The organism is Collinsella sp. MSK.8.10, assembly GCF_019041915.1.
Classification (GTDB): domain Bacteria; phylum Actinomycetota; class Coriobacteriia; order Coriobacteriales; family Coriobacteriaceae; genus Collinsella.
In genome coordinates this window covers 1-57671 of record NZ_JAHPYF010000007.1, presented here as the reverse complement: position 1 = coordinate 57671, position 57671 = coordinate 1, and the positions used below count along the sequence as shown (strand labels likewise).

At 59.8% G+C, this 57671-nt stretch carries 49 protein-coding genes, 7 tRNA genes, 1 pseudogene and 1 riboswitch (1 of these 58 running past the window's edge); of the genes and pseudogenes, 9 read left to right on the top strand and 48 right to left on the bottom strand.

Going from position 1 to position 57671, the window contains the following annotated elements; genetic code table 11:
• The 4 genes from KTF55_RS08165 to KTF55_RS08150 form a co-directional block, all read left to right on the top strand.
• Positions 1-287 carry the end of a BMP family ABC transporter substrate-binding protein gene (locus KTF55_RS08165; RefSeq protein WP_217108290.1) on the top strand. The gene continues 1630 nt to the left of window position 1, outside the view, so the window shows 287 of its 1917 coding nt (coding positions 1631-1917); its start codon lies beyond the left edge, outside the window; the stop codon is at positions 285-287.
• The gene (locus tag KTF55_RS08160) at positions 284-994 is read left to right on the top strand and encodes a metallophosphoesterase (RefSeq protein ID WP_217108289.1); all 711 of its coding nucleotides are present in this window, start codon (positions 284-286) and stop codon (positions 992-994) included. The genes KTF55_RS08165 and KTF55_RS08160 overlap by 4 nt, the downstream gene beginning before the upstream one ends.
• A gap of 232 nt (positions 995-1226) precedes the next feature.
• Positions 1227-1787, top strand: coding sequence for an RNA polymerase sigma factor (locus KTF55_RS08155; RefSeq protein WP_117583099.1), 561 nt, complete (start codon positions 1227-1229; stop codon positions 1785-1787).
• A complete protein-coding gene (locus KTF55_RS08150) occupies positions 1768-2898 on the top strand; it encodes a DUF4179 domain-containing protein (RefSeq protein WP_217108288.1) in 1131 nt (376 codons plus the stop codon). The genes KTF55_RS08155 and KTF55_RS08150 overlap by 20 nt, the downstream gene beginning before the upstream one ends.
• Positions 2899-3249: 351 nt before the next feature.
• Here KTF55_RS08150 and KTF55_RS08145 read toward each other — a convergent pair whose 3' ends face one another.
• The 13 genes and pseudogenes from KTF55_RS08145 to KTF55_RS08085 form a co-directional block, all read right to left on the bottom strand.
• On the bottom strand, positions 3250-3915 hold the full coding sequence (locus KTF55_RS08145) for an isocitrate/isopropylmalate family dehydrogenase (RefSeq protein WP_226790685.1): 666 nt from the start codon (positions 3913-3915) through the stop codon (positions 3250-3252).
• A pseudogene (locus KTF55_RS08140) lies at positions 3824-4390 on the bottom strand (hypothetical protein). The gene KTF55_RS08145 and the pseudogene KTF55_RS08140 overlap by 92 nt, the downstream one beginning before the upstream one ends.
• A gap of 465 nt (positions 4391-4855) precedes the next feature.
• Positions 4856-5563 (bottom strand): 50S ribosomal protein L1, encoded by a 708-nt coding sequence (rplA, locus tag KTF55_RS08135; RefSeq protein ID WP_089572518.1) that lies wholly within the window; start codon positions 5561-5563, stop codon positions 4856-4858.
• Positions 5564-5680: 117 nt separating this feature from the next.
• Entirely contained in the window at positions 5681-6109 is a 429-nt protein-coding gene (gene rplK / locus KTF55_RS08130; RefSeq protein ID WP_022093893.1) for a 50S ribosomal protein L11, read from the bottom strand.
• 120 nt (positions 6110-6229) lie between these two features.
• Positions 6230-6766 (bottom strand): transcription termination/antitermination protein NusG, encoded by a 537-nt coding sequence (gene nusG / locus KTF55_RS08125; protein WP_006234984.1) that lies wholly within the window; start codon positions 6764-6766, stop codon positions 6230-6232.
• Positions 6767-6769: 3 nt separating this feature from the next.
• A complete protein-coding gene (gene secE, locus KTF55_RS08120) occupies positions 6770-7108 on the bottom strand; it encodes a preprotein translocase subunit SecE (protein ID WP_117583102.1) in 339 nt (112 codons plus the stop codon).
• 76 nt (positions 7109-7184) lie between these two features.
• Positions 7185-7260 (bottom strand) — tRNA-Trp (locus tag KTF55_RS08115).
• A gap of 13 nt (positions 7261-7273) precedes the next feature.
• Positions 7274-7423 (bottom strand): 50S ribosomal protein L33, encoded by a 150-nt coding sequence (gene rpmG, locus KTF55_RS08110; RefSeq protein ID WP_022093895.1) that lies wholly within the window; start codon positions 7421-7423, stop codon positions 7274-7276.
• Positions 7424-7714: 291 nt separating this feature from the next.
• A complete protein-coding gene (gene tuf, locus KTF55_RS08105) occupies positions 7715-8905 on the bottom strand; it encodes an elongation factor Tu (RefSeq protein WP_035137538.1) in 1191 nt (396 codons plus the stop codon).
• A gap of 96 nt (positions 8906-9001) precedes the next feature.
• A tRNA-Met gene (locus KTF55_RS08100) sits at positions 9002-9078 on the bottom strand.
• A 3-nt stretch (positions 9079-9081) separates the two neighbouring features.
• Positions 9082-9157 (bottom strand) — tRNA-Thr (locus tag KTF55_RS08095).
• Positions 9158-9167: 10 nt separating this feature from the next.
• A tRNA-Tyr gene (locus tag KTF55_RS08090) sits at positions 9168-9249 on the bottom strand.
• Positions 9250-9652: 403 nt separating this feature from the next.
• Positions 9653-10486: a MurR/RpiR family transcriptional regulator gene (locus KTF55_RS08085; RefSeq protein ID WP_217108287.1), complete on the bottom strand. Its 834-nt coding sequence runs from the start codon at positions 10484-10486 to the stop codon at positions 9653-9655.
• A 151-nt stretch (positions 10487-10637) separates the two neighbouring features.
• Between KTF55_RS08085 and KTF55_RS08080 the strand changes: the two genes are divergently transcribed.
• Positions 10638-12056 carry a glycoside hydrolase family 1 protein gene (locus KTF55_RS08080; protein WP_117765108.1) on the top strand — a complete coding sequence of 473 codons (1419 nt, stop codon included), beginning with the start codon at positions 10638-10640 and terminating at the stop codon, positions 12054-12056.
• Between the two features lie 9 nt (positions 12057-12065).
• Entirely contained in the window at positions 12066-13466 is a 1401-nt protein-coding gene (locus tag KTF55_RS08075) for a PTS transporter subunit EIIC (RefSeq protein ID WP_217108286.1), read from the top strand.
• 532 nt (positions 13467-13998) lie between these two features.
• Here KTF55_RS08075 and KTF55_RS08070 read toward each other — a convergent pair.
• Positions 13999-14073 (bottom strand) — tRNA-Thr (locus KTF55_RS08070).
• Positions 14074-14234: 161 nt separating this feature from the next.
• Here KTF55_RS08070 and KTF55_RS08065 point away from each other — a divergent pair.
• Entirely contained in the window at positions 14235-15575 is a 1341-nt protein-coding gene (locus KTF55_RS08065) for a DNA-binding protein (RefSeq protein ID WP_217108285.1), read from the top strand.
• Positions 15576-15602: 27 nt separating this feature from the next.
• On the opposite strand, the gene KTF55_RS08060 is transcribed toward KTF55_RS08065, so the two are convergent.
• The 6 genes from KTF55_RS08060 to disA all read right to left on the bottom strand — a co-directional run bounded on the left by KTF55_RS08060 (position 15603) and on the right by disA (position 21088).
• Positions 15603-16280: an NYN domain-containing protein gene (locus tag KTF55_RS08060; RefSeq protein WP_055285223.1), complete on the bottom strand. Its 678-nt coding sequence runs from the start codon at positions 16278-16280 to the stop codon at positions 15603-15605.
• 3 nt (positions 16281-16283) lie between these two features.
• Complete coding sequence (gene rlmB, locus KTF55_RS08055) at positions 16284-17198, bottom strand: 23S rRNA (guanosine(2251)-2'-O)-methyltransferase RlmB (protein ID WP_217108284.1); 915 nt, start codon at positions 17196-17198, stop codon at positions 16284-16286.
• A gap of 167 nt (positions 17199-17365) precedes the next feature.
• Positions 17366-18832, bottom strand: a complete 1467-nt coding sequence (gene cysS / locus KTF55_RS08050; protein WP_217108283.1) for a cysteine--tRNA ligase — start codon at positions 18830-18832, stop codon at positions 17366-17368.
• Positions 18833-18835: 3 nt separating this feature from the next.
• Entirely contained in the window at positions 18836-19330 is a 495-nt protein-coding gene (gene ispF / locus KTF55_RS08045) for a 2-C-methyl-D-erythritol 2,4-cyclodiphosphate synthase (RefSeq protein ID WP_217108282.1), read from the bottom strand.
• Entirely contained in the window at positions 19320-20048 is a 729-nt protein-coding gene (gene ispD, locus KTF55_RS08040; RefSeq protein ID WP_035137545.1) for a 2-C-methyl-D-erythritol 4-phosphate cytidylyltransferase, read from the bottom strand. Before ispD ends, ispF begins: the two co-directional genes overlap by 11 nt.
• Positions 20048-21088 (bottom strand): DNA integrity scanning diadenylate cyclase DisA, encoded by a 1041-nt coding sequence (disA, locus tag KTF55_RS08035; RefSeq protein WP_369796797.1) that lies wholly within the window; start codon positions 21086-21088, stop codon positions 20048-20050. The genes ispD and disA overlap by 1 nt, the downstream gene beginning before the upstream one ends.
• A gap of 373 nt (positions 21089-21461) precedes the next feature.
• Between disA and KTF55_RS08030 the strand changes: the two genes are divergently transcribed.
• Positions 21462-22040 (top strand): manganese efflux pump MntP family protein, encoded by a 579-nt coding sequence (locus KTF55_RS08030; protein ID WP_117745788.1) that lies wholly within the window; start codon positions 21462-21464, stop codon positions 22038-22040.
• Between the two features lie 80 nt (positions 22041-22120).
• Here the strand turns inward: KTF55_RS08030 and KTF55_RS08025 are convergent, their stop codons facing one another.
• From KTF55_RS08025 to asnB, 19 genes are all read right to left on the bottom strand, one after another.
• Complete coding sequence (locus KTF55_RS08025) at positions 22121-23578, bottom strand: aminoacyl-histidine dipeptidase (protein WP_117848036.1); 1458 nt, start codon at positions 23576-23578, stop codon at positions 22121-22123.
• A 214-nt stretch (positions 23579-23792) separates the two neighbouring features.
• Positions 23793-26435 (bottom strand): ATP-dependent Clp protease ATP-binding subunit, encoded by a 2643-nt coding sequence (locus KTF55_RS08020; RefSeq protein ID WP_117848034.1) that lies wholly within the window; start codon positions 26433-26435, stop codon positions 23793-23795.
• 197 nt (positions 26436-26632) lie between these two features.
• Positions 26633-27322 carry a TetR/AcrR family transcriptional regulator gene (locus KTF55_RS08015; protein ID WP_117848032.1) on the bottom strand — a complete coding sequence of 230 codons (690 nt, stop codon included), beginning with the start codon at positions 27320-27322 and terminating at the stop codon, positions 26633-26635.
• The gene (locus KTF55_RS08010; RefSeq protein ID WP_217108281.1) at positions 27306-31745 is read right to left on the bottom strand and encodes an acyl-CoA dehydratase activase; all 4440 of its coding nucleotides are present in this window, start codon (positions 31743-31745) and stop codon (positions 27306-27308) included. The genes KTF55_RS08015 and KTF55_RS08010 overlap by 17 nt, the downstream gene beginning before the upstream one ends.
• Before the next feature lie 281 nt (positions 31746-32026).
• On the bottom strand, positions 32027-32575 hold the full coding sequence (locus tag KTF55_RS08005; RefSeq protein WP_217108280.1) for a DUF2798 domain-containing protein: 549 nt from the start codon (positions 32573-32575) through the stop codon (positions 32027-32029).
• A gap of 311 nt (positions 32576-32886) precedes the next feature.
• Entirely contained in the window at positions 32887-34455 is a 1569-nt protein-coding gene (locus KTF55_RS08000; RefSeq protein ID WP_226790682.1) for a threonine/serine exporter ThrE family protein, read from the bottom strand.
• A 410-nt stretch (positions 34456-34865) separates the two neighbouring features.
• Positions 34866-36830, bottom strand: coding sequence for a lysine--tRNA ligase (lysS, locus tag KTF55_RS07995; RefSeq protein WP_217108278.1), 1965 nt, complete (start codon positions 36828-36830; stop codon positions 34866-34868).
• Between the two features lie 78 nt (positions 36831-36908).
• Positions 36909-37379: a transcription elongation factor GreA gene (greA, locus tag KTF55_RS07990; protein WP_117655963.1), complete on the bottom strand. Its 471-nt coding sequence runs from the start codon at positions 37377-37379 to the stop codon at positions 36909-36911.
• A gap of 106 nt (positions 37380-37485) precedes the next feature.
• A complete protein-coding gene (gene tatA / locus KTF55_RS07985; RefSeq protein ID WP_152073393.1) occupies positions 37486-37761 on the bottom strand; it encodes a twin-arginine translocase TatA/TatE family subunit in 276 nt (91 codons plus the stop codon).
• Between the two features lie 112 nt (positions 37762-37873).
• Positions 37874-37950 (bottom strand) — tRNA-Pro (locus KTF55_RS07980).
• Between the two features lie 49 nt (positions 37951-37999).
• A complete protein-coding gene (ispE, locus tag KTF55_RS07975) occupies positions 38000-38896 on the bottom strand; it encodes a 4-(cytidine 5'-diphospho)-2-C-methyl-D-erythritol kinase (RefSeq protein ID WP_226790680.1) in 897 nt (298 codons plus the stop codon).
• Between the two features lie 2 nt (positions 38897-38898).
• Entirely contained in the window at positions 38899-39195 is a 297-nt protein-coding gene (locus KTF55_RS07970) for a Veg family protein (protein WP_217108277.1), read from the bottom strand.
• 183 nt (positions 39196-39378) lie between these two features.
• The gene (dtd, locus tag KTF55_RS07965; protein WP_055286755.1) at positions 39379-39825 is read right to left on the bottom strand and encodes a D-aminoacyl-tRNA deacylase; all 447 of its coding nucleotides are present in this window, start codon (positions 39823-39825) and stop codon (positions 39379-39381) included.
• 3 nt (positions 39826-39828) lie between these two features.
• A complete protein-coding gene (rdgB, locus tag KTF55_RS07960; RefSeq protein WP_022094898.1) occupies positions 39829-40470 on the bottom strand; it encodes an RdgB/HAM1 family non-canonical purine NTP pyrophosphatase in 642 nt (213 codons plus the stop codon).
• A 140-nt stretch (positions 40471-40610) separates the two neighbouring features.
• Positions 40611-41336 carry a ribonuclease PH gene (gene rph / locus KTF55_RS07955; protein WP_195232425.1) on the bottom strand — a complete coding sequence of 242 codons (726 nt, stop codon included), beginning with the start codon at positions 41334-41336 and terminating at the stop codon, positions 40611-40613.
• Between the two features lie 54 nt (positions 41337-41390).
• The gene (murI, locus tag KTF55_RS07950; protein ID WP_217108276.1) at positions 41391-42275 is read right to left on the bottom strand and encodes a glutamate racemase; all 885 of its coding nucleotides are present in this window, start codon (positions 42273-42275) and stop codon (positions 41391-41393) included.
• A 51-nt stretch (positions 42276-42326) separates the two neighbouring features.
• Positions 42327-43238 carry an HAD family hydrolase gene (locus tag KTF55_RS07945; protein ID WP_055309432.1) on the bottom strand — a complete coding sequence of 304 codons (912 nt, stop codon included), beginning with the start codon at positions 43236-43238 and terminating at the stop codon, positions 42327-42329.
• A gap of 97 nt (positions 43239-43335) precedes the next feature.
• Positions 43336-44907 carry a Mur ligase family protein gene (locus KTF55_RS07940; RefSeq protein WP_217108275.1) on the bottom strand — a complete coding sequence of 524 codons (1572 nt, stop codon included), beginning with the start codon at positions 44905-44907 and terminating at the stop codon, positions 43336-43338.
• 111 nt (positions 44908-45018) lie between these two features.
• Positions 45019-46899 (bottom strand): asparagine synthase (glutamine-hydrolyzing), encoded by a 1881-nt coding sequence (asnB, locus tag KTF55_RS07935; RefSeq protein WP_161115110.1) that lies wholly within the window; start codon positions 46897-46899, stop codon positions 45019-45021.
• A gap of 187 nt (positions 46900-47086) precedes the next feature.
• Between asnB and KTF55_RS07930 the strand changes: the two genes are divergently transcribed.
• Positions 47087-47162: transfer RNA gene (locus KTF55_RS07930), tRNA-Val, on the top strand.
• A gap of 610 nt (positions 47163-47772) precedes the next feature.
• Here KTF55_RS07930 and KTF55_RS07925 read toward each other — a convergent pair.
• The 9 genes from KTF55_RS07925 to KTF55_RS07885 form a co-directional block, all read right to left on the bottom strand.
• Positions 47773-49056 (bottom strand): aspartate aminotransferase family protein, encoded by a 1284-nt coding sequence (locus KTF55_RS07925; protein WP_217108274.1) that lies wholly within the window; start codon positions 49054-49056, stop codon positions 47773-47775.
• A gap of 69 nt (positions 49057-49125) precedes the next feature.
• The gene (gene argB / locus KTF55_RS07920) at positions 49126-50106 is read right to left on the bottom strand and encodes an acetylglutamate kinase (RefSeq protein WP_117583122.1); all 981 of its coding nucleotides are present in this window, start codon (positions 50104-50106) and stop codon (positions 49126-49128) included.
• Positions 50107-50187: 81 nt separating this feature from the next.
• Positions 50188-51456, bottom strand: coding sequence for a bifunctional glutamate N-acetyltransferase/amino-acid acetyltransferase ArgJ (gene argJ, locus KTF55_RS07915; protein ID WP_217108273.1), 1269 nt, complete (start codon positions 51454-51456; stop codon positions 50188-50190).
• Positions 51457-51590: 134 nt separating this feature from the next.
• Positions 51591-52661 (bottom strand): N-acetyl-gamma-glutamyl-phosphate reductase, encoded by a 1071-nt coding sequence (gene argC, locus KTF55_RS07910; protein WP_217108272.1) that lies wholly within the window; start codon positions 52659-52661, stop codon positions 51591-51593.
• A 257-nt stretch (positions 52662-52918) separates the two neighbouring features.
• Positions 52919-53329, bottom strand: coding sequence for a pyridoxamine 5'-phosphate oxidase family protein (locus tag KTF55_RS07905; protein ID WP_117745769.1), 411 nt, complete (start codon positions 53327-53329; stop codon positions 52919-52921).
• A gap of 44 nt (positions 53330-53373) precedes the next feature.
• Complete coding sequence (locus KTF55_RS07900; protein ID WP_117648255.1) at positions 53374-53820, bottom strand: pyridoxamine 5'-phosphate oxidase family protein; 447 nt, start codon at positions 53818-53820, stop codon at positions 53374-53376.
• Between the two features lie 30 nt (positions 53821-53850).
• Positions 53851-54651, bottom strand: coding sequence for an energy-coupling factor transporter transmembrane protein EcfT (locus KTF55_RS07895; RefSeq protein ID WP_148331918.1), 801 nt, complete (start codon positions 54649-54651; stop codon positions 53851-53853).
• On the bottom strand, positions 54651-56555 hold the full coding sequence (locus KTF55_RS07890) for an energy-coupling factor transporter ATPase (RefSeq protein WP_148331919.1): 1905 nt from the start codon (positions 56553-56555) through the stop codon (positions 54651-54653). The genes KTF55_RS07895 and KTF55_RS07890 overlap by 1 nt, the downstream gene beginning before the upstream one ends.
• Positions 56552-57142, bottom strand: coding sequence for an ECF transporter S component (locus tag KTF55_RS07885; protein WP_055252299.1), 591 nt, complete (start codon positions 57140-57142; stop codon positions 56552-56554). The genes KTF55_RS07890 and KTF55_RS07885 overlap by 4 nt, the downstream gene beginning before the upstream one ends.
• 5 nt (positions 57143-57147) lie before the next feature.
• A riboswitch (FMN riboswitch) is annotated at positions 57148-57340 on the bottom strand.
• Positions 57341-57671 lie beyond the last annotated feature (331 nt).

The following is a 57671-nucleotide window of genomic DNA, read 5'->3' as shown; positions in this document are numbered from 1 at the left end:
GCGCCGTCAACTACTGGTATGGTATGAGCTCGGGCGTCATCGACATTCGCTACGCTCCGGGCCTGCCCTATCAGACGCGCAAGCTTGTTCAGCTGCTCCGCAATGGCATCGTCGAGGGCTCCATCAATCCATTTGGCGGCGAGCTCCATAGCCAAGACGGCGTGGTGCAGATCGAGGGCTTTCCCCCACTGCCGAGCACGCAAATCGTCGAGATGGACTGGCTGGCCGACAACGTGGTGGGCGCCATTCCGCAACTCGATGATGAGCCGAAGGTCCGCGCCCTATGAAAATCCTTGCCATAGCCGATACCGAAGAACGATGCCTATGGGAGTGCTTTCGCAAGGAACGCTTTGAGGGTGTCGACCTGATTTTGTCCGCTGGCGACCTGGACCCGGACTATCTTGAGTTTTTGGTTACGGTCATCAACAAGCCGCTCATCTACGTGCGCGGCAACCACGATGACCGCTACGCACGTCATGCACCGGGCGGCTGTATCTGTGTCGAAGACACCGTGTACGTGTATCGCGGCGTCCGCATTGCGGGGCTTGGCGGCTCCATGCGCTATCGAGACGGTGCCAACATGTACACCGAGCGCGAGATGACCAAGCGTATGCGCAAGCTGTCCCGCAAAGTGAGGATGGTCGGCGGCTGCGACATTCTGCTTACCCACGCGCCCGCCGCCGGCGTGGGCGATCTGGATGATCTGCCACATCGAGGATTCGAATGCTTCAACACAGCGCTCGAATCCTGGAACCCCGACTACATGGTGCACGGGCATGTGCACCAATGCTATGGTCGCGACTTTCAGCGCGAGCGTCGGCATGCATGCGGGACAACGATCATCAACGCCTGCGGCTATATGCAGTTTGAGCTAGATGAAGCGCGCTACCCCATCCGTGGCTGGCAGGCAGCCTGGCTCAATTCGCAAACCATGCGCCGCGAGCTCAAGCGCCACGAGGCAATCGAGTCCTCTACCGCCAGAACCCCCTGGTAACTGCCAACAACCACCACGAAGGGGATAGGCACCTTTATGGTGGTTTTGCTGACTCGTCCGACCTGTCCATCACGGTGCTTGTGTAATTAACGAGAACACTCATTGTTTTGTAAGGACGGCGCTCACGTGCCGTCTTTTTTTGTCAGCTTATGCAGTCTCGACCGTGTTGTATGTAGAGGGACCTCGCGAGACGCCTTCCCTATATCCACCACGACCAATTGGAGGTGACACTATGCCTGCACGCCGTAACCGCAATAGCACGCTCCGATGCGATGCCGATCAGATCGAGCGGGAAGCAAAGCGCTTGGTCGACACGTATTCCGACCTCATCCTTCGATTGTGCTATTCGGCCCTTGGATCCGCTGACGACGCTCAAGACATCTGCCAGGACACGCTGATCAAGATTCTCCAACGCACTCAACCGTTCGACTCGCTCGAACACGAACGTGCTTGGGTGATCCGAGTCGCACTGAACGCATGTCGCGATATCGGCCGTACGCACGCGAATCACCCGGTTGTCGACCTCGATTCGCTCCCCGATTTCTGCGCACCCGTAACACATACCGAGCAAGAATTCGCGCAACGCGACTGCGCCATTCTTTCCGCTGTCACGGCCCTGCCTCAAGCACAGCGCATCGCCATCTTTTTGCACTACTACGCAGGCATGAGCATCAGGGAAATCGCAGACGCCGTTCACGCGACGCCAGCTGCAACCGCCCAGCACCTTAGCCGCGGACGTGCGTCACTTCGGCTTTCCTTGAAAGGAGACCACAATGACTACGAATTCGAATGACTATCGCCACGCCCTGGAGCACATTTCGTTTACCGATAATGCGAAGCAGCACATGGCAAACTCGATTGCTCAGTCCGTCGCCTCAAGCGATGCGGCGACCGCTCAAAGCAACTTTAATGGCACGCGACGCAAGCCGCGCATCGCCCGCCATCCCGTAAGAACAGTCGCTCGCATTGCCGCTGTAACGGCAGTCCTCGCTATCGTCATTGGAGGCGCTGGCACGGCTATGGCAACAGGCGTCCTGCCGCTTCCTTCTGACATGCTTTCCGACATCTTTGACGGACCTGCTTCTCAAACCGAGATCATCGACCGTATTGGCCGGCCCGTCGGTGCTAGCTGCTCCAACAACGGAGTCACCGTGACCGCCGACGCCATCATGGGCGACAAGGATATGGTTACCATCGCCTATACGCTTACGTTCGACGATCCCGCTGCCCTGAAAAAGCTTTCCGAGCCGGGCGAGAACGGAACTATCGCCGGAAGTGTCGATGGAAACGTATACGTTGATGGCGAGCATGGCGGCCAAGGCCAATCATGGCTCATTGACAAGAACCCCAATGACTCCAGCATTCAATACTTTGCACAGTTCAGCGTTGAATCATCCGGCCTTATGGGCAGGACCGTCCGCACGCATATCAACTCTCTCGTTGTGCCACGTGCTGGCAAAGAGCTTCCCGAGTATAAGAAAATACTTACGGGCCCATGGGATCTTAAGTTCCAGCTGAATTACGAAGATACATCCGTTACGATTCCCGCGCCCAAATCGGTCAACTTTAACGGCACCAAGGCGACGATTCAAGAGGCCACCGTATCCTGCGTTGGCGTTTCAGTCCGCTACAACATAGATCGTTCCATCGAACACGACAACAACAGCGGCAAGATGTCTCAAAACATGGAGGAGTCTATGGATGCCGTTGGCAACATACCCCTCATCGTGACGTTCAAAGACGGTCATGTTGAGGACGCAACCAGCCACAGCGGCTATTTCGCAAATAAACTGGATAACGGCACCACTGATGTCCACAAGACCTGGCCGTTCTCGCAAGTTTGTGACACAGACAAGATTGCAAGCGTACAAATTGGCGATACGGTCATTCCCATGAATTCGTAACGCTACGCGGCTCGTATATGCACCCGGTTCCGCACTTCGCGTCTAAAGATGCGCTGTCATCGAGCAGCGTGAGCGCAAGGCCGCCCGTATGGTCGGCTGGGAACACCTCGTTGCGCTAAAAACCACCACGAAGGGGACCGGCACCTTTGTGGTGGTTTTGCTGACTCGTCCGACCTGTCCCAACGGTTTGTCTCAATCTGTAACAGGTAGGGCCCAAATAATCGGTTAGCTGTTACAGATCGAGACAGACCACGGATGCTCAGCCGAAAATCTCAATCTGTAACAGGTAGGAACGATTTTGCCCCTTAGATGTTACAGATTGAGATATTTGACAGCTTGAATCGGCATCGCCTACAGCGCGGCGACGACCTTGTCGCCCATCGTCGTGGTGCCGAGGATCTTATCTGCCGGGGTGTTGACATCGGCGATGTCACGGGTGCGCCAGCCCTCGTCGAGCACGCGCGCCACGGCGCTCTCGATCCACGCGGCTTGCTCGCCCATGTCGAGCGCGTAGGTCAGCAGCATCGCCACCGACAAGATTTGAGCCAGCGGATTGGCCACGCCGAGCCCCGCGATGTCAGGAGCGCTGCCAGCGCTCGGCCCAAACAGCGATACGCCATCATCCAGCGAGGCAGAGGCAAGCATACCGAGCGATCCGGTAATCTGAGCCGCCTCATCGGACAGGATGTCGCCGAACATGTTCTCCGTCACCACGACGTCAAAGTCTGCCGGTCGACTGATGAGCTGCATGGCGGCGTTGTCGACGAGCAGGTCCTCAAGCTCCACGTCGGAGTACTCCTCGTCTTGCACGCGATGCACGATCTCGCGCCACATGCGGCTCGTCTCCAGCACGTTGCGCTTATCAACGCTCGTCACCTTGCCGCGACGTTTGCGCGCCGCCTCAAATGCCTGGCGCGCAATGCGCTCAATCTCGTACTCGCGATACTCCATCACGTCGACCGCACGCTGACCGGCCGCACCCGCAGCGCCCGCGCAGGTCACGGATGCGGGCGCCAAAGTCCCACGGCATGTTGTAGCCCATCGTATCGGGGATGTTCACGACCGTGGCACCGGCCTTTACGGCCGCCTCGATAATGCGCACCAGAAACTCCTGATCGGAGCGGCCGGCATCCTCGGCATAAAACTCAACATCGTCAACGAACTTGCGAGCATGTTTGACGGCATGGATCGCTCACTCAATTGCCCTTTCCTCAGTCATATGGAGCTTGTCGCGCAGGTAACTGGTGCTCACACCCAGCCCTGTATGGATACGGGGCCTCTGGGCCGTTTTGAGCGCCTCTGCAGCCACTTCGATATCCCTGTCGACAGCGCGCGTCAGGCCGCATACCGTGCATCGGTCGCCCGCAATCTTGCCAATCTCCTGTACGGAGCGAAAGTCACCAGGACTCGAGATGGGAAAGCCCGCCTCGATAACGTCCACGTTCATGCGCACCAGCTGGCGGGCGATGAAGAGCTTTTCCTCGGTATTCATGCTGGCGCCCGGCGACTGCTCACCGTCGCACAGGGTGGCGTCAAAGATTGTGATTTTGCGGCTTATATGTTCCTCCTGATTGACCGTTTTATGACAGATGGCTTTCAGGAGAGAGAGAAGGCCTAGAGATAGAAAAATACCCGTGTCGCTCATCACGCCTGAAAGCGGCAGACGATAGCGCACCCGGGTACAACAAATCGTTATAGCGAGATTACAACCCTAGCGCGCTATCCAATCTAGTAGCGCTAGGCCTAGGAGCTGTTGCGTGTTCTTAAACATGTTGGGCTCCCTTCGGCCTCGGGTAGTACTACATCGCGCTAAAGTACAACACAAGTAAAACCACCACAAGGGTGCCTGTCCCCTTCGTGGTGGTTTCGTTGACTCAAAAGCAAAAGACCCGGTCCTGCACGAGGCAGAACCGGGTCTCTTTAGCAATGCTTGCTTTGCTCAGGCAGTAACTGTTAGTTACTCAGCCAGGAAGTCGCGCTGGATAGCGGGATCGACCTTGACGCCAGGGCCCATGGTAGAAGACACGGAGATGGACTTGACGTACTTGCCCTTAGCAGAAGAGGGCTTGACGCGCAGGATCTCGGTGTACAGGGCAGCGTAGTTCTCGACGAGCTGCTGCTCAGAGAAGGACTTCTTGCCCAGGGGCACGTGGCAGATGCCGTAGCGGTCGGCGCGGTACTCAACGCGGCCAGCCTTGAGCTCGGAGACCATCTTGGCGACGTCCATGGTCACGGTGCCGAGCTTGGGGTTCGGCATGAGGCCACGGGGACCAAGGATCTTACCGATGCGGCCAACCTTGGCCATCATGTTCGGCGTAGCGATAGCGGCGTCGAAGTTGATCTCGCCCTTCTGAATCTGGGCGACAAGCTCGTCGGAACCGATGATGTCGGCGCCGGCAGCCTCAGCCTCGCGGGCCTTCTCGCCCTCGGCGAAGACGGCAACACGAACGGTCTTGCCGGTGCCGTGGGGCAGGGAGATGGAACCACGGATGTTCTGGTCAGCCTTACGAGTATCGATGCCCAGACGGAAGTGGGCCTCGACGGTCTCGTCGAACTTGGCGGTGTCGAGCTCCTTGATGAGCTTGGCAGCCTGAAGGGGGGTGTAGAGCGTGGCGCGGTCGATCTTCTCGGCAGCGGCGTTATAGCTCTTACCATGCTTAGCCATGTGCATTACCTCCTGTGGTTAAACGGGCGTGAGCCCTCCCACATCGTATCGTGTGCCCTATTGCACACATATAACGGGCACCCCGGTCGGAGCACCCGTCATTACCTAAAGAAATCGCTACTCAGCGATGGTGACGCCCATGGAGCGGGCGGTACCGGCGATGATCTTCTTGGCGGCGTCAATGTCGTTGGCATTGAGGTCCGGCATCTTGATCTCGGCGATCTTGGTGAGCTGCTCCTGGGAGAGCTGACCGACCTTGTCGGCCTGAGGCTTAGCGGAACCAGACTTGAGGTTCAGCTCCTTCTTGATGAGGTGAGCCGCCGGCGGGGTCTTGGTGATGAAGGAGAAGGACTTGTCCTCGTAGACAGAGATCTCAACGGGGATGATGTCGCCCTTCTTGTCCTGCGTCTCGGCGTTAAAGGCCTGGCAGAACTGCATGATGTTCACGCCAGCAGCGCCCAGGGCGGGGCCGACGGGAGGAGCGGGGTTAGCTGCACCAGCAGGAATCTGGAGCTTAATGACGTTGGCAACCTTCTTCTCAGCCATGGTCATTCCTTTCGAATCACGAGTGTGAAGTACTTGCTATATCGTAAGCACGCACGTGTTAGAAGCACTCCTGAGATGAGCAGTCACAGAAGAAGCACGCTCGCGCGAACGGACGAAAACTTAAGCGATGACAGCGACCTGGTTAAAGTCGAGCTCGACCGGCGTCTCGCGGCCAAAGATCATCAGCGTGACCTTGAGCTTGCCAGCCTCGGTGTTAACCTCGGAGACCTTGCCATCAAAGTCGGTAAGCGGGCCATCGGTGACGCGGACGGACGTGCCGACCTGAATATCGACCGAGGTGCGCTTGGGCGAATCGCCCTTACCGGGACGACGAGTCATCTTGTTGTACTCGTCGCGGGAAAGCGGAGCGGGCTTACCGTTGCCGCCCAGGAAACCGGTGACGCCAGGCGTGTTACGAACGCACGTCCAAGCATCGTCATCCATCTCCATGCGGACCAGGACATAACCCGGGAAGATCTTGGAATCCTTAGTCTCGCGCTTGCCACCCTCTTTAATCTCGGTGACGCGCTCCATAGGAATCTCGATATCAAAGATACGGTCCTGCATGCCCATGGTCTCGATGCGATGCTCGAGATCGGACTTAACGCGGTTCTCGTATCCAGAGTAAGTGTGAACGACGTACCAACGCTTAGACATGGTTTAGCCCCTCAATCCAGAGAACAGAGCAAGAGCCTCGCCAAAGCCAGCATCGAGCAGAGCGATGACGACGCCGACGACGATCAGAGAAGCGCAAACGACGACCGAGTAGTTCACGAGCTCCTTCTTATCAGGCCACGTGACACGCTTCATCTCGGACTTGACCGAAGCGAAATACTTCTTGGTGCGGGCGAAGAAACCAGGCTTCTCGTTCTTCTTGGACTTCGCAGCCTTCTCGTTCTTCTTGGCAACGGCCTTCTTGGCCTCAACCTTGGAGTTGGCAGCAGCGTTGTTGGCAGGTGCCGGCTGCTGAGCCTTCTTCTTGTTCTTCTTGTTGGCCATTTGGGTTACCTCCGCGCAATGCGCTTATACATGAGTAAACCGTAAGCCCCCAAGTGGGAGCTTACGGAATAATGACTGGCACGCCAGGAAGGACTCGAACCCTCAACACTCGGTTTTGGAGACCGATGCTCTACCAATTGAACTACTGGCGTATGTGACTAGAGACTAGCGAGTCTCTTTGTGCAGCGTGTGGTGACGGCACCAGGGGCAATACTTCTTGATCTCCATACGATCAGGCATGGTCGACTTGTTCTTGGTGGTCGTATAGTTGCGGCGCTTGCACTCAGTGCACGCAAGAGTAACTAGAGTACGCATGTATCCTGAACCTTTCATTTCCGCCCCGTACGGGCACGAGTTGATACTTTATCAGCTCTACGTAAGTGCTGTCAACGAAAACCTCGAGTCAATTGGTTCTCGGTGGATCCATTCATATTTGAAACACATCAATGAAGCCAACGAGAGCTAATCGATCCCTCACGCTCGGCTTAAGGGCGAGCAAAGGGGCGAGCAAAGCGCAATCGGCAGGGAACAAGCCCCCGCGTAGAAAAGAACCCGGCACCCATATAAGTGCCGGGTTCTCTAAGTCAGCTATATCAGAGAGCTAATTTACTCAATGATCGTGGAGACGATGCCCGAACCGACGGTGTGGCCACCCTCGCGGATAGCGAAGCGCAGGCCCTCCTCCATGGCGATCGGGTGGATGAGGTCGCCCTCGATGGTGATGTGGTCACCAGGCATAGCCATCTCGGTGCCCTCGGGGAGCTTGACCGTACCAGTAACGTCGGTGGTACGGAAGTAGAACTGAGGACGATAACCATCGAAGAACGGGGTGTGACGGCCGCCCTCCTCCTTGGTCAGAACGTAGATCTCGCCGGTGAACTTGGTGTGCGGGGTAACCGAACCGGGCTTGCAGAGAACCTGGCCGCGCTCGATGTCCTCACGCTTGATGCCGCGAAGCAGCAGACCGACGTTGTCGCCAGCCTCGCAGAAGTCCATGGACTTACGGAACATCTCGATACCGGTAACAACGGTGTTCTGGGTATCCTTGATGCCGACGATCTCGACGGGCTCGTTGAGCTTGAGCTCACCGCGCTCGACACGGCCGGTAGCAACGGTACCACGGCCGGAGATGGTCATAACGTCCTCAACGGCCATCAGGAACGGGAGGTCGTTGTTACGAGCAGGCGTCGGGATGTACTCGTCGACGGCCTTCATGAGCTCGCGGATAGCATCCATCCACTTGGCGTCGCCCTCGAGAGCGCCCAGAGCGGAACCACGGATGACGGGGATATCGTCGCCGGGGAAATCGTACTCGGAGAGGAGCTCACGGGTCTCCATCTCGACGAGGTCGATAAGCTCGTCATCGTCGACCATGTCGCACTTGTTCAGGAAGACGACGATGTAGGGAACGCCGACCTGACGGGCGAGCAGGATGTGCTCGCGAGTCTGAGCCATGGGGCCGTCGGTAGCGGCGATGACCAGGATAGCGCCGTCCATCTGAGCAGCACCGGAGATCATGTTCTTGACGTAGTCAGCGTGGCCCGGGCAGTCAACGTGAGCGTAGTGACGGGCAGCAGTCTCGTACTCGACGTGGGAGACGGAGATCGTAATGCCGCGCTCGCGCTCCTCGGGAGCCTTGTCGATGTTCTCGAACGCAGTGAAGTCAGCCTTGCAGCCCTCGGTCTCGGAGAGAACCTTGGTGATGGCGGCGGTCAGCGTGGTCTTGCCGTGGTCGACGTGACCAATGGTGCCGATGTTAACATGCGGCTTAGTGCGCTCAAACTTCTCTTTGGCCATAAAGCCCTCCTCTAAACAGGTCGTCCCCGGACGGGACTTTGCCTTTATACCATAGTGGCCTCTCAACATACTATTGAGAAGCCACCGTGTTACCTATGGTAGCGGTGACTGGATTCGAACCAGTGACGCCACGGGTATGAACCGTGTGCTCTAACCAACTGAGCTACACCGCCGGATGGAGCCTGCAACCAGACTTGAACTGGTGACCTCTTCGTTACCAACGAAGTGCTCTACCGACTGAGCTATACAGGCACTTGACGGGTGGGAGCTATAGGATTCGAACCTATGTAGGCAGAGCCAACGGGTTTACAGCCCGTCCCCATTAACCACTCGGGCAAACTCCCAATCGTGCAAGTATCCGCAGGTTCTTTGGTCTTTTGGACCGCCGCCCCCGCGAACGAAAAAGATAATACGATGCAACCTTGGGGGCTGTCAACGAAAACCTCTAGATACACGGTTCCGGGCGTATCTATAGCCCCGCGACCTGCGGTTTTGTTGAGTTTAGATATGAAGAACGGTGGATTTGGCTGCGCTGGTGCCATTTCCCGAGGGAACACTTTGTCACGGTGGAGTACGTCTGCAGCATTGACCTTCGATAACGACCCTCTCGCACTATTACATAGGTCGCGATCGGGCTTTTCCGGCACGATCGAGCGTGGATAATCTCCCACTTTTAGCGCGGCCCTAAGGCCAAAGCGGCAGATTATCCACGCTCATTCTCCAGGCGGGAGAACTAAAGAGCCGCAACTACTCGGGCCAGGCCAAAGTAGACCCATAGAGCGGCTCCCCCTTGGTGCAGGGGTAGCGACTCAAGTAACACGACGATAGCAAGTCGAAGAAATAAGTCATGGCGTATTTCGAATAAACGCCGAGTCGGTCAATTCCGTTTCCTGCATTACCAAGACGATATACACGGTCAAAAGACCTCGATTTGTCATCGTTGCTAAACGCAGTAATTAGAATCTTCCTGCCCGAACGGCACTCAAGATACTCACGCGCCTGTGACACAAATAGCCCGGAGACCGATACGAGAATTATCAATGACTGCGAAGCGTCTCCCATGTTTTTCAATTCCGCGACGTTAGCCCCAGCAACTATGCGAACTATCTTGCCCGCATAAAACATTTCCTGCTGAAATCGTACGAGATTGGCGCTCACATTATTGGTGCACCAGATTTCAACGTTTTTATGGCCATCAATTTCGTCGGCAAGGTGCTTAATAGCGATATCGGACACGCCGCTTTCGACCTCAGCGAACATCTCGATCATGCGAACGTCGAGCTCTGCCCTGTACTCCTCGTAGCCAAATTCCTCCTCTCGATGGCTTAAGTCGCTTGGAAAGACTGATTGAGTAAATGATTCTTTCAAATCGCTAAGAGACTGGTAGCCCAATCGATTGCAGAAACGACGAACAGCGGAACGGGTCACGAATGCATCGCGGGTTATTGCGGCAACATTGATTTCGCTCGAACGCCTAATGTGAGCGATGAGATATCGAGCGATGGCGGCATCGTTTGACCCAAACTCGCTGTTGATGATGGAGCTAATGCGATTGAGCACATCGAAGTCATTGATATTCACGTGATCCCTCTTTCCGCTCTCCTCGATATTATGGTTCATTTATTGAATCAAACAGCTTTGGTCGTTCTCCTATGATTCAAATCAGTTGACGTCATCTTAATCGTAATTCCGTCACACGTATCCACCGTGTTGAATGATGGAAAGGGGATTCATGGGCAACGTGAACAACATGCCGTTTCTCTGGGGTTCCGCCACGGCGTCTTATCAGTGCGAGGGTGCCTGGAACGAAGACGGCAAAGGCCTCGGCGAGTGGGATTTCTTTAACCACACAAGCAATAAGAACATCAACCATGTTGACGGTGATGTATCTTGCGACTTCTACCATCGCTATGAAGAAGATATCCGCATGATGAAAGAAGGCGGACAAAACACCTATCGCTTCTCTCTTTCATGGAGTCGAATCATCCCCACGGGTATCGGCGAAGTGAATGAAGAGGGTATCGATTTTTATAATCGAGTCATTGATTGCTGCCTCGAAAATGGCATAGAGCCCAACGTTACGCTGTTCCATTACGATCTGCCATTCACGCTTGCTTGCAAAGGCGGATGGCTGAACAACGACATGGCAGAGTGGTTCTGCAAATACGCCAAGATTTGCTTTGAGCGCTTTGGAGACCGCGTCAAAATCTGGGCTACCGTTAACGAGCCGCATTTCTACAGCTACTGCGTAAACATGTTGGGCAACTATCCCCCCAATCGATCGCTCGACGTTCAGTCGTACATGCAGTTTCAATACAACCTGATGCGCGCAAGCGCACTCGCAGTCCGAGCATATCGTCAAATGGGCTACGACGGCATCATCGGCGCCGTCCACGATGGCGGCGTTGTCGAACTCGACCCGGCAACCGAGCACCCTGATGACGTATTTCGATACGCAGACTTTTTCGCCAATCGCATGATTCTGGCACCAGCGCTTCAGGGTCAACTGCCGCCAGAAATGGACGAAATCCTTGAAAAACTTGGCGTCTCGCTCTATCGATCCCCAAATGACGTAGAAGAATTCAGAGACGGTAAAGTCGATTTTATTGGACTCAACGTGTATTGCCGAGAGTATGTAACCGACTGGCACGGTGGAGAGCTTGCCGTTTCGGCGAACAATAAGGGCGGTTCGAGCAAAAAGGTCGAAGGAAAATGCATTGCGCCCTTGTTTGAAAGCGCCCGCGACAGCAATGTTCCCCGCAATAAATGGGGCCGCGAAATACTCCCAAGTTGCATGTATTCAACCATCATGGATGTCCACGAGCGCTATGACGCGCCCCGCATCTTTATTACGGAAAACGGACATGGCGCCTATGAGCAACCAGACGCAGACGGAATGATCCACGATGATGACCGCATCGAGCTTCTGGGCCAGTTCATCGAGCACATGATGAGGGCTAAGCGCGACGGCGCGCGCGTTGAGGGCTACTACCTCTGGTCGACGATGGATCTGTATAGCTGGATCAACGGCTACGAAAAACGATACGGACTTGTCCATATCGACTTCGAGAACAATCTGGAGCGCACCCCCAAAAAGAGCTGGTATTGGTACCGAGACCTTATCTCGAAGTATCAGGAGCAGGAAGGTTAGGAGAAAGAGATGAAATATCAGGCAATGTCCGAAACAGTCCTAAAGGCTGTTGGCGGCAAAGAGAACATTACATCGGTAACTCATTGTGCGACGCGCCTTCGCATCGACGCACGAGACACCTCGATCATCGATCTCCAGCTCGCCAAATCGGCCGATCAGGCGCTCGGGGCAGTAGTCAGCGGTGGCCAGCTTCAGGTGATCATCGGCCCCAACGTCACCGAGGCTTACAACGACTTCCTCGACTTCGCGGGAATCGAAGTCGGCGGCGGCGCGGTTGCCGACGATGCCCAAACCGCCAAGGATCTTGCAGAGGGTATCAAAAGCGGCAACACTGCCATGAGCCTGGTTGAGAAATTCGGAAATGTCTCCGCACAGGTATTCATGCCCATCGTCCCGGCGCTCATCGTAGGCGGACTCATTCTTTCGATTAAGAATCTCCTGGTCAATTATTGTGGATTGAGCACCGATAGTGGAACTGCCCAGGTTCTGCTGGCGATCTTCAGTGCCTCATTTAGCTTCCTGCCCGTTTACCTCGGCTACCAGCTCGCCGCCGTCATGAAGATGCAGCCTATCATGGGCGCGCTGCTGGGCGCAATCATGATTAGCTCGTCTATTAGCGGTGCTGAGGGTCTCGACTTTCTTGGCATCCCCATCCCGACGAATGACTACTCGAGCACGGTGGTGCCAATCGTACTGGGCGTTGTGTTCATGTACTTTGTTGATCGCGGTCTTCAGAAAATCATCCCGGACGTTACCAAACTGTTCTTGAAGCCGCTACTCACCATGTTCATCGTCGTGCCTGTTGAGCTGATTATCCTCGGCCCCGCCGGCAGCATGATGGGCTACGCGCTGAGTGATGCCGTCACGTGGCTCATGGATAACGTGGCATTTATCGCTACTCCAATCCTTGCAGCCCTTAACCCCTATTTTGTCATGCTCGGTCTTGATAAGGCCTACATCGCAATCGAAGTTACGAGCTTGGCGCAGCTCGGTTGGGCACCCATTATCTTTGGATTCATCTCGAACCTCTGCATTGGTGGCACGAGCCTCGCCCTGGCAACTGCCATGAAGGGAAACAAAGAGAAGAGGGGTATGGTCACCACGGTTGCCGTCACCGCACTCTGTGGCGTAACCGAGCCCGCGTTCTACGGTTGCCTCATCGAGCGTCCCCGCCTGCTTGTCGGCACGGCAATCGGCGCGCTCTGCGCTGGACTCCCTGCAGGCATCTTTGTTCTGAAAGAGTATGTTGCGGGAGCATGCCCCGGCCTTCTTTCGGCACTCATCTTTATCGCTCCCGATGGGTCCATGGGCAACTTCGTGCTGGCATGCGTAGTCGCCATCATCGCCATCGTCGTCTCCTTCATCGCTGCACGCGTGATCATCAAGAAGAACCCCAGCTATATTGAGTAGATGCCCGCTGTTTGCATTGGAGACATCCTCGGCAGACCATTAGCAAGAACCCAAGAAGGTCCTTAGGAGCTCGATTAATCCATTCGGATTCCTGAGGCACAAACGACCCCGATTCCACAATGGAATCGGGGTCGTTGTTTCTAAAGCCGTCGATAGACAATCGGTGTTTACGTTAGCTCCCTATCCAAGTTTATAATCCACGCTTGTTCTCCGGTCGGGAGATTTTCTTCGCTCGCGTGTCCAGAAATCCACGCTCGAGCAGGACATCCAGGTCCGCACCCGCCCTTGTCTAAATCTGTAACAGCAAGAGGCCTATTCCGCTTCTACATGTTACAGATCAAGATATTCCTAAAACACCCTAAGTTTCATCTCAATCTGTAACAGTTAGATGCCAAATATCGGTCTTGGTGTTACAGATTTAGACAAACTGGAGGACGAGACAAACCAAAAACGGGATGGGCACTAACCCGATGGCGCACCACCTAAATAGAAACGGGCCCTGTCCCACAAAGAACAAAGCCCGAAACTTTCATGGAGCCAGTGACAGGAATCGAACCTGCAACCCACTGATTACAAATCAGTTGCGCTACCGTTGCGCCACACTGGCACACTTGGCGCTTTCGCGCGAAGCCAATTAAGAATAAAGGAATTACAGACGGGGCGCAACAGGCCCTTTGACCGACCACATCTTAAAACTATTCGTTAGAACGAATAGTTTTAATTACAATAGAATAGATAAAACTATTCGTTCTGGCGAAGGGTTTCGCGATGTTGACCACGAAGGAAGCTGCAGAGCTACTCGACATCACCCCGCGCAGGGTGCAAGAGCTCATAAAAAACGGAGCACTTGAGGCACGCAAGGCTTCTGGTGTATGGCTCATCGACAAAGACAGCGTCAACGCACGACTCCGCTCTGTGACCAAAACGGGGGGACGCCCCCGTCGAGGCCATGGAAAAAGCGAGATTACGTTTACCCTCATGAACCGCACGCACGAAGTCGCCCAGCTGGTCTACAGCACATCGCGAAAAGACTTTACCCACATCGGCGCCGGCATCGATTACGCCCACGCCCCCATTGGAGTATTTGACCCTAATAGCCCCATATCGCTCGACTCTTTCCGCATTTGGTGGCGAGGCCGCGGTATCCCGCTCGCACGCATTGGGCTTGCATCCCTGTTGGCAGAAGCAGCAGTCGATGTTCCCGACGAACTCATCCAGCGAAATCTCGGCCTCTCCCTATCCGACCAGTATTGGATTAGACCCCAAGATTCCGGTCTCGCGTGGGAGGATATTAACTTCTTCAATAATGCTTTTGACGACGTCTCTCTGTCCATCGCACCCTTCGCCCCAGAGGGCAAAGCAGCCACCGCAAAGCCCGATAACACCTCGGACGGCAACCTTCAGAAGTATTGGACATGCGAGGGCAGGCGTCGAATTCTGCATAAGGCAGGAGCGCACCTGAACCAAGAACCATATAACGAGCTGGTAGCGACCGCGCTCCATCGTCGCATCCTAAACGCCTGCGATTATGTGCCCTACTCGCTCGAGGGCACGGGCACTTCCGCCCTGAGCATATGCGATGTCTTCTTAACTGATGAAGAAGAGTATGTCCCTGCGTTCTATGTAAATCAGTACGCAAACGCAGATGAAAGACTAACCGACTACGAGCGATATGTAGCAAACTGCGAGAAACTCGGGGTAACAGGCGTCAAGGATGCCCTGGACCGCATGATCGTATGCGACGACATCATCGCCAACTATGACCGTCATTGGCGTAACTTTGGCCTTGTGCGAAACGTCAATACGCTAGCTTGCAGACCTGCCCCCATCTTCGATTCGGGCTCATCGCTCTGGTGCAATATTTCTCTAGAGGAGCTTAAGGCAGGAGGGCACAGTTTTACCAGCGCGCAGTTTCATTCAAGCCCCGCCAAACAAATGCTGCTCGTCGAGGACATGGACTGGTTCGATGGAGACAAACTCGAAGGCTTTGTCGACGAGGCGATCGAGATTCTGTCTAAAAACGATGCTCTAACAGCGAGACTGCCTTATCTAAAAGAGGCGCTAACGTGGCGCCTCAAAAGAATGATCGACATCGCTGAATGGAGTTAGCGAGACAGCATCGCCCCGCCAACTCCTCTACCTCCCGCGCAGGGCCTTGAGCTTGGCCAGGGCCTCGGGGCTCAGGCGGCTGCCCAGGGTCATCTTGATCTGCGGGGCTTCCTCGGCCTCGTGCACGTCGTTGTCGATCTGTTTGATCTCGTCCACCAGCATGCGGCTCGAGATGCGCGTAACACCCTTGCCCATAACGACGGCCTGGATCGTGCCGTCGCTCGACACCACGGAGCACGCGCGGCCTTCCTCGCGCGCCTCGATGCAGAGCTTCTGTACCACGGTATCGGCAGAGACGCCCGTCGGCGAAAACTCGATGCGCACGCCGCGGGCCGGCAGGTTGGGGCGCTCGCTGGAGATATTGCCCGCGCCGTCAAACACGATCACAGCCTCGTAGCGGCCCTGGGCAAAGGCGGCGACGTCGTTGATGAGGGCGGTGCGCGCCATATCGTGGACGTCGCTGGAATACGGATCGTCGGAATGGTCGTAGACGAGCTTTTCGTAGCGCGGCGTGCAGTGGATCACGTTGTAGCCGTCGACCACCAGCAGCTCGGGCTTATTGGAGTGCACCGTCGAGACCGGATCGGCGATGGCCTGCGCAAACGCATTGCCGCCCACGCCATAGGTCGCGGCCGAGACAATCGGCTTGGCCGAGCCCTCGCCAAAGCGCTTGGCCTTGGACTTGGCGCGGTTCTTCTTGGACATGCGCTACTCCTCCCCCATGAGCTCGCCGGCGTTGCGGCGCAGCCACTCAAAGCACAGCGCCGTGGTCGCCTGGGCAACGTTGAGGCTCTCGGTCATGCCGCGCTGGGGAAGCTTGGTCAAAAAGTCGCATTTCTCGAGCACCAGGCGCGAGATGCCGTCGCCCTCGGAGCCCATGACGAGCGCCACGCGGCCCTCGAAGGGAGCATCCCAGCAGCTGCCCTCGGCGTGCTCGGAAGCACCACCCACCCAAAAGCCAGCGGCCTTGAGGTCATCGAGCGCACGAGCGATATTGGGAACCTGCGCGATAGGCAGGTGCATGACGGCACCGGCAGAGGTCTTGTAGCTGCCCACGGTCACGCCGGCGGCACGCTTATTGGCGATGACGACGCCCGCGGCGCCCACGACCTCGGCGGAGCGCACGATGGCGCCAAAGTTGCCGTCGTCAGTCACATGGTCGAGTACGATGACGAGCGCCGGACCGTCGCCCGCGCGGTCGAGGATATCGGCGACATCGGCATAGGGGAAGTTGCCTACCTCGAGCGCGATACCCTGGTGAGCGCCATGGCTCGACAGTGCGTCGAGCTGCGCGCGCGGCACATACTTGATGCGGACGCCCGCAGCGTTGAGGTCGTCGACCAGGCGCGACAGGGCGGCATCGCGCTCCCCGCCCTCGGCGATGAGCGCGCACTTTACGGGAAAGCCGGTACGCAGCGCCTCGGCGGCAGCACGACGACCTTCGATAAATTCGCCCTTGGGAACCTGGACGTTATCGCGGCTACGCTCGCGCTGCGGGCGAGCAGCCTGTGAGCGCTCGCGCTGGCCCTTGGGAGCGGCAGCGCGGTCGTTGCGGCGAGTCGGACGCGAGCCAGAAGCAGTCTGCTTGCCTCCACGCGATGCACGCTTGCGATTGTCGGCCATAAAGCGACCTCCTAAATACAACTATCAAATGAAACAAATAGACCGACCGCCCGAGGTGCGGCAGATTGTCTTGAAAGAGGAGGGCATTGACCTTGAGGCCATGCCCGACGATTGAAAGGCAAGGTGCCGTGGCTCGGGCGGTCGGGTGCTTGGGAAACCCGCGGGGATTAGAGAGATTTGATACGGGTACCGGCGGCGGTATCCTCAATGGTGAGGCCCAGGTCCTTGAGCTGATCGCGGATGGCATCCGCCAGATCCCAGTTCTTGGCGGCGCGGGCCTCGGCGCGGGCCTCGAGAATCTTGGCAGCGGCCTCGTCCACGTCGTCACCCGTGTAGGCGACTAGGCCGGCGGCAACGCCCAGCAGGCCCAGCGGCAGCTCGACCTTGGGCTCGGGAAGCTCAACGCCAAATGTGTCGAGCAGATCGACCAGCGTATCGGCGGCGGCAAGCGCGGCGGCCTTGTCGGCAGCGTCGCCCGCCTGCTCCAGGTACTGGTTGCACTCGGTCACAAAGCCAAAGACGGCACCCATGGCGCCGGCGGCGTTAAAGTCGTCGTCCATGCACTCCTTAAAGGTGGCACGGGTCTCGGCGGCCTTGGAGGCAAACGCCTCGGATGCTGCCTCATCGGCATCGGCCGTCGCATGGTTCGCGGCCCAGCGCAGGTTCTCGACCGTACCGGCGATACGCGTGAGCGAGTTCTCGGCACCCTCCAGGCGCTCCCAAGAAAAGTCGAGCGGCGAGCGATAGCTCGTCTGCAGCATCAGCAGGCGCAGAGCGGCAGCGGAGTGCTGCTCGAGCACCTCAGCCAGCGTAAAGAAGTTACCGAGCGACTTGGACATCTTCTCGCCGTCTACCAGCAGCATGCCCGTGTGCATCCAGGTGTTGGAGAAGCCCTGGTGCCAGGCGCAAGTGGCCTGGGCGCACTCGTTCTCGTGATGCGGGAAGGCAAGATCGGAGCCGCCGCCGTGGATGTCGATCGGGGTGCCCAGGTAGCGGTGCACCATGGCGGCGCACTCGGTGTGCCAGCCGGGACGGCCCTCGCCCCAGGGGCTCGGCCAGCTGGGCTCGCCGGGCTTGGCGGCCTTCCACAGGGCAAAGTCGAGCGGGTCGTTCTTGTCCTCGTTCTCCTCGATGCGCGCGCCAACCATAAGGTCGTCGATGTTGCGGCCCGAGACCTGGCCATAGTTGGGATCGCTGCGCACGGCAAAGTACACATCGCCGTTATCGGCTGCGTAAGCGTGGCCCTGCTCGATAAGCGTCTTGATCATGGCGATCATGGGGCCGATCTCCTTGGTAGCGCGGGGGCGCACATCGGGATCGAGCACGTTGGCGGCGCGCATGACGCCGATGAACTTGTCGGAGAACTCCGTCGCGACCTCGGCAGCCGTACGGCCCTGCTCGTTGGCGCGCTTGATGATTTTGTCATCAACATCGGTGAGGTTCTGGGCGAACGTGACCTCGTAGCCGCTCGCGATGAGCCAGCGACGAATCACGTCAAAGCTGATGAACGTGCGGGCATTGCCGATGTGGATGTTGTCGTAGACCGTGGGGCCGCACACGTACATGCGGACCTTGCCGGACTCGATGGGCTGGAACTCTTCCTTTTTATGGGTAGCGCTGTTGTAGATACGCATTCGTTACTCCTTAACGGTTTTCTGTAACAGGCAGACGGCCCAGGCGCCGATTCCCTCGCCCTGGCCTTCCCAACCGAGCTTTTCGGTCGTAGTGGCGGCGACGCCCACGTTTTCGACGTCAACGCCCAGGGCATGGGCAAGGTTGGCGCGCATGGCATCGCGGTGCGGAGTGATCTTGGGTTGCTGACAGGCAATGGTGCAATCGGCATCGACAAACTCAAAGCCCAGCTCGCGCGCATAGTCCATCACGCGAGCGAGCAGCACCATCGAATCGACACCCTCGTAGGCGGGATCGGTGTCGGGGAATAGCTTGCCGATGTCTCCCCCGCGGCAGGCGCCCAGAATGGCGTCGGCCAAGGCGTGCGCGAGCACATCGGCATCCGAGTGGCCCAGCAGGCCGCGCTCGTAGGGAATGTCGACACCGCCGATGATACATCGACGCCCCTCCACCAGACGGTGAACGTCGTAGCCATGGCCAATGCGCAGGTTACTGAACATGGGGAAGGTCCTCTCCCTCGGCCATGCGGCCAAGCAGAATCGCGGTTACGGGACGCAGGTCCTCGGGCACCGTCACCTTAAGGTTATCGCGTGGGCTCTGGACGCAGCGGACGCGCCCACCCATGCGCTCGACCAGCGACGAATCATCGGTACCGATAAAGCCCTCGGCAATGGCTGCAGCGTGGGCGCGCTTCATAGCATCGACGCTAAAGATCTGCGGCGTCTGCGCTGCCCAGTAGAGTTCACGCGGCGGCGTCTCGACGATATTATCGCCGTCAACGATCTTGAGCGTGTCGATCGCGGGCTGACCGCACACGACACCGTCGAGGGCACGGTCGCTCACGAGCACGTCGATAGCGTGGTCGATGGCCTCGGTCGTAATGAGCGGACGAGCGCCGTCGTGGATGGCGACATATTCGAAACCCGCCGGAACCGCATGCACGCCGGCACGGGTGGAATCCTGACGGGTATCGCCGGCATCGGCAAAGCTGATGGGCGTGTCATAGTCAAACGGGTCAATGGCCAGGCGGCGCATCTCGGCACGGCGCTCGGCAGGGCAAACCACGACGATATGGCCGACCTTATCGCTACGATCGAACGCGCGGATGGACCAGCTCATGAGCGGACGGCCCGCCACATTAACGAGCTGCTTGCCGCCGGGATTTCCAAAGCGCTGGCCGCTGCCGCCGGCAACGACCACGGCGCATACGGGCGCCATTATGCGTTCCCCTGTTTGGTGCCCTTCATGCGGTACAGCGAGTCCGCAAGAATGGCAGGGTTGTTGACGCCAAAGTCGCCCAAGCGCTCCGGATCCTCGCTGATGTCGTCCATGAGCTCCTGCAGCGAGCCGTACTCGTCGACGATCTTCTCGGCCACGCCGTCGCGCACGACGGACACGCGCGAAAGCGTGCGCAGGCCCAGCGGCGTCATGACGGAGTCCTCGTCCAAGTCGTCATAGCCCAGAACTGCCGCCACGTGCTGCGGGTCGGACAGGTCCTTAGGCGTCATACGGCTCAGCTCGGCGCGAATCTTCTCGGCGTTGGCCTCAGAGGAATCGCTCGCGTAGTCGCGGATCATCAAGTCGTATTCGGTATCCATGCTGGAGCCCGCGAGCTGCTCGAGCTGCATCTGCACGAGCTTACCCTGGTTGCCCAGCTTGACAATGCAATCCTTAAGCTCGGTCTTTGCCTGCTGCATGATCTCGAAGCTCGAGAAAATACCGGTAATGTCGGCGAGTGTGACGTAGTCGTCGAGCTCGAGGGCCGTCAGGCGCAGCAGGGAGCGATCGAGCGACTGACGGGTAGTCTGGAGCGTGGCGACGAGCTGGTTGACCGAGCTCATGATGGTGGTGACGGGCTGGATCTCGTAGCTCTTGCCGTGGACGTACACGTTGACGACGGCGCGACGAGCCGAAACCGAGATCACGATGGCATCGGTGAGCACCGACATGCGAGCGGCAGTACGGTGACGCATGCCCGTCTCACTCGTGGCGAGCGAGGGATCGGGATTGAGGTGGAAGTTGGCGCGCAGGATCTGGGTGAGGTCGCCATCGATAACGATGGCGCCGTCCATCTTGGAAAGCTCGAACAGGCGGTTCGAGGTAAACGAAATGTTGAGCGGGAAGCCGTCGTTACCGGCGGCGAGCACGTTTTCGGTGTCGCCGACGCAGATAAGGGCGCCCAGGTGACCGGCGATGATCATGTCGAGGGCGGTGCGGATCGGCTGACCAGGTGCCGTCAGGCGGATGGCCTGTTCCATACGCTTTTGCAGCTCGTTCTTATCCAAGGCATCGCTCCCATCGTATACGCTCCATAAACGCTAAATAGTTTCTCACGGTTTGTCCCTGCGGCGCTTGCGAAATCCGATGCTTACAGAATGAGCGAACACAGCTGAGAGCCCAACCCAAATCAGCTGTTCATGTGGTAGCATCGGGATTCGCATAAATGAGGGAGTAGTCGCGTGATCGGGTTCGCCTCCGGTGGCGCGGCAAGTCAACACACTGGCCGATGCGGCCTGGCTTGCCTTAATGAACGAGACTCGTGGCTGTGCGCGCAACGCGTACGCCACGGGTCTTTTTTGTTACTCCCCCAAGAGGTACACGCGGGCCCGCCCGCAGAGAGGGAGCCAGACTATGGGACTCGCAGAGCTTGTGTTGCTCGCTATCGGCCTTTCTATGGACGCTTTTGCCGTATCCATCTGCAAGGGCCTTGGCATGAAAAGGATCAACCTTAAGGTCGCCGTGATACTCGGCCTGTTCTTTGGCGGTTTCCAGGCCGGCATGCCCGTAATTGGGTGGGCCCTTGGTAGCCAGTTCATGGGCATCATCAGCCCCATCGACCACTGGATCGCCTTTATCCTGCTCGCCTTTATCGGCGGCAAGATGCTGTGGGAAGCCTTTACTGAGGACGAGAACGAAGGCGACGGCAAGGATGCCGAAAAGATCGACCTGGGCGAATATCTAATCCTTGCCATCGCCACCTCGATTGACGCGCTTGCCGTGGGCATCTCGTTTGCCGCGCTCTCGGTCGATATCGTTCCCGCCGTGTCGCTCATTGGCATCACGACCTTTGTCTTCTCCGTTGCCGGCGTAGCGATCGGCCACACCTTTGGCGCGCGCTACGAAAAGCCCGCCACCATCGTGGGTGGCGTCGTGCTCGTCCTCATCGGGCTTAAGATCTTGCTTGAGCATCTGGGGATTCTCGCACTGTAACGAATAACGGCCGCCCGGCATTACGCCAAGCGGTCGTTTTCATAGCCAGCCGTTTTAGAGCGGCTTAACTAAGGCGACCTTTACGCAGCGAGGCGCTTGAGGACATCGATGAGCAGCTCGTAGAAGCGCTCGGCAGAAGCGAGCTCCATGCTCTCGTCCGGGGTGTGAACATCGGAGAGCGTCGGACCCACGGCGATGGCGTCCAGGCCGTGCAGGGCCTCGGCAAACAGGCCGCACTCAAGGCCGGCGTGAATGGACTCGATGCGCAGCTCGGAACCAAAGAGCTCGCGATAGCTCTCGACGAAGACGTCGCGGACCGGCGAATGCTCGGCATAGCTCCAGCCGGGATACTCGAACTCGAACTTGGCGTCGAAGCCCAGGACATCGGCCAGCGTCTGCAGACGGTCCTTGAACTCGTTCTGCAGCGAGGTGATCGAGGAGCGCGGGGACAGCATGATCTTGACCTCGTCGTCAGAGGTGGCAACCACACCGATGTTGGAGGAAACCTCGACGGAGCCGTCGGTGGCGACGTTGCGGCGGATCACACCGTTGGGGGCAAGACGCAGGGCGCGGATGAGGGCAAGCGCGGACTTCTGGTCCATGGCCTCGACCTCGGCGTCGTCGGCAATCTCGACGGTGCAGGTAAAGCCGGGGTCGAAGACCTCAAGCTCGGCGGTGACGTCGGCGATGATGCCCCTTGCGATCTGGGCCGCGGCCTCGGCGGCAGCGTGGTCGACGTAGACCAGAACAGCCTTGCACTCACGGTTGATGGCGTTGTCCTTGGTGCCGCCGTTAAAGCTAACGATGGCGGGCTCGCCGGCGACCATCAGGCGGTCGATGATGCGGGCCATGATGAGGTTACCATTGCCGCGCTCCAGGTGGATATCGCTGCCGGAGTGACCGCCCAGCAGGCCGGAGATGTCGAGCGTGAGGGTGCTACCGGTCTTGTGCTCGCGCACGATCGGGCAGGTGTAGGTAACGACGACGCCGCCGGCACAGCTGACGGTGGCAACGCCCTCTTCCTCGGAGTCGAGGTTAATCATGGTGCGGGCGCTAATCTGGGACTTGTCGAGCGTCTCGGCGCCGACCAGGCCAGTCTCCTCGTCGGTGGTGAACACGCACTCGAGGGCGGGGTGAATGATCGAATCGTCATCGAGAACAGTGAGCATCAGAGCGACGGCAATACCGTTGTCGGCGCCCAGAGTGGTGCCGTTAGCGGTGAGGACGCCGTCCTTGACGACCAGGTCGATACCATCAGTCGTAAAGTCGTGCTCAACGGAGCCCAACTTGTCGCACACCATATCGATGTGGCCCTGCAGCATCACGGTCGGGGCATTCTCGGCACCGGCAGATGCGGGCTTGCGAATGATGACGTTGTAGACCTCGTCCTGGTACACATCGAGGCCGCGCTCCTTGGCAAACGCGACCAGAAAATCGCTGATGCCCTTCTCGTTGCCAGACCCGCGGGGGATCGCGCTGACCTCCTCAAAGAAATGGAACAGCTGGGCGGGCTCGTAGCCGGTAATCTTGTAGTCCATGGTGCCTCCTTGGCGCAACTGGTTAGACAGTAAGACATGCGACTTGTATATTCCCAGACTTTGCGTGCATAAACCAGTCGAAAACGCCGAGCGCCCTCGCATCATCGGCTAACGGTGGACCGCATAGCGTAACGGTCACAGTTACCGCAGCTCTACAAATCGAGGCGCCCTTTCCGGAGCGCCTCGATTGCGCGTATCAAATTGTCGCCACGCCCTACAGCGCGCCGGAACCGGCTTGCATCATGCCGCCGGGGCCCGAGCTCACGCCACTGCTCACAGGCGCGGCGTTTCCGGTGTGCGGCGCCGCCGGAGCGGTATCGCCCCCGAGTGCACCCGCCGGACGCGGCGCCGGAATCTCACCCGTGCCGTGGCTAAAGACAAACTTGCCGTCGACCACGTCGCACAGGACGGTATCGCCCTCGCCCCACTCACCGGCCAGCAGCTCCTCGGACAGCGGATCCTCGATGAGCTTTTGGATGGCACGACGCAGAGGACGCGCGCCGTTGGTGAGGTCGGTACCCTCCGCCACAATCTTGTCGTAGGCCGCATCGGTAAGCTTGATGTTCATGCCGTTTGCGATCAGGCGCTGGCGCAGATCGTCCACCAGCAGGTGCGCAATCTTGGTCAGGTTCTCGCCCGAGAGCTTCTGGAACACCACAATATCGTCGATACGGTTGAGCAGCTCGGGGCGGAACAGGCGCTTGAGCTCGCCCATCGCACGGCCCTTGATCTCGCTCGACGTGAGACTCTGCTCGCCGGTGGTGCCAAAGCCAACGCTCGCATCCTGCGCGATCTCGCGGGCGCCCACGTTTGACGTCATGATGATCACCGTATTGCGGAAGTCGACCGTCTTGCCCTGGCTATCGGTCAGACGGCCCTCCTCCAACACCTGCAGCAGGATATTGAAGATGTCGGGGTGCGCCTTCTCGATCTCGTCGAACAGCACGACCGAGTACGGGTGACGGCGAACAGCCTTGGTGAGCTGGCCGCCCTCGTCGTGGCCCACATAGCCCGGGGGGCTACCGATGAGCTTGGAGACCTCGAACTCACTGCCAAACTCCGACATATCGAAGCTGATGAGCGCGTCCTTGCTGCCAAAGAGATACTCGGCGAGCGTCTTGGCGAGCTCGGTTTTGCCCGTGCCGGTGGGGCCCAGGAAGATAAAGCTGCCGCCGGGGCGACGCGGGTCCTTGAGCGGCGAGCGGCTGCGGCGCACGGCCTTGGCAACGGCCTCGACGGCCTCGTCCTGACCGATGATGCGCGTCTTGAGCACGCTTTCGGCCTGCAGCAGGCGGCGGCTCTCGCTCTCGGTGAGCGAGGACACCGGCACGCCCGAGGTCACGGACACGATGTCGGCAATCTGGGAGACATCGATGGTGAGCGGGCTGGCGTCGAGCTCGGCCGTCCAGGCAGCCTTGGCCTCGGCGAGCTCAATCTCGGCAGCCTTTTGCTGCTCGGTGATCTCGGCGGCCTTGTTCATGTCGTCGCTCTCGGTGGCCTCCTGCGCGGCGGCCTTAAGCTCCTCCACGCGATGCTCGGCCTCGCGCACCGGCTCGGGCGCGCGGTTGGCGGCGATGCGGGCGCGGGCGCCGGCCTCGTCAATGAGGTCGATGGCCTTATCGGGCAGGAAGCGATCCTGGATGTAGCGGTCGGAGAGGTTCGCGGCGGCCTCGATAGCACCCTGCGTATAGCGCACATGGTGGTGCTCCTCGTAGCGCGGCTTGAGCGCGGTCAGGATCTTGACCGTGTCCTCGACGCTCGGCTCCTCGACATCGATGGTCTGGAAGCGACGCTCGAAGGCCGGGTCCTTGGTGAGGTACTTGCGGAACTCCTCGGCCGTGGTGGCACCGATGATCTGGAAAGCACCGCGTGCGAGAACGGGCTTGAGCATGGAGCTCGCGTCGATGGAGCCCTCGGCAGAGCCGGCACCGATGATGGTGTGCATCTCGTCAATAAACAGGATGACGTCGTCAGCTTCGGTGGCCTCCTGGATCACGTTCTTGAGGCGCTCCTCAAACTCGCCGCGATACTTGGCGCCCGCCACGAGGCCCGGCAGGTCGAGCGTCCAGATATTCTGGTTCATGAGGTTCTCGGGCACGTTGCCGGCTGCAATCTGCTGAGCCAGGCCCTCGACGATGGCCGTCTTGCCCACGCCGGGGTCGCCCAGAATGAGCGGGTTGTTCTTGGTGCGGCGCGAAAGAATTTCCATCATACGCTGGACTTCCTTTTCGCGACCAATTACAGGGTCGAGCTCGCCGTCGCGCGCCTTCTGCGTGAGGTTGGTCGCGAACTGCTTAAGCGTATCGGTGCCACCCCCCCTTTGCTGAGAGGTATCCGAGCCGCTAAAGAACGGCAGGCCCGCACCGGGACGACCAGCACCGGCGCCGGCGAGCGGACGCTTCTTGTCCTGGTCCTTGGCGGTGAGTTTCTCGATAGCCTTTTTGATGGAGGCGGACGACACACCCAGGCGCATGAGGATGTCCATGGCCATGCCGTTGCCCTCTTCGACGATGCCGATCAGCAAGTGCTCGGTCGACACGTAGGTCTGGTTGTTCTCGCGCGCCACGCGGAATGAACGCTCCATCACGCTAATGACGAGCGGCGTAAAGGCGAGCTTGGCCGCCTCGGTCTCCTCACTGGGCTCGGGAACCGTGGTCTGGACCTCTTTGAGAGTATCCATGATGTCATCATAGGAGATGTCGAGCGAACGCAGCGCCTCGGCGGCAATGCCCTCGTCCTCCTTGGCAAGCGCGAGCAGCAGGTGCTCGGTGCCCACCTTATTTGAATGAAGATCGAGCGCTTCTTGCTTGGCCATGGACATGACCTTACGCGCACGATCGGTAAAACGGTCTAACATGCTAGTTCCTCTTAGACGAGCTAGTTTTTTCAAACGCAAAGCGCCGCCCCGCGGCAGCGCTTTGGTCTCTTTACCCATATGGAGTATATGTTAACAGCTGGAGGAATATCTATAAACCCGGCTCACATGAATGCAGGTTATGACCGCATCGCGGGACTCACCGCGCGATGCGCGACGGGCGCCCCGCAAGAGAAACCCTAGACGTCTTTCACCACGTCGGGACTCGTCGCACGCGATGCGCGATAGGCATCGGCCTCCTTGGAGACGCGTTCGAGCAGCTCGGATGTATCGACGCCCTCGACTTGCGCGACCGTTTCAACCGTCTGCATGGCGACCGCCCTCAGGTACGCGCACGCGCTGTCCCCCAGCTGCTCGAGGTCTATCTCCTCGCCACCCTCCCGGGCAAAGCCGACCGCCATCACAAAGCCCATGATGCCCGAGACCAGAAAGCCCACCGCAAAGCTCGAATCTGCCTTGAGCTCTTCTCCGTCGGGGTGGACGATCTCTCTCACGCGGTCGATGATGATCGTATGGATGCCCTGCTCGACCTGCTCGGCGGCACCCGCCCTCATGGTGATGACGATGCGCCGCAGCAGGCAGCGGACGTCGCGCCGGTCGAACGCCGAAAGGTCGCCCTCGCTCGAAAAATGCCAGAGGGCATCGGTGATGAGCTCGTTATCCTGCAGCAGCTGGGCTATGGCGATGGCGACGAGTTCATCGAAATCGTGAAAATAGTAGTAAAACGTTCCGCGATTGCACTGGGCGGCGCGGGTCACCTCGCCAACCGACAGCTCGAAGATGCTGTTGTTCTCGATGAGCTCCCAAAACGCCTCGATGATACGGGTGCGTGCATCGGGCGCATCGGCGTCCTTACGCGGTCTCGCCATGCGCCTCACCGCACCCCTGCGCCTTGGCGTTCATGATGAGCATCTGAAGACGGTTCTCCACGTTGGCGAAGCTCACGTCGGGATCGTAGTCGAGCGGCAGGAACTGCGCCGTGGGATACTGCTCCTTGAGCGCATGGATGAGCCCGCGCCCCACGACATGGTTGGGCAGACACCCGAACGGCTGCAGGATCACGAAGTTGCGGCAGCCGCGCTTGGCGTGCTCGAGGATCTCCGCCGGAATCAGCACGCCCTCGCCCGCATCGAACGTATGGTGCAGGATCTTATCGCTCGCGCGCACGAGCTCGGGCATGCGCGTCGGCGGCTCGTAGAGCGGGCTCGCCGCGCCCAGGCGGTCGCAACGGTCGTGCGCGAGCTCGAACAGGTTGTCCGCCGTGGCGTACCAGGCCTTTTCGGGCAGCGACAGGTCGACGTGGAACTCGCGCGACTGCGCATGCTTGTAGAAATAGGTCTTGCGGATCACGTCGGTCATGCGCGCCTCGATGACCTCGAGCCCGTTGTCCTCGAGGTAGCGCTCGATCTCGTGGTTGGCGCCGAGATGGAAATTGAGCAGGTACTCGCCCACGATGAGAACGGTCGGATGCGGGTTCGAGCGGTCGTACGGAACGGCGTCCATGATCGCAAGCGCGCGTTTGAAGCCCGTCGCCTGGCCTCTCAGCCCCGAGCGCTCCATGCCCTCGATAACCTCATCGAGCGCGCGGTCGAACGCAGCGTCCGCCGCGCCCTTCTCGAGCTCATAGGGACGGATGCGCCTAAGCATGGCCTCGAGGGCATCGATCATGGGAAGACCGTAGGCGATCTGGATGCTCGGGCCAAGGCCGAGCTTGAAGCCCGGATGCGCATTGTGGGCATCGACGTCGTCGTTGGTGAGCACCGGGACATAGTCGTATCCCGCGTCGTCGAGCGCGCGGCGCAGCAGGGGCATGTAGTGCGTCAGGCGGCAGTCGCCGATATACTTGCCAGTCACCACGGCGACGTCGTGCGGGTCGTACTTACCGCTCTTGAGTGCCGCGAGCGCCTCGCCGATCACGATTTGCGCGGGGAAGCAGATGTCGTTGTGCACATAGCGTTTGCCCAGGCGGATGGCATCCTCGCGCCCGATATCAAGGGCCTCGGCGCGCACGCCCTGATTGCGCATCGCCGCGGTCATGAGCCTGCAGAACGCATGGGAGGTGTTGGGGACCAGCGCGATCTTGTCGTGCCGGTCGCGCTTGGTGTACTTGACCTTATACGGGTCGTCGAGCGGATGGACCGCGTGCACCCGGGCGCCCTCGGCACGCTCCTCCGCGCGACGACGGTTGACCGACTCGATAAACGAACGCACGCGAATGCCCATGGGACCGGCGACGTCGCTCTCATCGAGCTTGATCATCATCGGAACCTTGGAGCCCATCTCGCCCATCATGCGCGCGATCTCGTCGGTGAGATACGCATCGTGGCCGCAGCCGAAGCTGCCCATCTGCACGAGCTCGAGCTCGGGCGTCGATGCGACGATGACCGCGCACGACAGCATGCGCGCATGGTAGTTGTTCACGATGTCGATGCGGCTGTTGGAAAGATCGACGTTGCAGACCCCCGGCACCGCATCGGGCGTCAGCACGGGGATGCCGCGCTCAGAGAAGAGCTTGGGCAGCCCGTGGTTGACCAGCGGGTCGTTGTGGTACGGGCGCGAAGCGATCACCACCGCGTAGCCGCCGTCCTCGCGCACGTTCTCGAGCACCTGCCTGCCGCGCAGCTGCAGCTGGTTCTCAAACGTCTCCTGCGCGCGGTCCGCCTGCTCGGTCGCCTTGGCAACCAGGTCGGCATCGATATCGAAGGTCTCCTTGCACCACGCCTTGAGCTGGCGGTTTCGGTCGCCCTCGTCGTACCAGTGGAACAGCGGCGTATCGAACGGAACGCCGAAACGCTCCTCCGGGTTATCGGAATTGCGCATCACGTAGGGGTATCCCTTTACGACGGCGCACATCCACTCGCTGGTAGAGGCGGTGTTTTCGGTGGGCACCGTCGTGATGATGGGCATGAAGATGCGGTCGACGCCGGCGTCGACGAGATTGCGGATGTGCCCGTGGACGAGCTTGGCCGGGAAGCACACGGTGTCGGATGTGACGTGCGCCAGACCGCGCTCGTACATCGCCTTGGTGCTGCGTCCCGAGACGCGCACCTTAAAGCCGAGCGTGCTGAAGAACGTCGACCAGAACGGCATGGTGTCCCAGAACTCGAGCACACGGGGAATGCCGATCGTGACATCGCGCCCCCCGCAGACGGGAACCGTGGGGTACGACTCGAACAGCAGCTTCTCGCGGTCGACAAAGAGATTGGGGGCAGCCGCGGTCCGGTCGCGCCCCGTGCCGGGTGTCTGTGCCTCGCAAGCACCCTGCGGACGCAGCTCCTCCGCCGCGGGAACCTCGCGCACGAGCTCATCCCATGAGATGGCGCCGCCGCGCGGGCAGCGATTGCCCGTGACGTAAAGCGAGCCGTCGCCAAATGCCACGACCGCGCGCTGGCAGCGGTTGTTGCACCGACGGCAGGTAACGCCGCCGAACTCGCGATGCTCGAAGCGCTCCACGGCATCGAGCCCGATAAACGACGTGCCGGCGTCGCCCTTGCGGCATTCCTCGCGCGCGAGCAGGGCGATACCGATAGCGCCCATCAGCCCCGGGTGGGGCGCACGCGTGACGGGTTTGCCCAGATACTGCTCGAATGCGCGCAGCACCGCGTCGTTTCGGAACGTGCCGCCCTGGACGACGACTTTGTCGCCCAGACGGTTGAGATTTGAAACGCGAATGACCTTGGTGAACACGTTCTCGATAATCGAACGGCAGAGACCGGCCATGATGTCGCCCGGACCCTTACCGCGCCGCTGCTCGGAAACGACGCTGCTGTTCATGAACACCGTGCAGCGGCTGCCGAGAACGGCGGGGGCTTTGGACGAAAATGCCTCGGTCGCGATATCCTCAACGGCTATTCCGAGGTTTTTGGCAAAACCCTCGAGGAACGAGCCGCAGCCCGCAGAGCACGCCTCGTTGACGACGATATCGGTCAGCACGCCGTGGTTGAGCCAGATGGCCTTCATATCCTGTCCGCCGATGTCGAGCACGAAGGTCGCATCGGGAACGCATGCGCACGCGGCGCGGGCGTGCGCGACCGTCTCGACCGTATGGTAGTCGGCGTGGAACGCGCGCGCGAAAAGCTCCTCGCCGTATCCCGTGGTGCCCACGGCATCGATCGCAAGCGTGACTCCCGCTGTCTCCCAGCGGTTCTTCAAGCTGACAAGACCCTGTTGGGCGACGTCGAGCGGTCTGCCGTTATTAGACGCGTAGAACGAATCGACAAGCTCACCCGCCTCATCGACCAGGGCGAACTTGGTCGTCGTGCTCCCCGAATCGATACCGAGCGCCACACGCACCGTCTCTCCGGGCGCATACGCATCCGGACCCTTTGCCGGCGTCTCTTTGCCATGGCGTGCCGTAAAATCCGCCTGCTCGGCAGGTGTGGCAAAAAAGGGCTGGGCAAGACGTCCCTCCCCGCTTGCGGGCGCGACCGTCTCGAGCTTATCCAGCCGGACAAAAGCGTCGGGAAGGTCGATCGGTTGGGACGATGCGAACATGTCGGTCAGCGACAGGGCGGCACCGCGCGCGACCATGATCTGCGGATCGCGCGGGACGATAACCTGATCGTCCGATAGATTCAGTTGCTCCCGGAACACGCGGACCAGTGTGGGGTTGTAGGCGAGCGTACCGCCCTCGAAGATTACCGGCGGCTCGATGTCGATACCCTGGGCCAGACCGCCGATCGTTTGGCGGGCGACCGCGTGAAGCGCCGAAAGCGCCAGGTCGGTGGCAGGAATGCCCTCGTTGAGCAGCGGCTGGATATCGGTCTTTGCGTACACGCCGCAGCGGCCCGAGACCTCGTGGACGGTCGTTCCCCGGCTTGCGAGCTGCTCGAACTCGCCCGATTCGGTGCCGACCCCCATGAGCTTTGCCATCTCGTCGATAAATGCACCGGTACCGCCTGCGCACGAGCCGTTCATGCGCATGTCGGCAACCTCGATGTCTCCCTTATCGTTGGTGCGGAAGAAGATCATCTTGGCGTCTTGGCCGCCCAGCTCGATGGCGCAGCGCGTCTGCGGATAGAACCTGCTGATCGCGAGCGCGTTGGCGACCACCTCCTGAACGTACGAGGCGCCCAGCGCGGTCGCGATATCGCGCGCACCCGAGCCGGTCACCGCAACGCGCAGCGACTCATGGGGAAAGCGCTCGGCGAGCTCGCCGAGCATGGCGCGCACGCTCGCTGTCTGACACGCCCCGTGGCGGCGATATCCCCACCACGCCTCGGTCATATCCTCGTGCATCGCGTAAACTTTGGTCGTCGTCGACCCTACGTCCAGTCCTACTAGCAACGCCATAATGCTCCGTCTCTCGCATTTTTCCCGCTAGAGATATACCACTCTACGTAATACAACAGACTGTTGTATTTAAACTCCGTATAAAAAGCGGCTGCCGAAACGCTTCAGCAGCCGCCGAATGCACCAACAGATTGTTCTGCGCGCTAGCACGTCGGGCAACGGAGCAGCACGGGCCCTCCGGTCATGCGCACCGCTCACGCCCGCGATGTCGCCGAGAGAGCTATCCACGCTTAGGGCTCCAACCAAGCAAGTCGCCCGCGCTCAGCAGATCCCTAAGCGAGCTACTCGCACTCAGGAGCCATAGCCTGCTCCAAGAGCTCGGCATGCTCCTCCTCGAAAACCGTCCCCACAGGGAAGGCGCGACGGAAGACGAAGCGGGAAATCGGACCGGCTACCAAAAGGTTCCACGGCAGCGCCATCACAAAATTATGCGGGATGTTGATCATCCAGATCGCGGGCACGGAATACAGGTTCGCAAAGATGCCGCCGGGCATGTGCGTCAGACCCTCACAGGCACCGTACAGCGACATGATGATGACCATGGGAACGACCATGCAGGAGCTGACGGCGAGCGTCATGGCAAGTGGCGAGCTCTTGCCCGGCGTGACCAAGTACTTAAAGGCGAAACCCTTGGCGAGCGGGCTGGCGACGAACCAGTCGCAGCACATGGCAAAAATGTAGGCAACGGGGAAGCCGAGCCACGCAGTGGCAACGACCTCGCCGTTGATGGCCCCGTGCTGCAGGGCAACGTTGTAGATGCTCATCCAGAGCACCATGCAAAAGCACATGATAAAGGTGAACAGCAGGCTCTCTCGTTTGTTGATAGGCATAAAGGGCAGATTCCTCTCTGTGTTGTACCGCGGCGCCACGCAACAAAAACGGGCGGGCAAGATGGAGCTGTTGGGACTTCATCTCGCCCGCCCGTGTTACGCGCGTCTGCGACTACTTATGTGGTGGAACTACCCTAACACGAACGGCGCGCGCTTCGTAAGCGTTGAGTTTGTGGAGATGCAGGGCACCAAAACCCCCGACCCCATAAGTTGCGGTGGAATACGGACTGTTTTGACCCTTTAAGCAACAATTCAGTCCCTATTTCACCGCAACTCATTTGGTGCAAAGTAACCTGTCCCCCTTGTACCAATTAGCTGGTGTGGCGCCAGCGAGGGTCGGTGAGCGTACGCGCCACACCCAGTCCAACGGGCAGAAACGCTACGATGAGCACTGCGCGCACAAACCAGCCGAGCATATTGACCGTGTCGAAGGTGCACATGTAATACATCGAGCGATACAGATACAAGCCCGGCACCATAATGACAATCGAAGGCACCGTGAGGGCGATGCGCGGGTAGGTGAGCTTGACTTCAGCCAAGCTTGCGAGCAGCCCCGATACCAGCGCGCCGATAAACGCTGCTGCCTCGGGAGGCATTCCCGTGCTGAGGCCCAGGAAGGGAATCATCGTCGGCGCATCGACAAGGGTCAGACGCAGGGTATTGGACACGGCGCCGATCAACCCAGCTGCCGCGGCCATCTTTACCGGGCTGTTGAACATCACCGAGAAGCCGAATACGCCAACGAAGCTCATCACCACGCGCAGGAGCGTAAGGGCAAGCGGCGAAAGGCCCAGTGGGGCAAAGTCGTCCGGCGCCAGGCCAACACACTCGGCAACCATCCAACCTACGAGGGTCGCCATCACAATAATCGATACGGCATATGAAAGGCGCTCGATACCGCTTCGCATGTCGAGCTTAGCGATGTCGAGGCCTGCCGTAATGAGTGGAAAGCCGGGAATCACAAAGAGCATGGCGCCGATATAGCCTTCTTGGTGCGACATTGCCCCCGGTATGACCTGGCCAAGGCCGAGCAATGCCAGCAGATACGAAACGCAAGCGAGCGCAACGCCGGTCGTCAGCGCGCTGAACTGACCAAGGCCTTGCTTGAGAATATGGGAGCGGGCAAAGTTGCCGACACCCGCGCCCACGAACGCGCAGGCCATCTCGATAGGGCCGCCGCCGAGCAAAAAGACGAAGGCGCCGCAAGCACAGGCTGCCGCAAGGCCCTGTTGCCAGGGAGAGTAATCAGGCTTTGAGCTCTCAACGGTCCTGAGCATCTCGTGATACTCGTGTACCGTGAAGCGACGACCATAGGTCTCGATTTCCTTGAGGAAACTCTCCATCATCCAAATGCGATGGGTATTGACTCCCGTTGTGGGCAGGCTGACAACCTCGTTAAAGCAGTGGCCATCTTCGATGCAAGTGCACTCAAACGACAGAAGACTCAGGTCAACGTGGATGGTGACACCGAGTACGGCGGCGACGCGATTCATGGTATCGCGCACGCGCCAGGCACCTGTTCCGCTTGCCAGCATAAGCATGCCGGTGCGGCAGATAATGGACGACTTATCGGTGAGCGGCGCATCGACGGCAAGTTCATCGCCCGCCGTCACGATCTGGTGCCAGTCAGTTTTCATATGAAGCGCGCCGGCACGAACGCCGTGGTGCATGGGGGCTCTCGAAAGCAGCGAGTCAAGGCGCGAAGGCTGTGGGGGTTCCGTCGATTCGCCCTCAACCTCATCAGCCTCTTCATCGACCAGATCAAAGGAATCAAGCGGCGCTGGCTCGCGACGGTCGATCAGCTCCTCGTCCTCATCATCAAAGTAGTTGAACTGATCGAGCATGTCCTCTTCGATCGCGCGCTCGCTCGCATCGTCCATATAGACGCTCCCTTCCTGCCGACTAACCCCCATCCTAGGCAGCAACGGCTAAAGGAAACATAAAAGAGACGGCTGTCATGCGAGCCATGTGCTCAATAGCCGTTGGGTAGTCGTTTAAGAACGTCCCCAATGACTACATCGATGTTTTGGCAACACCAGCGAGCGGGCCGCATTCCAACCAAGGCAACGCCGCAGGTAGAGGACGGACAGCGAGCCGCGTCCAGCCTGACGGCCAAGGCAACGCCAATGTTTTGGCAACGACAGCGAAAGCCCGCCAGAGTGAGCAAGGTGCCTTGAAACGAGGCGGCATTGACCTTCTGGTCATGCCGCCGAAGTTGAAAGGCAGATTGCCGCTCTGGCGGGCTTGCAGCGTCAACTGGTTACGCGGGTTGGTAAACCCGCGTAACCCCCTAGTACATCTTTGCGCCGGCAGGGATGGAAGCGTCGAGCTGGATCAGGTTGAGGCGCTCCTCGCCCTCCTCCTCGTGGATGGCGCTGATGAGCATGCCGCAGCTGGGGATGCCCATCATCTTGCGCGGAGGCAGGTTGGTGATGGCGAGCAGGGTCTTGCCGACCAGGTCCTCGGGCTCGTAATAATCGTGAATACCGGAGAGGATGGTGCGATCGGTGCCGGTGCCGTCGTCGAGCGTGAAGTTCAGCAGCTTCTTGGACTTCTTGACGGCCTCGCATGCCTTGACCTTCACGGCGCGGAAGTCGCTCTTGGAGAAGGTATCAAAGTCGACGAACTCCTCAAACAGCGGCTCAACGGCAATCTTGGAGTAGTCGAGCGTGGGCTTGAGCGGCTTGACGAAGGGGCTCGCGGTGTTGCCGGCCTCGGCAGCCTTGGCAGCGGCGGCACCGGACTGAAAACCCTTCTCGGGCTTCATGTGCGGGAACAGTAGCACGTCACGGATGGAAGCCTGGTTGGTGAGCAGCATGACCACGCGGTCGATACCGATGCCGATGCCGCCCGCAGGAGGCATACCGTACTCGAGGGCGCGCACGTAATCCTCGTCGTACTCCATGGCCTCGTCGTCGCCGCCGGCCTTCTCGGCCATCTGGGCAGCGAAGCGCTCGGCCTGGTCGACCGGGTCGTTGAGCTCGGAGAACGCGTTCGCGTACTCGTGGCCGGCGATGACCAGCTCAAAGCGATGGGTCAGGCGCGGGTCATCCTCAAAGCGCTTGGCAAGCGGGCTAACCTCGATGGGGTAATCGCACACGAAGGTGGGGTTGACGATGGTGTCCTCGCCCAGCTCGTCATAGATCTCGGCGATGATCTTGCCGGCGGTCCACTCGGGCTTGATCTCCAGGCCCTTCTCGCGTGCGGCGGCAGCAAGCTCCTCAACCGGCGTGTCGATGGTGACCTGCTTGCCGAGCACGTCAGAGACGATATCGGTCATGGGACGGCTGGCCCACTCACCAGAAAGGTCGATGGTCTGGCCCTGGTACTCGATGACCTCGGGGTTGCCGATGGCCTTGTTAGCCGCCTTAATGACACCCTGGGCGAGCGCCTTCATGCCCTCGAGGTCGGAGAAGGCACGGTAGGCCTCCATCGTGGTGAACTCGGGGTTGTGGGTAAGGTCCATGCCCTCGTTACGGAAGATGCGGCCGATCTCGAACACGCGCTCAAAACCACCGACGATGCAGCGCTTGAGGTGCAGCTCGGTGGCGATACGCAGGTAGCACTCCTGATCGAGCGCGTTGAAGTGCGTGATGAACGGCTTGGCAGTTGCTCCGCCCTGGATGGTCTGCAGGATAGGGGTCTCGACCTCCATGTAGCCGTCGGACTCCATAAAGCGGCGGAACGTGGAGAGGATCTGCGAGCGTTTGCGGAAGGTCTCGCGAACGTCGTCGTTGGCGATCAGGTCGACATAGCGCTGACGATAGCGGGTCTCCTTGTCGGAGAGACCGTGGAACTTCTCGGGCAGCGGGCGAACAGCCTTGGAGAGCAGCGTCGCGCTCTTGGGGGCAACGGAAAGCTGGCCACGCTTGGTGCGCACGACTACGCCGGTCACGCCCAGGATATCGCCCAGGTCGAGTGCCTTGAGCGTGTTCCAAGCGGCCTCGTCCATATCGTTGATGCGGCAGAACAGCTGGATCTCGCCGGTCGCGTCGCGCACGACGATGAACATAATCTTGCCCTGACCGCGCTTGGCGACCACACGGCCGCCGATCTTCACGATGTCCTCGGTGTCCTCGCCATCGGCGAGCTCGGCGTACTTAGTCTCGATGTCGACGACGTAGTCCTCAATCTCGGAGTGCTCGGGGTACGGGTTCTGGCCCGCCTCGAACAGAGAGGCACGCTTGGCCAGGCGGGTGGCGCGCTCGTCGTTGAGCGTCGATGCCTGATCGGCTGCGTTCTGGTTTTCTGCCATAGTTAGCTCCTCAAACTAAAACGCTCCCCAGGATTCGGTCCCAGGGAGCGAAAACATACCTTTACGCGGGACCGTGGTCTAGCGTGCGATCTTGGCGATGGTGTAGATGCGGGTCTTGCCGGAAGGCGTAACGACCTCGACGGAGTCGCCCTCGCCGTGACCAATGATGGCGTGGCCGACCGGAGACTCGTTGGAAATCTTGTGCTCGAGCGAGTTGGTCTCGGTGGTACCGACGAGCGTGACTTCCATGACCTCACCGTTGGGATCGATCAGAGAAACGGTGGAACCGATGGAGACGGTCAGATCGCCCGTGGTGGCGGCAACCTGAGCGTTGGCGAGGATGGCCTGAATCTCGGCAATGCGAGCAGCATTCTGGGCCTGCTTGTCCTTGGCAGCGTCGTACTCGGAGTTCTCCGAAAGGTCGCCGAACGCGCGGGCTTCCTTGATGTCCTCGACGATCTCCTTGGCGTAATCGCCCTCACGCCAAGCGAGCTCCTCGACGAGCTTCTGGCGGCCCTCAGCGGTCAGTACGATCTGGCTTGCGTCCATACGGATATCTCCCCAACTATGATGTAACGATCAACTGTCAACAAAACGAAAAAGACCGGCTAGCCTGCGGGCAAGCCGGTCAGGTGCTCACCCCAAAGGGATGGGACTACTCTGCGTCCGCGTCGCTGTCCTCTGCCTTCTTTTGCTTGGCAGCAGCGAGCTTGGCCTCGAGCTCTGCGATCTCCTTGTCCTCCTTGGACTCCTCGACCACAACGTCCTCGGCCTGCTTGGTTTCGCCCTTATCGTCGCCCTCCATACCCTCGCGGATATTCTTGACGGTAGAGCCGAGGGACTTGCCGAGCTTCGGCAGGTTCTTGGGCCCGAAGATAATCAGGACAACAACGAGAATAATGATGAGCTCAGGAGCCCTCAGTCCAAACATGTAGACCTCCACAATACAGCGAGACAAGCTCGAATGAGTATACCGCGGGTGTCGCGGTATCACAACAATAGCTAAAAAAAGGGACCGCAAGAAGCGGTCCCTCCTCATGCTCTGGTCGGGTTGACTGGATTTGAACCAGCGACCCCTGCGTCCCGAACGCAGTGCTCTACCAAACTGAGCCACAACCCGTTAGCTCGACTATAGTAACAAAGATTTTCGCCGCGTGCTAGAGAAATTTTTATTTCTTTGAAGCGTCGATTTGAACCGTGTTGGGAATAAGCTCAGTCGCGCAGGCCCACCAGCCATTTTGCTGGGCAGCATCGGCAAGCCTTTCGGCCGTGGCGGCGGTGCCACAAATGGCAAACGAACAGGCGCCCGATCCGCACACATCTACAGCAACGGTGCCGTCCTGTTTACGCAGCCAATCGAGAACCGTTTGAATCTGCGGCTCCATCTGTGCGGAAATGACACCTAGGTTGTTATGGATGAGCACATATGCCGTCTCGGCATCACCAGCACGCAATGCAGAAGCTATCGCGCCGGGCTTGTCCGCAGGCACCGGAGCCTCGTCAAAACGTCGATAGGCTTCAATTGTCGAAACGCTTGCCTCGCGCGGCTTAACCAGTACGACGGGCGTCGCGAGCAGCGCGGGGTACTCAGTTGCCAGCACGTCTCCCCCACCTACGTAAAACGCAGGGCTCGCATGCAAAAAGAACGGGACGTCGGCACCAATGCCCCGCGCAATATCGTCGAGCGCTGGGTCGGTGCGATCAATGCCCCAGAGCTCCGCCAAGGCGACAATGACCGCGGCCGCATCCGTCGAGGGGCCGCCCAAGCCGGCGCACAATGGAATGCGCTTCTCAATCGTCACGCAGATGTTTGCCTCGCGACCATAATGCTCGGCCATAGCAACCGCAGCCCGATACGCCGTATTCTTTTGCATGAGAAAATCTGATGCCGGAACCGTCTGGACGGTCAGCGCCTGCGCCGGCGTGACCGTCACGGTATCGGAAAGACCGACGGCCGCCATCAGGGAATCGACCCTGTGGTAGCCGCGGTCATCGCGCTCGGTATGAACCCCCAGGTAGAGGTTAATCTTTGCCGGCGCGGAAAGAGTCAGGGACCGATCGGTCACCGTTAATGCTCCTCGAGCTGATTGCCGAGCGGGGTAAAGACGTGCTCGCCGCTCTCGGGGTCGAACAGCTCGACCTGACCGGTGAGCACATCGATATACTGGTAGGACTGACGCGACTTGCGGCCACGACGCTCGTCGACCTCGACAATGAAGACGGCCGGGTGGACGCTCTTGATGGTGCCCATGCGCTCGACGACGCGGGTACGGCCCATGTTGGCCTTAACCTTGACGCGATCGCCCACCATATCGGTCAGCTTCTCGTGGATGTCGTCGACGTGATTGACTTCCATCTCTTCCATGAACAGGGCCTCCAGAAGGTGCAATTCAAAAAGGGGATAATACCCCTAAGATAGACAAAACTCTAATACTATAGCACCCTGTTGTGGCCATACGCAAGTAGCTAAATAAGCCCCGTCCCAAATACGTACCAGACGACAACCTCGCATGACCAGTTGTTACGCGGTTTGGTAAAACCGCGTAACCTAAAGGTTGTCGGTGTCCAAGACGATGGTGAATGGGCCGTCGTTGACCAAGTCGACTTTCATATCGGCGCCAAAAATGCCGTGCGCCACGTGTTCGACATCTTGGCGAACGAGCGTCAGGAAGTACTCGTAGAGCTCGTTGGCAACATCGGGCGCGCCGGCATCCGTAAACGACGGACGGCGACCGTGGCGGCAGTCGGCGAACAGCGTGAACTGCGACACCACGAGCACCTCGCCGTCGACATCGGCAAGTGCCAGATTGGTCTTGCCGTTCTCGTCCTCGTTGATACGCAGCCCGCGGAGCTTGCCCCACAGCTTGTCGGCCTCGGCACGCGTATCGCCATGGCCCACACCCAGCAGCACCAGGTAGCCGCGTCCAATGCGGCCCACGCACTCGCCGTCGACCGTCACGCCGGCGTTGAGCACGCGCTGCACCACCGCACGCATGGCCTACTCCTCGCCCGTCAGCTTGGCGGACAGATGCTCGAGCGCGTGGAAACGATGGCTGATGGCGTTCTTCTCGTCAGCCGTCAGCTCGGCCATGGTCTTGCCCGGCGTGTCGACCGGCAGGAACAGCGGGTCATAGCCAAAACCATGGTCGCCGCGGCCCTCGTGCGCGATAACGCCCTCGCAGGCGCCCTCGCCATAGGTAACCAGACCGTCCGTGTCGATGAGCGCGACGACGCTCATAAAGCGCGCGGTGCGGTCCTCATCTGCCACGCCTTCCAGGTTAACGAGAAGCTTGGCGTTGTTGGCGGCATCGTCGCCGTGCACGCCCGCATAGCGCGCGCTATACACACCGGGCTCACCGTCCAGCGCGTCGACGACCAAGCCCGAATCGTCGGCAATGGCCATAAGGCCCGTCTCCTCAACCGCGGCTTGGGCCTTGATGATGGCGTTCTCCAAAAACGTCGTGCCGTTTTCCTCGGGATCCTCAAAATCACCCAGCTGGCCGAGCGCCACAAAGCGCACCTCGGGCATGACCTTGCCCAAAATGGCCTCGATCTCGGTGAGCTTATGGGCGTTGCCCGTTGCCACGACGATGGTCGCCGCCGGGTCGAGGGTGTCGATGTCAATCTTCTCAAGTGCCATGACTGGCCTCCTTGTCTCTATAGCAAGCCGCGTGAGGGGCGTTTGGGCACTTGACCTCTCCCCTCTCAGGCGATCGGACCTTTCAACGCAGCATTTCAGCAGATAAAACCTACCAAAATAAACCTGTCCCTTTTGGCAGGTTAGGCGATGGCTTGGCGCTGAAGCTCGATGAGCTCGGCGATTCCCTTGTCGCCCAGGTCGAGCAGGGCGTTGAGGCGTTTGCGGTCAAAGGGCGCCTGCTCGCCGGTGCCCTGGAGCTCGATCATCTCGCCGGTGTCGGTGGCGACGAGGTTCATGTCGACCTCGGCATGGCTGTCCTCGGAATAATCGAGGTCAAGCAGCGTATTGCCGTCGACAACGCCCATGGAGATGGCAGCCACCTGGCCGATAAGCGGGATGCGCTCGATCTTGCCCGCCTCGACCCACATGGCGAGGGCGTCGTGCAGCGCCACCCAGGCGCCGGTGATGCTCGCTGTACGCGTGCCGCCATCGGCCTGAATCACATCGCAGTCGACGGTGACGGTGTACTCGCCGAGCGCCTTCATGTTGACGACGGTACGCAGGCTGCGGCCAATGAGGCGCTCGATCTCCATGGAGCGACCCTTGCGGTTGGCGTGCTCGCGCTTGCAGCGCTTACCGGTCGACGCCGGCAGCATGGCGTATTCCGCGGTCACCCAGCCGGCCTTAGCCCCCTTTCGCCAGCCCGGTACGCCCTCCTCGATAGTGGCGGCGCACAGCACACGCGTGTCACCGAACTCGGCCAAACACGAGCCGTGGGCGTGCTTCATGACGCCACGGGTGAGCTTAACGGGGCGCAACTCGTTGGCGGCGCGACCGTTGGCGCGGTTGACCTGCATGTACTCCATAGAAATTTCCTTTCGGCAAAAGATGTGGCGAAGGCTTTGGCGGCTGCTTTACATCTATTTCAGCTCATCGATATCGATATGTTCGATGCTCTTGAGCGGCTGACCAAAGATAAAGCTGCCCGCCACCGCAAACTCGGCGATGTTATCGGCCGTCGTGGCAAAACGATGCTGCGGCTCGGCGGCGTCGCCCGCCAGCTGCTCGCGGCGCGTGAGAATATCAGTCAGCTCGCGCGTGGTCTCCTCGGCGGAACTCACGACGCGCACCCCAGGCCCCAGCGCATGGCGGATAGGTCCCACCAACAGCGGGAAATGCGTACAGCCGAGCACCACGGTATCGATACCGTGGTCGCGCAGCGGCTCAACCGTGGCACCCACCAGCGCACGTACGGCAGGCGTATCGAAGATGTCCTCGTTCTCAAGCCACTGTTCCTGCAGATGTGCACCCGAGGCGAGTTCGTGTTCGACAACCTCGACAAAGCTCGAGGCAGGACAGCCGTATACATCGACACCGGCATCCAGGTCCTGAATGGCGCGCGTGTAGGCGCCCGAGCGAATGGTGAGGTTGGTGGCGAGCACGCCCACGCGACGCGAGCGGGTGCCGTTGATTGCCGCACGGGCACCCGGCGCGATCACGCCGATCACGGGAACGTCGAGCACCTGCTGGGCCAGACGCAAGGCCGCAGCGGTCGCCGTGTTGCAGGCGATGACCATAATCTTGACGTCGTGCTTCGAAAGCCAACGACCCGCCTGCAACGCAAACGAGCGCACCTCATCCTCGGTACGGGTGCCGTAGGGGCAGCGCTTGGTGTCGCCAAAGTAGTAGACGGACTCGTGCGGCAGCGCCGTCGCAATCGCGCGCGCAACCGTCAGACCGCCCAAACCAGAATCGAACACGCCAATCGGGCGCGTGTCGCCTGCCGGATTCTCGATATCGGACATTACCTCACCAGTCTCTCTCGAAAAGACGTGTCCAAGTGCGGCGACGCCGCGCTACGAACGCGCCGCGACCAGCAGCTCTGCCGTCGCCGCCCAACCGTCGACAATTTTGCCGCGCGTAACGAAAGCGTTCTCGCAAGCAGCCAGGAACTCGGGCGCGCCGGCGCTCGTCAGGCCATTCTCGACCAGGCAGAACGTGCCCACGTGATCGGCCATGTAGAAGTCGGACTCGGAATCGCCGAGCGCCAACGTCTCCTCGCGCTCGATCCCCAGGTGCTCGCAGAAGCGCGCAATGGCGACGCCTTTGTTGAGACCCGCCGGATTGATATTGAAGGCGCGACCGTCCTCGACGCGATCGAGCTCGAGCGTCGTCGGCTTGGACAGGTGAGTCAGATGGCCGTTGCAAGCCCAGATCAGACCGCAGCCGGCCTCGTCCAGGATGGCCTGGACCTCATCGTCGGGCACATCGCCGCGCATGCCGACGGTGACCTCACGGTATTTGTAGCCGGTCGACATGTCGTTGTGATACTCGATCTTGTGCGGCCAGCGGGCGAGGATCTTCTCGCACACGCCGGTCTGCTCGATCACCTGGTGCGGCGTGAGGCCGCAAGAGGAGTCGTAGGGCATGTCGCCGGTCAGATACTCCCAATCGTTGGCTTTGAGGTCGTACATGACCAGGCCGCCCATCTCGCCGATGTAGGAGTTGAGACCGAGCACGCGCGCGTCCTCGTGGATCATGGTACGGTTGCGGCCCGAGGTGGGAACCACCTGAATGCCAGCACGAGCGAGCGCCACGACGGCCTCGACGAGTTTGGTCGAGGGGTTGCCGTCGTTGTCGCGCAGCACGCACGAGCCAGGTGCAAGCATCGTGGCATCCAGGTCGGTAAAGACGTATTTGACCTTGGCCAAGCGCTCGCGCATCTCGCCCGAAAGCTCAGCGACGGTCGGCAGGGTATTGTGGGACATGGTTACTCCGTTTACGTAGAAGGGTTTGGACTTGGACGGCATGTTTTGATTGAGGGAACACGCTTATGGCGACAGCGCACTCAGGGCGCCGCCGCCATCATGGTTCATTAGTCAACTGGGTAACATCGATCAGGCGATTGGCCAGCGAAAGGTCGCTCTCGATGGGCACGAACTCGTCGCCCACGTGCATGAGCTCCTCGTCACCCTTTGCCAGCAGCAAGACAATGGTGGGAGCATCGGGGTTGACGTACTCCTCGCGCGCCGCCTTGAACGCCGCATGCACAGCGGCTTCGCGATCGAGGATGATCTTGTTCGGCGTATCGTCGGGAACATGCTCGGCAAGCTCGCGACAGACCTTCATCGGGTCCTCGTGAGCTGGATCCTCGTTCGTAAAGATCATCAGGTCGGAATATGGTGCGGCCTCGCGCGGAAGCTGCTCGCGGCGCTCCTGCGCCTTGCCGCCGGCAGCGCCAAACACCGCAATGACTGGACTAGCGGGAAACGCGCGCTTGACCGACGAGAAAAGCGAACGGAACGAAAGCTGGTTATGCGCATAGTCAACGACGCAGATCACGCGGCCGTCCTTCGACTCCACGACCTCCATACGGCCCGGCACACGCAGTTTGGAGAGGCCCTTCTTGATGGCCTCGATACCGATGCCGATCTCGCGCGCGGCGGCGATAGCGACCAGCGCGTTCTCCACGTTAAAGTCTCCCGCGATACCCAGCAGGATCTTCTCCCCCGCCTCGGACTCGTCGGCGCTCATGCCGTGCAAGTTGAACTCGATGTTAAAGCCGAGCATGCGGACATCGCTCGCCCACAGGCTTGCCTCGGGATGCTCGACGCCAACGGTCACCAAGCGCTCGGCCGTCGACGCTGCCTCTAGCACACGGTCAACCTCATCGGTGCCCAGATTCACCACGGCGGTCTTTGCCTGGTCAAAGATCCTGAGTTTGCTCTCAAAATAATCCTCGAAGGTCGGGTGCTCGATCGGCGAGATGTGGTCGCGGCCGATGTTGAGGAAGCACGCCACGTCAAACGGCAGATTCTCGACGCGTTGGTACTTGAGCGCCTGGCTCGAGACCTCCATGACCATGGACTGGCGACCGGACATGCGGCAGTTGGCGATATGGCGCCAGACCTCGGGGGCCTCGGGCGTAGTATTGGTGCTCTCGTAGCACTCGATGCCATCGTCGGTACTCACCGAGCCGATCATGCCGCAGGACTCGCCCGCCGCTTTGATGATGGACTGGAGCATAAAAGCGGCCGTGGTCTTTCCCTTGGTGCCGGTGATGCCCACGATCTTGACGTCGTGGTCGGGACGGTCGTAGACCTCCGGCGGCAACAGGGCCATGGCCGTGCGAACACTATCAACAACCAGCATCGCAGCACCGCTCTCCTTCGCCAGCGGCTCCAGAGACTCGACCAGCGACTCCTCGCACACAAATGCGACGGCGCCCGCATCGAGCGCCATGCTCAAAAACGCGGGCTTAAAGGCAGCACCTTTGCAAAAGAATACGTCACCTGCCGAGACCGCGCGCGAATCAAACGAGCAGCCGGTCACGGCACGCTCGTCAACCTGCTCTGATGCGCGCAGCTCGCCGCACACATCGAGAAGCTTGGCAAGCGTATCGACCGTGGTCACGGTCGCGGAATCCGAATGGTGCATCTTTCACCTTTCTCAGCCATTTGGCAGGGACGGTTTTATAGTAACTGAAACGCACCCACGCAAAAACGGCTCCCGGAGGAGCCGTTACGCGCAGGCATTCGTAGGCCGAGACTAGGCAGCCTGAACAGAAGGCTGGCCCTCGTCGATAAAGAAGCGCTTGTACCACACTAGGAACACGAGCGGCGTATAGATCTTGCGCTGGAAATCGCCCTTGCCCGCAAAGTGCAGATCGAGCAGGTGCATGAGCTCGTCGGTATTGAAGAACTCGCTTGCCCACGGCGCGGTGAAGTACTCCTTGACATAGTCGTACCACTTTTGCTCGCGCAGCCAGTAGACAATCGGCACCGGGAAGCCCACCTTGGGACGGGTGGCCCACTCATCGGGCAGCGACTTGTTGGCAGCGTGGCGGAGTACCTGTTTGTTGCCGTTCTCGTTGATGCGGTAGCGGTCGGGAATGTGCTCGGCGAACTCCATGACTTTGCGGTCCAGGAAGGGCACGCGCAGCTCCAGTGAGTGTGCCATGCACATCTTGTCGGCCTTGAGCAGAATGTCGCCCGGGAGCCACATGTTCATGTCCAGGTACTGCTTCTTGACCAGCTCGGGCTGACCCTTCACGCGCGCATAGATGGGAGCGGCAAGCTCAAAGGCGCCGTCGCCGGTGTTGTACTCGGGCTTGAGCACGCCGTCGACCTCGCGCTCCGGCCATACCAGAGCCTGTCCCAGGAACGACTTCTCGGGGATCTCGGCACCCTTGACCAGGAAGTTATGTCCCTTGAAGTACGGCATATGCAGCGCCAGGTTACCGAGCGCGCGACGGATGGGCAGCGGCACCATCTTTTTGTACTTGCGCACCGGGACCGTGTCCTCGTAGTAGGCGTAGCCGCCAAAGAGCTCGTCGGCGCCTTCGCCCGAAAGCACGACGGTAACGTCCTTGCGGGCCATCTCGGCCAAGAACCACAGCGGCACGGAAGACAGGTTGGACTGCGGCTCGTCCATGTGATACTGGATGTCCTCGAGCGCACCGAAGAACTCGTCGGCGGTAATCATCTTGCGAACGTTCTCGACGCCGAGCTTATCGGAAAGTTCCTTGGCGTAGTTGGTCTCGTTGAAGTTCTTGTAGTCAAAGCCCACCGAGAAGGTCTTGTCGGGCATGAGGCAAGCGGCGATGTAGCTGGAGTCGACGCCACCGGAGAGGAACGACGCGACCTTGACGTCGGCGATGCGATGGGCCTCGACACTCTCGTGCACGACCTCGTCCAGCTCATCGACATACTCTTCGAACGGCTTCTCGACGGCAGAGTAATCGCAATCCCAGTAGCGCTCGATGTTCATCTTGCCGGTCGGGATATCGACGGTAAAGTAGTGCGCCGGCGGCAGCTTGTAGACACCCTCGAAGAAGGTCTCCTCAGTCGCCGAATACTGCAGCGTCATGTACGGACGCAGAGCCTTTTTGTTGACCGCCTTGTGGAAGTGCGGGTAGTCCAGGAAGCTCTTGATCTCGGAACCAAAGAGCACGCCCGGAGCGCCGTCGCCCGCATCGGCCATGGGATAGTAGTAGAGCGGCTTGATGCCAAAGATGTCGCGGGCGCCAAAAAGCTTGTTCTTCTTTTTGTCCCAGATGACGAAGGCGTACATACCGCGCAGGCGATCGAGGACGGCCTCGCCCCACTCCTCGTAGCCGTGCAGGAGGCTCTCGGTGTCGGCGCCGCAGTGGAACTTGTAGCCCTTGGCCTCGAGCTCGGAACGGAGTTCTTGGAAGTTGTAAATCTCGCCGTTGAAGACAATGACGACGCTGCCGTCCTCATTGGCCATGGGTTGAGCGCCGGCCTCGGTCAGGTCGAGGATCGACAGGCGGCGGAAGCCCAGGGCAACGCGGCCGTCGATAAACTGACCGCCCATGTCGGGACCGCGATGGACGATGCGGTCCATCATCTTGGTGAGCACCTCGGATTGGTTATCCGTCCCACCGACAAAACCGACAAAACCGCACATATACTATCCCCTCTGCTGTTGCTGGGCGTCAAATCGAATCAGTAGCTTTTGAGTATACCCGAGGGCGTAAAGAGGGGCGGAATGTTCAGGCAATCTCAACTGAATCAGCTCCGCGCCGACACGCGCCAGTTACCTTTAATGGATATGAGATGAATGAGGCAATTGTTTTGCTATACTCTCTCCGCACGGGCGATTGGCGCAACGGTTAGCGCAGGTGCTTTACACGCACAAGGCTGGGGGTTCGAATCCCTCATCGCCCACCACTGAATTGTTAGGCTCCCAGCAATGGGAGCCTTTCTTTTCTGGGCCCATCGCAGAGGGATTCGAACCCGACAGGGTGCGGAGCTGAGGAAACGCGCAAGCGTTTTCCAGCGCAGCACGCGAGGGCCGTAGGCCCGAAGCGAGAGCGGGCGGCGAAGCTGCACGCGACATCCCTCATCGCCCACCACTGAATTGGAAACGGTCCTCGAAAGGGGACCGTTTTTGTTTGGGCCCATTTCATGGGATTCGAACCCGCCAGCACGTCTGTCACAAAGGCCGTGGCCAAATAATGGCAAAAATGAGTACTGCTACTTTGCTTGCAACATATAAAAAGATAGCGTTTGCGTAAGTTACGCAACATATGTCCATTATAAGGACTAACAGTTAGATCACAATCGTGCATTCATCGCCATTTCGACTTGCTATCTGGCCTTATTAGTCCAAAATTGCTGCTACCAAATCGGTAGCAGTACTCATATTTAATGTTTTTTGACCAGCGGGTCTCCCTGCCTTAGCAAATCTAAGGCAAAACGGGCTCCAGACCGCTGAATCATGCCACATAGGGCACGCTCGCAGTCCGGAACCCGGTCCAAATTGAGTTATTGCGCCGCGTTAGACCAAGACACCCGACAGGATCTCGATCAGACTGTCCACGTCGGCTTCCTCGCAGACGAGCGGCGGCAAGAAACGCAGCGTATGAGCACCCGTAGCGTTAATCACGGCACCGGCGGCCAGCGCGCGGGCAACAATATCATGCGCGTCGCCCGCGGCATCATCCAAATCGCAGCCGAGCATCAGGCCACGGCCACGCACCTCTACCACATGCGGAAGTTTAGCCAGCGCCTGCTCCATATAGGCACCCACCTTGGCAGCATGGTCGGCATAATCGCCGCGCACGAGCGCGGAGAGCGTCGCGGCACACGCCGTGATGGCCAGGCAGCTACCGCCAAAGGTCGAGCCGTGGTCGCCCGGCTTAAACACGTCAGCAATCTCCTTCTTTGCCACGACGGCACCCATGGGCACGCCGTCGGCAATGCCCTTGGCAAGGCTCATGATGTCGGGCTCCACGCCATAGGTTTGGAACGCAAATGGCTTGCCGGAGCGGAAGATGCCGCACTGAACCTCGTCGGCGATAAGCACGGCGCCCACTTCGTGTGCCAGGTCGCGCGCTGCCGCCATAAACTCCTCGGTCATGGGGTGCACGCCACTCTCACCTTGGATCGGCTCGAGCATCACGGCGCAAATATCACTGCCCAGCTGCTTAAAGATCGCACGCAGCTCATCGACATTGTTGGGCGTGCAGGCCACAAAGCCACCCGGCAGCGGACGGAAACTATCCTGCAGCCAATCCTGCATGGTGGCGGCAATGGTCTCGAGCGTACGGCCGTGAAAACCGCCGCGCATGCACACGATGGTGTTACCGCCGTTACCGGCACGCTTGGCGTACAGGCGCGCGAGCTTCATCGAGCCCTCGTTGGCCTCGGCGCCGGAGTTAGCAAAGAACGTCTCCCACACCTGCTCGCCCGCAGCCGGGGCACCAAGAGCAGCTGCCGTGGTCTCATCGCCGGCGGCAATGGCATCGGCAAGCACGCGCGCACCATCTACGTCGTCGTTAGCAAGCTTGGACAGCAGCGCCGCGACCTGTCCACGCTGCTCGATGTAGAAGTAATTGGAGACATGCATGAGCTTTTTGGTCTGTGCCTCGAGCGCCGAGAGCACAGCCAGGTTGCCATGACCTAGGCTGCACACGCCGATGCCGGCAAGAAAGTCGAGGTACTCACGGCCATCGTCGCCGGTGAGCTTCATGCCGTGACCCTCGACAAACTCGACCGGAGAGCGGCCAAAGGTATGCATAACGTAATGGGATTCAAGCGATTGCTGAGCTGCAAGTGACATGGGATGCCTTTCGTTGAGCGCCGGACGGCGCAGACCTATGGGTGCAGGAATGGGGCGGCTGCGGGTCAGCTAGACCGTCTGAAGCTTCTCGACCTCGTCGAGGTTCTCGGTCAGACGCGCAGCAAACGTCGAAAGCGGATGCGGATGCGTATCGAACTCGTAAGCCGTCTCGGTGGAATGGATCACGGTACCGACGCCGGCATCGGTCAGCAGCTCCAGCAGCAGCGAATGCGGCGTGGTGCCGTTGATGATGTGAGCACGAAATACGCCGCCGGCAAGCGCATCGACGGCCGCGCGCAGTTTGGGAATCATGCCCTTATCGACCTCGCCGCCGTAGAGCATCTCGTTAACCTCGTCGAGCGTTAGGTTGGAGATAAGCGAGTCCTTGTCGCTAAAGTCCTTGTACAGGCCATCGACATCGGTCAAAAAGATCGCCTTATGCGCGTGGAGCGCCGCAGCAACGGCACCGGCGGCGGTATCGGCGTTGATGTTGAAGAAACCGCCGTCCTCCCCCGCCGCGACGGTTGCGATGACGGGGATGTACTCGCTGTCGAGTAAGCGCTCGATATAGTCGGTGTTGACGTGCGTCACTTTGCCCACGCGACCGAGCTCGGGGTCGAGCGGCTCGGCGATGAGCGTGCCGGCATCGCTGCCCGACACGCCCACGGCCAGGTTGCCGTGGTGGTTGATGGCAGCAACCAGCTCCTGGTTGACCTTGCCGCCCAACACCTCGCGCACGATATCCATAGTCGCCGGCGTGGTCACGCGCTGGCCGTTCTTAAACTCGACGGGAATATCGTAATGGCTCAGCGCCTCGTTGATAGCCTTGCCGCCGCCGTGCACGATGACGGGGCGCATACCGATGATCTTGAGCAAAACGATGTCGCTCATCACGTCGCGGCGCAGCTGCTCATCGACCATGGCGGCTCCGCCATATTTGATAACAACCGTCTTGCCGGTCAGGTTCTTAATCCACGGCAGCGCTTCGAACAGCAGCTGCGCGGTTGCTTCGTTGGATTCGCTCGAACGACAATCGCGTGCGAATTTCATAATCTGCCTCGTCTTTCATATCGTTATCGCGCCGTGCTCCGCTGTCCGCAATCGCGGCAAGATGCGCAGCGTGCCCGGAATCTAGGAACGGTAGTCACCGTTGATGGAGATGTACTCATGCGTGAGGTCGCAGGTCCACACGGTCGTTGCCGCGTCGCCTGCGCCCAGGTCGGCCGAGATCACGATCTCTGGCGCCTCGAAACGTCGTAGAGCCTCGTCCTCGTCAAAGGGAACAGTCAGACCATCGCGACAGACAGGCATGCCCATCATGTCGATGGAAACGTCTTCCTGATTAAACTTCACGCCGCACTTGCCGAGTGCCATAGCAACGCGACCCCAGTTGCAGTCGTGGCCGGCGATGCAGGTCTTAACGAGCGGCGAGTTGGCAACGGCACGGGCGGCGATATCGGCTTCCTCGTCGTTCACGGCGCCGGTAACGTTGACCGTAACAAGCTTGGATGCGCCCTCACCATCGGCGGCGATATTGCGCGCCAGGCTCTCGCACACCTCGTGCACAGCAAATGCCAACTCGTCAAAGGCATCGGAGCCCTCGACGATAGGCTCGACATCTGCGGCAGCGGCGCCGGAGGCAAGCATGATGCAGGTGTCGTTGGTTGAGGTGTCGGAATCGACCGTTACCTTGTTAAAGGTCTGCTTGACGGTCGAGAGCAGCAGGGTATGAAGTGCCGCAGGCTCGACGGGGGCATCGGTGGTGATAACTGCGATCATGGTGGCCATGTTGGGCATGATCATGCCCGAGCCCTTGCACATTCCACCTACCGTATAGACATTGCCCGCATGACCCGCAGCCTCGCTGACGTAGGCCACGGCGTACTCCTTGGAGTGCGTGTCGGTCGTCATGATGGCGCGAGCGGCATCGGCGCCACCGTGGGCGGAGAGCGCCTCGTAGGCAGCAGGAATGGCGGTCTCAAACGTGTCGATCGGCAGAATCTGGCCAATCACACCCGTGGAGGCAACCAGAATCTGCTGGGGCTCGCAGCCGATGACCTGCGATGCGATGCTGCACGTCTCGCGCGCGCATGCAAGGCCGGTCTCACCCGTGGCGGCGTTGGCATTGCCAGAGTTGACCGAAACGCCGGCGATGATACCGTAGCCCTTGTCGGCACCGCCCAGGTTGGCACGGCTCACCTGCACGGGCGCCGCACAAAAGCGATTGGTGGTAAACACGCCGGCACCGGGGCAGGGTTTATCGGGCACGACAAGCGCGTAATCCAGACGCTCTGGGTTCTTGCGGAACCCAGCGTGGATGCCTGCAGCCTTAAAACCAGCCGCAGCCGTAACGCCGCCCTCGACGGCGCGAATCTTGATATCAAACAGCTCAGTATTCATCGTCTTTATGGCTCCTTATGTCAAACAAAAAACGGACATCGGTTGGTGCGCCATGCCAGTCGTGATCATGAGACCAGCTTAAGAGTGGCGCCCCACTCGATGCCCGACTACCAAATCGTTAACAATCGAATGTGCTACACCGGGCACGCCACTGTGGGCAAGCCTCGTCGCTCGTCAAAGCCAAAGACGATATTGGCACACTGGACCGCTTGGCCCGCAGCGCCCTTGCACAGATTGTCGATGGCGCCCGTCGCCACCAGCACGCCCGCGCGCTTGTTGAGCGCAAGGCCAATCTGGGCGGCGTTGGTTCCGACGACCGAAGCCGTCTTGGGCTGCTGGCCGGCGTCGAGCGCACGCACAAAGGTGCGTCCAGCGTAGAACTGCTTGTAATAGTCGACAACGTCCTCAAGGGTCAAGGTATCGATAGCCTGCGGCGTAAGCGGCATCGTCACCGTGGAGAGCAGGCCGCGCTTGAGCGGTGCCAGATGCGGGGTAAAGACGACGCGATCGGTTAAGCCAAGGATTTGCTCAATCTCGGGCGTATGACGATGTTTACCCACGCCATAGGCTTCCAGGTTCTCGTCCGCGCTGCAAAAGTGGGTGCGGGCGTTGCAGGACTTACCGGCACCCGTCACGCCGCTAATGGCATCGACGATTACGGGGCCGCTCTGGGCAACCCAGTCGGCGCGCACGGCAGGCGCGGCAGCGAGGCTCGTTGCGGTGGGATAGCAGCCGGCGCAGGCGACCAACACGGGCCTGCCAGCGGCATGGCTGGAAGCAGCGGTCTCCAAGTCCTGGCAGAACAGCTCGGGCAGGCCGAAAGCACGCGTCTTGAGCAGCTCGGGACTCGTGTGCTCGGCGGCATACCATGCCTCAAAGACGGACGCGTCGTTCAGACGGTAGTCGGCCGAAAGATCAAAGCAGGAGACGCCCGATGCAAGCAGCGCGGGCACCTGTGCCATGGCAGCCGTGTGCGGCACGGCAAGAAAAACCGCATCGCAGCTCTTGAGCTCGGGGGCGTCATGCGTGGTGAAAACCAGATCGCTCACGCCAGCAAAGCTCGGATACACCGCGGACAGCGGCTGGCCGGCATCGGCGTTGGACGTAATGGCAACAAGTTCAAACTCGGGATGGCCGAGCACGAGGCGAATGAGCTCGGCTCCGGCATATCCAGCCGCGCCGACGATTCCAACCTTCAAAGACATATCAGACTCCTTGTCTGCGATTTATGCACCGATGCGCATTTCGCAGCGGTCGTTATGAAGTGGGTTGAAACTTTAGCACCAAAAGATGCATGAATACGTAAATGGCTTGCATATTCATGCATTGAAACATTCCCGACACATTCGCTTGAAGGAATTGACAAATGGAGCGGGCCCCGTATTGACCGGCGCTCCTAACGGCGCCGGGCAATACGGGGCCCGCCCATGCGAAAACCAAGTTGTTAGGATGCGCCAGCTGGCTAGAGCTCGACCGGCACCCATTCGTCGTGATTGCAGATAAAAGCCTCGGGATCCTCGACGCTAAAGAAGACGAGCGTGGGGTCGTTAGGCCCCTCATAGTGCTCGCCCAGGTGCTCTAGATGCTTCCACCCGGCTTCGCGCATTTCGTCTAAAGCCCGGTCATCCAAGCCGGCACGCCCGCGCAAGATGAGCCAGCCATGGCCCGGCCACCAACTCGTGGCCTCAAAGCGCTGATTTTGCAGCAGCTCTTGCCACACGTCTTTGGTGCGCGCCGTCACAAACCACAGCTTACCGTCCTGAATCTGAGCAAACGAGAACGGACGCACATGCGGCTGCCCATCCACGCTCGTCGCCAGATACCACGCCGGCACCGACGTCAGATACTCCAAAACCGTATTCAATCCGTCCACGTTTCCTCCTGTACTAGCTAGTTTGGGAACCTGGTTTGTGCGAGCTAGAGCTCCAGGCGCTCCTCGCTGCCGTCGATATCACAGAAGCGCGCAGCAATGTTGCGGACCGAAAAGAAAGCAAGGCGGCCGTCGTTGGCACTCTCGTGTTCCTCGCCAATGCCCACCATGTGCTTAAAACCCGCTTGACGCACCTTGTCGCTCGCAACTGCGTCGTCCTCAAGCGCGGCTTCGCCGGTCAATACGATCCAACATTCCCCCGGCTTCCAGCCCGAGAGCTCAAACTTGGGATTCGCGCTCAGCTCCGCCCACACATCCTTGTCGCGCGACGTGCAAAACCACAACTTACCGTCATCGACCATGGCAAACGAAAACGGCCTCACGCGAGGCTGATGCCCGTCGGCCACATCGGTCGTGGCCAGATACCACGCCGGAATGCGCCTGAGATACGAACAGGCGCGCTCAAGCTGAGCCGTGCGGTCGTTGTCGGTCATAGGGACCCCTTTCTTGCGCTCGAATCGCGCCTAAACAAGTTGAAGATTGATGACGATGACGCAGATGAGCAGCAACGCCGTCACCACCGCCGCCAACGCATCGCCGCGGCCAAATGCAAGCGCATGCAGGCGCGTGCGGCCCTGCTCGCCGTGATAGCAGCGTGCATCCATGGCAGCAGACAGCGTCTCGGCATGGCGGAACACGCCGGTGAACAGCGGAATCGCCACACTGCCGAGCATACGCACGCCGCCGAGCGGGCCCCCCGTCACGCGCGCACCGCGGCTCGCCTGCGCGTCCGCCGTCTGCTTCATCTCGGTGGCAAACTGCGGCATAAAGCGCAACGCGATACCCATGATCATGCCGAGCTCGTGCGCAGGAAGTCCCACACGCGCAAACGGTGCGAGCAGGCGCTCAAAGCCCGCGGTGAGGTCGAGCGTCGGCGTGGTGAGCGTGATAGCGCTCATACCGGCCATCATCAAGGTCAGGCGGCACGCCATAAAGGCGGCGGAATGCAGCGAGCCCTCGCTTATCTGCAAAAAGCCGAGCTGCCACAGAATGCGCCCGCTCTGGTCGGTAAACAAGTTGAGCACCGCGACCACGACGACGATTGCCAGCAGCGGCGCCATCGACGACAGAACGCGACGAACCGGCACCCGAGACACGGCATAGATCAGCACGACAAACATTGCGACAGGGGCCAGTCCGCGGAAGCCGCCGACGGTCAGCGTCGTGATCAGAAACACAAAGCCCAAGAGCAACTTAGTTCGCGGGTCCAGGCGGTGGATCGCACTATCGCCGGGATAGTAGCTGCCAAACGAAAACGCCTCCATTAGCAGCCCTTCTCTCGCGCGACCGTCTTGAATTTAGCAATGTCCGCGACGTTAGAAGGACCGCCCGAGCAACCGATTAGCAGGTCCACCAACTCGTCTGTCAGCGACTCAACCGTATAGAGGCCGTCAAAGCGCAGCGGCACGCCCGCCTCCGTAAGCGCCAGCGCCATACGCTGGGCGGCGGGAACGCCCAAGCCGATTGATTTAAGCTCATCGGCATGCGCAAAAACCTGAGCGGGCGTGCCCTCGGCAAACACCGCGCCCTCGTTCATCACGACAATACGGTCGCAGCAATTGGCCAGGTCATCCATACTATGCGAAACCATGACAACGGTCAGGCCATCGCGGTGAAGTCGATCGATAAGCTCAAGGAAATCCCTGCGCGCCGCCGGATCGAGCCCCGCCATGGGCTCATCGAGCACCAGAACTTCGGGCTCCATGGCGAGCACGCCGGCGAATGCCACACGCCGTTGCTGACCGCCCGAAAGCTCAAAGGGACTCTTGTCGCCGACCGTGGAAAGGTCGAGGCCCACGCGTGAGAGCGATGACTCGACACGACGGTCGACTTCATCTTGCGGCAAGCCAAGGTTATGCGGACCAAACGCCACGTCCTGCGCCACGGTTTCGGCAAACAGCTGACGCTCAGGATATTGAAACACCACGCCGACCTTGGCCTTAACCGCGGCGGCGTCTTTCTTGTTTGACAGATCGAGCCCCAGCGCGCGAACGGATCCCTCCTGGGGGCGAATCAAACCGTTGAGATGCTGGACCAGCGTCGACTTACCCGAACCGGTATGACCTGCCAAGCCCAGGAACTCGCCGCGACGCACCGTCAGCGATACATCGCGCAGCGCCCACGGGCTGCTTGGGTCGTTTCCCCAGAGAGCCTGTTTGCTCGATTTGCCCGCAGTGGCCGAGCGCTTATGCCAGCGGCGGCGCTCGCGCGGACTGAGCGAATAACTGTACGAAACATGGGATAGCTCGATGACGGGCTCCGACGCGTTGCCCTCGTTGTCTACCGGAACAGTGCCGTCAGCGATTTCCGACTGGGATACGGAAGACTGCCCCGCGATGCCTGCCCCACTTCGCTCGGCATAAGCCTGCGCAATCTCGGCGACCATATCCGCCTCACGTACCTGCGCGCAAACGGGCACGCCCTCCGCACGAAGTGCCATGCCCAAACGGCACGACTCTGGCATGTCAAGGTTGAGCTGAACGAGTTCATTCGCCCGCGTCAGAATCTCATCGGGCGTGCCCAGCATGGCAACTCGTCCCGTCTGAAACACGGCGACACGATCGGCCTCGGCAGCCTCCTCCATAAAGTGCGTAATCATCACGATGGTCATGCCGCGAGCGTGCAACGCGCGGCAAGCCTTCATGAGGCCCTTGCGTCCACGCGGATCGAGCATCGAGGAAGCCTCGTCCAATATGAGCACGCGCGGTTCCATGGCGAGCACGCCGGCAAGCGCCACGCGCTGCTTTTGGCCGCCCGAAAGCGCATGGGTCTCGTGGCGCTCAAAGCCCACCAGGCCCACACCCTTCAGCGCCTCGCGTACGCGCTGCGCAATTTGCGCCGATGGCACGCCAAGGTTTTCGGGACCAAACGCAACGTCATCTTCGACAAGCGTTGCCACCAGCTGGTCGTCGGGATTCTGGAATACCATGCCCGCGGTCGAACGAATGTCGTAGACCAGCTCGGGGTCGGACGCATCCATGCCGTTGATGCGTACCGTGCCCGCATCGGGCTGCAACAGCGCATTCAGATGCTTGGCAAACGTCGACTTGCCCGACCCATTGCCACCGAGGATGCAGAAAAACTCGCCGTCCTCGATATTCAGATCGACGCCGTCGAGCGCCGGTACGGCACCGTCATAGCTAAAGGAAACGCCCCGACACTCAATCATGCGCGGCCTTTGACCTGGTCCTTTTTAGGCGTGATGAGGTTGGAGACCGCTTTATACACCGCCAGTGTCAACACCGAGTTAAGCACGGTCTTGATAAGGTTGAACGGCAGCACGGCAGGAATCATGAGCGGGGCGATCACATCGACCGAGCCATACCAGAACCATACGCCAATGGTAAGGTTTGCGACCATAGACAACGCCGTAGCGGCAATAACGCCGAGCACCAGGCCAATCACGGCACCCTTATAGGTATGCATCTTCTGATAGACGATAGCCGCAGGCAGAATGTAGCCCAGCGTGGCAACCAGGTTCATAAGCGCGCCGACCCAGTCACCCGTGGTGAGCGCATGGATAACGATAGCCATAGCGGCAACAGCAGTGCCGGCGCCAGGACCATACGCAAACCCGCACACCATCGCCGGTACCAGCGACGGGTCATACGTCAAAAACGGCGCCGAAGGAAGGATAGGCAGCTGCACGTACATAAACAGGGCGCCCAAGGCGCACATCAACGCCATGGTAACGAGCTGTTTGGTGCTCCACCTATTCGTGTTCTCAAAATGGATATGCTGCGACTGTTCAGACATAAGATCACCTGCCTCTTTCATCCGGACTCTAACCGTTGGTACTGGGATCTCACCAGTTCAGCCGGCATGCGAACCAACACACGCACGGGTCGCGGACTCATCGGCTCGGTCGCAGACACCTCGCCTGCGCCACGGCGTCCCTTTGACACCGCCCGATTTACCGCCAGTGGGGAATTCCACCCCGCCCTGAAACAGCAATTGCAAGTGTAGCACGAGCAGGTTCTCGCGCAAGTATGCCAAGGGTAATTTGTGGCGGAGATCAGTTGCCAAAGCAACCACGTCCCCCACCCATCCCAAAGCAACGCGCCTTTCGCGCAAAGCGCGAAACAGCGAAGGGGACACGTATCCCTATCGACCACATCCTTCTCCGCCCGCCGGCCTCAAGGCCGTAAACGCAGGGAATCCGGGGGCGGGACGGGGACTTCTCTCCGGAACATTCCGCACTGATATCTTCTGTATTGAAGACGTCGATGATGCACCCGTATACCATTGACGTCGACACCATCAGATGCGGACCGCGCGGTGACCC

What these genes read in the sequence shown, in the direction of transcription:
- KTF55_RS08020 (WP_117848034.1), bottom strand. Translation starts at nt 26,435, where the DNA reads ATGTTAGACCGTTTTACCGATCGTGCGCGTAAGGTCATGTCCATGGCC.
- rplK (WP_022093893.1), bottom strand. Translation starts at nt 6,109, where the DNA reads ATGGCTGAGAAGAAGGTTGCCAACGTCATTAAGCTCCAGATTCCTGCT.
- argJ (WP_217108273.1), bottom strand. Translation starts at nt 51,456, where the DNA reads ATGAATACTGAGCTGTTTGATATCAAGATTCGCGCCGTCGAGGGCGGC.
- greA (WP_117655963.1), bottom strand. Translation starts at nt 37,379, where the DNA reads ATGGACGCAAGCCAGATCGTACTGACCGCTGAGGGCCGCCAGAAGCTC.
- asnB (WP_161115110.1), bottom strand. Translation starts at nt 46,899, where the DNA reads ATGTGCGGTTTTGTCGGTTTTGTCGGTGGGACGGATAACCAATCCGAG.
- tatA (WP_152073393.1), bottom strand. Translation starts at nt 37,761, where the DNA reads ATGTTTGGACTGAGGGCTCCTGAGCTCATCATTATTCTCGTTGTTGTC.
- rlmB (WP_217108284.1), bottom strand. Translation starts at nt 17,198, where the DNA reads ATGGCCGACAATCGCAAGCGTGCATCGCGTGGAGGCAAGCAGACTGCT.
- cysS (WP_217108283.1), bottom strand. Translation starts at nt 18,832, where the DNA reads ATGCGTATCTACAACAGCGCTACCCATAAAAAGGAAGAGTTCCAGCCC.
- disA (WP_369796797.1), bottom strand. Translation starts at nt 21,088, where the DNA reads ATGGAACAGGCCATCCGCCTGACGGCACCTGGTCAGCCGATCCGCACC.
- KTF55_RS08015 (WP_117848032.1), bottom strand. Translation starts at nt 27,322, where the DNA reads ATGGCGAGACCGCGTAAGGACGCCGATGCGCCCGATGCACGCACCCGT.
- secE (WP_117583102.1), bottom strand. Translation starts at nt 7,108, where the DNA reads ATGGCCAACAAGAAGAACAAGAAGAAGGCTCAGCAGCCGGCACCTGCC.
- KTF55_RS08060 (WP_055285223.1), bottom strand. Translation starts at nt 16,280, where the DNA reads ATGTCCAAGAAGAACCGCGCCAAGTCCAAGGCCAAGCGCTTTGGCGAG.
- rplA (WP_089572518.1), bottom strand. Translation starts at nt 5,563, where the DNA reads ATGGCTAAGCATGGTAAGAGCTATAACGCCGCTGCCGAGAAGATCGAC.
- KTF55_RS07890 (WP_148331919.1), bottom strand. Translation starts at nt 56,555, where the DNA reads ATGATTGAGTGTCGGGGCGTTTCCTTTAGCTATGACGGTGCCGTACCG.
- rpmG (WP_022093895.1), bottom strand. Translation starts at nt 7,423, where the DNA reads ATGCGTACTCTAGTTACTCTTGCGTGCACTGAGTGCAAGCGCCGCAAC.
- rdgB (WP_022094898.1), bottom strand. Translation starts at nt 40,470, where the DNA reads ATGGCACTTGAGAAGATTGACATCGACACCCTCGACCCGGCGGCGACC.
- dtd (WP_055286755.1), bottom strand. Translation starts at nt 39,825, where the DNA reads ATGCGTGCGGTGGTGCAGCGCGTGCTCAACGCCGGCGTGACGGTCGAC.
- KTF55_RS07895 (WP_148331918.1), bottom strand. Translation starts at nt 54,651, where the DNA reads ATGGAGGCGTTTTCGTTTGGCAGCTACTATCCCGGCGATAGTGCGATC.
- KTF55_RS07925 (WP_217108274.1), bottom strand. Translation starts at nt 49,056, where the DNA reads ATGTCACTTGCAGCTCAGCAATCGCTTGAATCCCATTACGTTATGCAT.
- KTF55_RS08080 (WP_117765108.1), top strand. Translation starts at nt 10,638, where the DNA reads ATGGGCAACGTGAACAACATGCCGTTTCTCTGGGGTTCCGCCACGGCG.
- nusG (WP_006234984.1), bottom strand. Translation starts at nt 6,766, where the DNA reads ATGTCTAAGCGTTGGTACGTCGTTCACACTTACTCTGGATACGAGAAC.
- KTF55_RS08160 (WP_217108289.1), top strand. Translation starts at nt 284, where the DNA reads ATGAAAATCCTTGCCATAGCCGATACCGAAGAACGATGCCTATGGGAG.
- ispF (WP_217108282.1), bottom strand. Translation starts at nt 19,330, where the DNA reads ATGTTCAGTAACCTGCGCATTGGCCATGGCTACGACGTTCACCGTCTG.
- KTF55_RS07970 (WP_217108277.1), bottom strand. Translation starts at nt 39,195, where the DNA reads ATGGAAGAGATGGAAGTCAATCACGTCGACGACATCCACGAGAAGCTG.
- KTF55_RS08155 (WP_117583099.1), top strand. Translation starts at nt 1,227, where the DNA reads ATGCCTGCACGCCGTAACCGCAATAGCACGCTCCGATGCGATGCCGAT.
- KTF55_RS07885 (WP_055252299.1), bottom strand. Translation starts at nt 57,142, where the DNA reads ATGTCTGAACAGTCGCAGCATATCCATTTTGAGAACACGAATAGGTGG.
- ispD (WP_035137545.1), bottom strand. Translation starts at nt 20,048, where the DNA reads ATGGCGCCCGTATGCGCCGTGGTCGTTGCCGGCGGCAGCGGCCAGCGC.
- lysS (WP_217108278.1), bottom strand. Translation starts at nt 36,830, where the DNA reads ATGGCAGAAAACCAGAACGCAGCCGATCAGGCATCGACGCTCAACGAC.
- KTF55_RS08075 (WP_217108286.1), top strand. Translation starts at nt 12,066, where the DNA reads ATGAAATATCAGGCAATGTCCGAAACAGTCCTAAAGGCTGTTGGCGGC.
- argB (WP_117583122.1), bottom strand. Translation starts at nt 50,106, where the DNA reads ATGAAATTCGCACGCGATTGTCGTTCGAGCGAATCCAACGAAGCAACC.
- KTF55_RS08010 (WP_217108281.1), bottom strand. Translation starts at nt 31,745, where the DNA reads ATGGCGTTGCTAGTAGGACTGGACGTAGGGTCGACGACGACCAAAGTT.
- KTF55_RS07900 (WP_117648255.1), bottom strand. Translation starts at nt 53,820, where the DNA reads ATGACCGACAACGACCGCACGGCTCAGCTTGAGCGCGCCTGTTCGTAT.
- KTF55_RS07940 (WP_217108275.1), bottom strand. Translation starts at nt 44,907, where the DNA reads ATGCACCATTCGGATTCCGCGACCGTGACCACGGTCGATACGCTTGCC.
- rph (WP_195232425.1), bottom strand. Translation starts at nt 41,336, where the DNA reads ATGGAGTACATGCAGGTCAACCGCGCCAACGGTCGCGCCGCCAACGAG.
- KTF55_RS08000 (WP_226790682.1), bottom strand. Translation starts at nt 34,455, where the DNA reads ATGGACGATGCGAGCGAGCGCGCGATCGAAGAGGACATGCTCGATCAG.
- KTF55_RS08005 (WP_217108280.1), bottom strand. Translation starts at nt 32,575, where the DNA reads ATGCCTATCAACAAACGAGAGAGCCTGCTGTTCACCTTTATCATGTGC.
- KTF55_RS08065 (WP_217108285.1), top strand. Translation starts at nt 14,235, where the DNA reads ATGTTGACCACGAAGGAAGCTGCAGAGCTACTCGACATCACCCCGCGC.
- murI (WP_217108276.1), bottom strand. Translation starts at nt 42,275, where the DNA reads ATGTCCGATATCGAGAATCCGGCAGGCGACACGCGCCCGATTGGCGTG.
- KTF55_RS08150 (WP_217108288.1), top strand. Translation starts at nt 1,768, where the DNA reads ATGACTACGAATTCGAATGACTATCGCCACGCCCTGGAGCACATTTCG.
- KTF55_RS08030 (WP_117745788.1), top strand. Translation starts at nt 21,462, where the DNA reads ATGGGACTCGCAGAGCTTGTGTTGCTCGCTATCGGCCTTTCTATGGAC.
- tuf (WP_035137538.1), bottom strand. Translation starts at nt 8,905, where the DNA reads ATGGCCAAAGAGAAGTTTGAGCGCACTAAGCCGCATGTTAACATCGGC.
- argC (WP_217108272.1), bottom strand. Translation starts at nt 52,661, where the DNA reads ATGTCTTTGAAGGTTGGAATCGTCGGCGCGGCTGGATATGCCGGAGCC.
- KTF55_RS07945 (WP_055309432.1), bottom strand. Translation starts at nt 43,238, where the DNA reads ATGTCCCACAATACCCTGCCGACCGTCGCTGAGCTTTCGGGCGAGATG.
- KTF55_RS08025 (WP_117848036.1), bottom strand. Translation starts at nt 23,578, where the DNA reads ATGGACTACAAGATTACCGGCTACGAGCCCGCCCAGCTGTTCCATTTC.